At 72.5% G+C, this 54,699-nt stretch carries 62 protein-coding genes (2 of these 62 cut by a window edge); 28 read left to right on the top strand and 34 right to left on the bottom strand.

The window, feature by feature from the left end:
- The 3 genes from H958_RS0108085 to H958_RS0108075 all read right to left on the bottom strand — a co-directional run.
- Nucleotides 1–667, bottom strand: partial view of a helix-turn-helix domain-containing protein gene (locus H958_RS0108085; RefSeq protein WP_081685715.1) — the 5' portion only. It extends 167 nt beyond the left edge of the window; only the first 667 of its 834 coding nucleotides appear in the window; its start codon is at nt 665–667; its stop codon lies beyond the left edge, outside the window.
- A 110-nt stretch (nt 668–777) separates the two neighbouring features.
- Nucleotides 778–984, bottom strand: coding sequence for a hypothetical protein (locus tag H958_RS0108080; protein ID WP_028058284.1), 207 nt, complete (start codon nt 982–984; stop codon nt 778–780).
- Between the two features lie 610 nt (nt 985–1,594).
- A complete protein-coding gene (locus H958_RS0108075; protein ID WP_028058283.1) occupies nt 1,595–2,068 on the bottom strand; it encodes a hypothetical protein in 474 nt (157 codons plus the stop codon).
- Between the two features lie 187 nt (nt 2,069–2,255).
- On the opposite strand from H958_RS0108075, the gene H958_RS0108070 reads away from it, so the two are divergent.
- The 9 genes from H958_RS0108070 to H958_RS35915 all read left to right on the top strand — a co-directional run bounded on the left by H958_RS0108070 (nt 2,256) and on the right by H958_RS35915 (nt 8,152).
- Nucleotides 2,256–3,764, top strand: a complete 1,509-nt coding sequence (locus H958_RS0108070) for an ATP-binding protein (RefSeq protein WP_028058282.1) — start codon at nt 2,256–2,258, stop codon at nt 3,762–3,764.
- Nucleotides 3,764–4,012, top strand: a complete 249-nt coding sequence (locus tag H958_RS0108065) for a hypothetical protein (protein ID WP_028058281.1) — start codon at nt 3,764–3,766, stop codon at nt 4,010–4,012. The genes H958_RS0108070 and H958_RS0108065 overlap by 1 nt, the downstream gene beginning before the upstream one ends.
- 439 nt (nt 4,013–4,451) lie before the next feature.
- Entirely contained in the window at nt 4,452–5,276 is an 825-nt protein-coding gene (locus H958_RS0108060) for a hypothetical protein (protein WP_028058280.1), read from the top strand.
- Nucleotides 5,260–5,709 carry a hypothetical protein gene (locus H958_RS0108055; protein ID WP_028058279.1) on the top strand — a complete coding sequence of 150 codons (450 nt, stop codon included), beginning with the start codon at nt 5,260–5,262 and terminating at the stop codon, nt 5,707–5,709. Before H958_RS0108060 ends, H958_RS0108055 begins: the two co-directional genes overlap by 17 nt.
- A gap of 81 nt (nt 5,710–5,790) precedes the next feature.
- Nucleotides 5,791–6,381, top strand: a complete 591-nt coding sequence (locus tag H958_RS35920) for a hypothetical protein (protein WP_037409714.1) — start codon at nt 5,791–5,793, stop codon at nt 6,379–6,381.
- Nucleotides 6,378–6,686: a hypothetical protein gene (locus tag H958_RS0108045; protein ID WP_028058278.1), complete on the top strand. Its 309-nt coding sequence runs from the start codon at nt 6,378–6,380 to the stop codon at nt 6,684–6,686. Before H958_RS35920 ends, H958_RS0108045 begins: the two co-directional genes overlap by 4 nt.
- The gene (locus tag H958_RS0108040; RefSeq protein WP_028058277.1) at nt 6,687–7,211 is read left to right on the top strand and encodes a hypothetical protein; all 525 of its coding nucleotides are present in this window, start codon (nt 6,687–6,689) and stop codon (nt 7,209–7,211) included.
- On the top strand, nt 7,208–7,621 hold the full coding sequence (locus H958_RS0108035) for a hypothetical protein (protein WP_028058276.1): 414 nt from the start codon (nt 7,208–7,210) through the stop codon (nt 7,619–7,621). The genes H958_RS0108040 and H958_RS0108035 overlap by 4 nt, the downstream gene beginning before the upstream one ends.
- Before the next feature lie 195 nt (nt 7,622–7,816).
- The gene (locus H958_RS35915) at nt 7,817–8,152 is read left to right on the top strand and encodes an STAS domain-containing protein (protein WP_037409713.1); all 336 of its coding nucleotides are present in this window, start codon (nt 7,817–7,819) and stop codon (nt 8,150–8,152) included.
- 3 nt (nt 8,153–8,155) lie between these two features.
- On the opposite strand, the gene H958_RS0108025 is transcribed toward H958_RS35915, so the two are convergent.
- Both H958_RS0108025 and H958_RS35910 read right to left on the bottom strand, forming a co-directional pair.
- Nucleotides 8,156–8,788, bottom strand: a complete 633-nt coding sequence (locus tag H958_RS0108025) for an HAD family hydrolase (RefSeq protein WP_028058275.1) — start codon at nt 8,786–8,788, stop codon at nt 8,156–8,158.
- Nucleotides 8,785–9,756 (bottom strand): LysR family transcriptional regulator, encoded by a 972-nt coding sequence (locus tag H958_RS35910; RefSeq protein ID WP_231379195.1) that lies wholly within the window; start codon nt 9,754–9,756, stop codon nt 8,785–8,787. Before H958_RS35910 ends, H958_RS0108025 begins: the two co-directional genes overlap by 4 nt.
- A 75-nt stretch (nt 9,757–9,831) precedes the next feature.
- On the opposite strand from H958_RS35910, the gene H958_RS35905 reads away from it, so the two are divergent.
- Together H958_RS35905 and H958_RS35900 are read left to right on the top strand one after the other, a co-directional pair.
- The gene (locus H958_RS35905; protein ID WP_081685757.1) at nt 9,832–10,755 is read left to right on the top strand and encodes an EamA family transporter; all 924 of its coding nucleotides are present in this window, start codon (nt 9,832–9,834) and stop codon (nt 10,753–10,755) included.
- Nucleotides 10,715–11,656, top strand: a complete 942-nt coding sequence (locus H958_RS35900; protein WP_051323993.1) for a M14 family metallopeptidase — start codon at nt 10,715–10,717, stop codon at nt 11,654–11,656. The genes H958_RS35905 and H958_RS35900 overlap by 41 nt, the downstream gene beginning before the upstream one ends.
- Here H958_RS35900 and H958_RS0108005 read toward each other — a convergent pair.
- Together H958_RS0108005 and H958_RS0108000 are read right to left on the bottom strand one after the other, a co-directional pair.
- Complete coding sequence (locus tag H958_RS0108005) at nt 11,640–13,814, bottom strand: DEAD/DEAH box helicase (protein WP_028058274.1); 2,175 nt, start codon at nt 13,812–13,814, stop codon at nt 11,640–11,642. The genes H958_RS35900 and H958_RS0108005 overlap by 17 nt on opposite strands.
- 23 nt (nt 13,815–13,837) lie before the next feature.
- Nucleotides 13,838–14,410, bottom strand: a complete 573-nt coding sequence (locus H958_RS0108000; RefSeq protein WP_028058273.1) for a J domain-containing protein — start codon at nt 14,408–14,410, stop codon at nt 13,838–13,840.
- A 22-nt stretch (nt 14,411–14,432) separates the two neighbouring features.
- Between H958_RS0108000 and H958_RS0107995 the strand changes: the two genes are divergently transcribed.
- Both H958_RS0107995 and H958_RS46035 read left to right on the top strand, forming a co-directional pair.
- Nucleotides 14,433–15,008, top strand: coding sequence for a metallophosphoesterase family protein (locus H958_RS0107995; RefSeq protein WP_081685714.1), 576 nt, complete (start codon nt 14,433–14,435; stop codon nt 15,006–15,008).
- 86 nt (nt 15,009–15,094) lie between these two features.
- The gene (locus tag H958_RS46035; RefSeq protein WP_156027773.1) at nt 15,095–15,262 is read left to right on the top strand and encodes a hypothetical protein; all 168 of its coding nucleotides are present in this window, start codon (nt 15,095–15,097) and stop codon (nt 15,260–15,262) included.
- Here H958_RS46035 and H958_RS0107985 read toward each other — a convergent pair.
- The 4 genes from H958_RS0107985 to H958_RS0107970 all read right to left on the bottom strand — a co-directional run bounded on the left by H958_RS0107985 (nt 15,251) and on the right by H958_RS0107970 (nt 20,294).
- The gene (locus tag H958_RS0107985) at nt 15,251–17,020 is read right to left on the bottom strand and encodes a potassium/proton antiporter (protein ID WP_231379213.1); all 1,770 of its coding nucleotides are present in this window, start codon (nt 17,018–17,020) and stop codon (nt 15,251–15,253) included. The genes H958_RS46035 and H958_RS0107985 overlap by 12 nt on opposite strands.
- A 23-nt stretch (nt 17,021–17,043) precedes the next feature.
- Complete coding sequence (locus H958_RS35895; RefSeq protein ID WP_051323991.1) at nt 17,044–17,670, bottom strand: SOS response-associated peptidase; 627 nt, start codon at nt 17,668–17,670, stop codon at nt 17,044–17,046.
- 62 nt (nt 17,671–17,732) lie between these two features.
- Nucleotides 17,733–19,361, bottom strand: a complete 1,629-nt coding sequence (locus H958_RS0107975; RefSeq protein WP_028058270.1) for an AMP-binding protein — start codon at nt 19,359–19,361, stop codon at nt 17,733–17,735.
- 9 nt (nt 19,362–19,370) lie between these two features.
- A complete protein-coding gene (locus H958_RS0107970; RefSeq protein ID WP_156027772.1) occupies nt 19,371–20,294 on the bottom strand; it encodes a mechanosensitive ion channel family protein in 924 nt (307 codons plus the stop codon).
- Between the two features lie 85 nt (nt 20,295–20,379).
- Here H958_RS0107970 and H958_RS46030 point away from each other — a divergent pair, with 85 nt between their 5' ends.
- Entirely contained in the window at nt 20,380–20,772 is a 393-nt protein-coding gene (locus H958_RS46030; protein WP_028058268.1) for a hypothetical protein, read from the top strand.
- Here the strand turns inward: H958_RS46030 and H958_RS42995 are convergent.
- The 3 genes from H958_RS42995 to H958_RS0107950 are packed head-to-tail and all read right to left on the bottom strand — an operon-like array spanning nt 20,658 to nt 23,284.
- Complete coding sequence (locus tag H958_RS42995; RefSeq protein WP_156027771.1) at nt 20,658–21,284, bottom strand: LppP/LprE family lipoprotein; 627 nt, start codon at nt 21,282–21,284, stop codon at nt 20,658–20,660. The two genes, H958_RS46030 and H958_RS42995, sit on opposite strands and share 115 nt — an antisense overlap.
- A 51-nt stretch (nt 21,285–21,335) precedes the next feature.
- Nucleotides 21,336–22,616 (bottom strand): Nramp family divalent metal transporter, encoded by a 1,281-nt coding sequence (locus H958_RS0107955; protein WP_028058266.1) that lies wholly within the window; start codon nt 22,614–22,616, stop codon nt 21,336–21,338.
- Nucleotides 22,613–23,284, bottom strand: a complete 672-nt coding sequence (locus H958_RS0107950; protein WP_037409712.1) for a metal-dependent transcriptional regulator — start codon at nt 23,282–23,284, stop codon at nt 22,613–22,615. Before H958_RS0107950 ends, H958_RS0107955 begins: the two co-directional genes overlap by 4 nt.
- A gap of 52 nt (nt 23,285–23,336) precedes the next feature.
- Here H958_RS0107950 and H958_RS35885 point away from each other — a divergent pair, with 52 nt between their 5' ends.
- The gene (locus tag H958_RS35885; RefSeq protein WP_051323990.1) at nt 23,337–23,813 is read left to right on the top strand and encodes a vitamin K epoxide reductase family protein; all 477 of its coding nucleotides are present in this window, start codon (nt 23,337–23,339) and stop codon (nt 23,811–23,813) included.
- Here H958_RS35885 and H958_RS35880 read toward each other — a convergent pair.
- The 4 genes from H958_RS35880 to H958_RS35870 are packed head-to-tail and all read right to left on the bottom strand — an operon-like array spanning nt 23,726 to nt 27,035.
- On the bottom strand, nt 23,726–24,529 hold the full coding sequence (locus H958_RS35880) for a metal ABC transporter permease (RefSeq protein WP_037409711.1): 804 nt from the start codon (nt 24,527–24,529) through the stop codon (nt 23,726–23,728). The genes H958_RS35885 and H958_RS35880 overlap by 88 nt on opposite strands.
- Nucleotides 24,530–24,554: 25 nt before the next feature.
- Nucleotides 24,555–25,328: a metal ABC transporter ATP-binding protein gene (locus H958_RS0107935; protein WP_028058264.1), complete on the bottom strand. Its 774-nt coding sequence runs from the start codon at nt 25,326–25,328 to the stop codon at nt 24,555–24,557.
- Nucleotides 25,325–26,134 (bottom strand): metal ABC transporter permease, encoded by an 810-nt coding sequence (locus H958_RS35875; protein WP_051323989.1) that lies wholly within the window; start codon nt 26,132–26,134, stop codon nt 25,325–25,327. Before H958_RS35875 ends, H958_RS0107935 begins: the two co-directional genes overlap by 4 nt.
- The gene (locus H958_RS35870) at nt 26,127–27,035 is read right to left on the bottom strand and encodes a metal ABC transporter substrate-binding protein (RefSeq protein WP_196807272.1); all 909 of its coding nucleotides are present in this window, start codon (nt 27,033–27,035) and stop codon (nt 26,127–26,129) included. The genes H958_RS35875 and H958_RS35870 overlap by 8 nt, the downstream gene beginning before the upstream one ends.
- A 57-nt stretch (nt 27,036–27,092) precedes the next feature.
- Here H958_RS35870 and H958_RS0107920 point away from each other — a divergent pair, with 57 nt between their 5' ends.
- The gene (locus tag H958_RS0107920) at nt 27,093–27,542 is read left to right on the top strand and encodes a Fur family transcriptional regulator (RefSeq protein ID WP_028058263.1); all 450 of its coding nucleotides are present in this window, start codon (nt 27,093–27,095) and stop codon (nt 27,540–27,542) included.
- A 64-nt stretch (nt 27,543–27,606) separates the two neighbouring features.
- Entirely contained in the window at nt 27,607–29,241 is a 1,635-nt protein-coding gene (locus H958_RS42990) for a peptidoglycan recognition protein family protein (protein ID WP_156027770.1), read from the top strand.
- On the opposite strand, the gene H958_RS0107910 is transcribed toward H958_RS42990, so the two are convergent.
- Entirely contained in the window at nt 29,228–30,235 is a 1,008-nt protein-coding gene (locus H958_RS0107910; protein ID WP_037409710.1) for a M48 family metallopeptidase, read from the bottom strand. The two genes, H958_RS42990 and H958_RS0107910, sit on opposite strands and share 14 nt — an antisense overlap.
- An 18-nt stretch (nt 30,236–30,253) precedes the next feature.
- Complete coding sequence (locus tag H958_RS0107905; RefSeq protein ID WP_037409708.1) at nt 30,254–30,661, bottom strand: hypothetical protein; 408 nt, start codon at nt 30,659–30,661, stop codon at nt 30,254–30,256.
- Nucleotides 30,662–30,875: 214 nt separating this feature from the next.
- Between H958_RS0107905 and H958_RS42985 the strand changes: the two genes are divergently transcribed.
- On the top strand, nt 30,876–32,018 hold the full coding sequence (locus H958_RS42985) for an EAL domain-containing protein (protein ID WP_196807271.1): 1,143 nt from the start codon (nt 30,876–30,878) through the stop codon (nt 32,016–32,018).
- Here H958_RS42985 and H958_RS0107895 read toward each other — a convergent pair.
- Nucleotides 31,981–32,811: an alpha/beta fold hydrolase gene (locus H958_RS0107895; protein ID WP_028058260.1), complete on the bottom strand. Its 831-nt coding sequence runs from the start codon at nt 32,809–32,811 to the stop codon at nt 31,981–31,983. The genes H958_RS42985 and H958_RS0107895 overlap by 38 nt on opposite strands.
- A gap of 32 nt (nt 32,812–32,843) precedes the next feature.
- Between H958_RS0107895 and trxA the strand changes: the two genes are divergently transcribed.
- Entirely contained in the window at nt 32,844–33,581 is a 738-nt protein-coding gene (gene trxA, locus H958_RS0107890; RefSeq protein WP_028058259.1) for a thioredoxin, read from the top strand.
- Here trxA and dinB read toward each other — a convergent pair.
- The 3 genes from dinB to H958_RS35845 form a co-directional block, all read right to left on the bottom strand.
- Nucleotides 33,578–34,663: a DNA polymerase IV gene (dinB, locus tag H958_RS35855; RefSeq protein WP_051323985.1), complete on the bottom strand. Its 1,086-nt coding sequence runs from the start codon at nt 34,661–34,663 to the stop codon at nt 33,578–33,580. The two genes, trxA and dinB, sit on opposite strands and share 4 nt — an antisense overlap.
- A gap of 76 nt (nt 34,664–34,739) precedes the next feature.
- On the bottom strand, nt 34,740–35,258 hold the full coding sequence (locus H958_RS42980) for a septal ring lytic transglycosylase RlpA family protein (protein ID WP_051323984.1): 519 nt from the start codon (nt 35,256–35,258) through the stop codon (nt 34,740–34,742).
- Nucleotides 35,259–35,635: 377 nt separating this feature from the next.
- Entirely contained in the window at nt 35,636–36,193 is a 558-nt protein-coding gene (locus tag H958_RS35845) for a sigma-70 family RNA polymerase sigma factor (RefSeq protein WP_196807270.1), read from the bottom strand.
- 41 nt (nt 36,194–36,234) lie between these two features.
- Here H958_RS35845 and H958_RS0107870 point away from each other — a divergent pair, with 41 nt between their 5' ends.
- Entirely contained in the window at nt 36,235–37,635 is a 1,401-nt protein-coding gene (locus H958_RS0107870) for a WS/DGAT/MGAT family O-acyltransferase (RefSeq protein ID WP_231379194.1), read from the top strand.
- Complete coding sequence (locus H958_RS0107865) at nt 37,632–38,165, top strand: DUF3105 domain-containing protein (RefSeq protein WP_028058257.1); 534 nt, start codon at nt 37,632–37,634, stop codon at nt 38,163–38,165. Before H958_RS0107870 ends, H958_RS0107865 begins: the two co-directional genes overlap by 4 nt.
- On the opposite strand, the gene H958_RS0107860 is transcribed toward H958_RS0107865, so the two are convergent.
- Nucleotides 38,162–38,521, bottom strand: a complete 360-nt coding sequence (locus tag H958_RS0107860; protein ID WP_196807269.1) for a PaaI family thioesterase — start codon at nt 38,519–38,521, stop codon at nt 38,162–38,164. The genes H958_RS0107865 and H958_RS0107860 overlap by 4 nt on opposite strands.
- 22 nt (nt 38,522–38,543) lie before the next feature.
- On the opposite strand from H958_RS0107860, the gene H958_RS0107855 reads away from it, so the two are divergent.
- The 4 genes from H958_RS0107855 to H958_RS42975 are packed head-to-tail and all read left to right on the top strand — an operon-like array spanning nt 38,544 to nt 42,727.
- A complete protein-coding gene (locus tag H958_RS0107855) occupies nt 38,544–39,491 on the top strand; it encodes an RNA polymerase sigma factor (protein ID WP_196807268.1) in 948 nt (315 codons plus the stop codon).
- 13 nt (nt 39,492–39,504) lie between these two features.
- On the top strand, nt 39,505–40,443 hold the full coding sequence (locus H958_RS0107850) for a 1-phosphofructokinase family hexose kinase (protein WP_028058254.1): 939 nt from the start codon (nt 39,505–39,507) through the stop codon (nt 40,441–40,443).
- Nucleotides 40,440–41,444, top strand: a complete 1,005-nt coding sequence (locus tag H958_RS0107845; protein ID WP_028058253.1) for a LacI family DNA-binding transcriptional regulator — start codon at nt 40,440–40,442, stop codon at nt 41,442–41,444. Before H958_RS0107850 ends, H958_RS0107845 begins: the two co-directional genes overlap by 4 nt.
- On the top strand, nt 41,441–42,727 hold the full coding sequence (locus tag H958_RS42975; protein WP_051323981.1) for an FGGY family carbohydrate kinase: 1,287 nt from the start codon (nt 41,441–41,443) through the stop codon (nt 42,725–42,727). The genes H958_RS0107845 and H958_RS42975 overlap by 4 nt, the downstream gene beginning before the upstream one ends.
- A gap of 15 nt (nt 42,728–42,742) precedes the next feature.
- Here H958_RS42975 and H958_RS0107835 read toward each other — a convergent pair whose 3' ends face one another.
- The 7 genes from H958_RS0107835 to H958_RS0107805 all read right to left on the bottom strand — a co-directional run bounded on the left by H958_RS0107835 (nt 42,743) and on the right by H958_RS0107805 (nt 48,755).
- Nucleotides 42,743–44,293 carry an FAD-binding oxidoreductase gene (locus H958_RS0107835; RefSeq protein ID WP_028058252.1) on the bottom strand — a complete coding sequence of 517 codons (1,551 nt, stop codon included), beginning with the start codon at nt 44,291–44,293 and terminating at the stop codon, nt 42,743–42,745.
- A complete protein-coding gene (locus tag H958_RS0107830) occupies nt 44,290–44,823 on the bottom strand; it encodes an adenine phosphoribosyltransferase (protein WP_028058251.1) in 534 nt (177 codons plus the stop codon). The genes H958_RS0107835 and H958_RS0107830 overlap by 4 nt, the downstream gene beginning before the upstream one ends.
- On the bottom strand, nt 44,820–45,629 hold the full coding sequence (gene ftsR, locus H958_RS35835) for a transcriptional regulator FtsR (RefSeq protein WP_231379193.1): 810 nt from the start codon (nt 45,627–45,629) through the stop codon (nt 44,820–44,822). The genes H958_RS0107830 and ftsR overlap by 4 nt, the downstream gene beginning before the upstream one ends.
- Before the next feature lies 1 nt (nt 45,630).
- Nucleotides 45,631–46,104: an FHA domain-containing protein gene (locus H958_RS0107820; RefSeq protein ID WP_028058250.1), complete on the bottom strand. Its 474-nt coding sequence runs from the start codon at nt 46,102–46,104 to the stop codon at nt 45,631–45,633.
- Nucleotides 46,105–46,123: 19 nt separating this feature from the next.
- The gene (locus H958_RS0107815; protein WP_028058249.1) at nt 46,124–46,384 is read right to left on the bottom strand and encodes an RsiG family protein; all 261 of its coding nucleotides are present in this window, start codon (nt 46,382–46,384) and stop codon (nt 46,124–46,126) included.
- A gap of 62 nt (nt 46,385–46,446) precedes the next feature.
- Nucleotides 46,447–47,085: a CDP-alcohol phosphatidyltransferase family protein gene (locus H958_RS35830; RefSeq protein WP_051323980.1), complete on the bottom strand. Its 639-nt coding sequence runs from the start codon at nt 47,083–47,085 to the stop codon at nt 46,447–46,449.
- Entirely contained in the window at nt 47,067–48,755 is a 1,689-nt protein-coding gene (locus H958_RS0107805; protein ID WP_028058248.1) for a proline--tRNA ligase, read from the bottom strand. Before H958_RS0107805 ends, H958_RS35830 begins: the two co-directional genes overlap by 19 nt.
- Nucleotides 48,756–48,900: 145 nt before the next feature.
- Here H958_RS0107805 and H958_RS0107800 point away from each other — a divergent pair, with 145 nt between their 5' ends.
- Genes H958_RS0107800 through H958_RS42970 form a run of 3 tightly spaced genes read left to right on the top strand, consistent with a single transcriptional unit; the run spans nt 48,901 to nt 52,480 of the window.
- The gene (locus H958_RS0107800; protein WP_028058247.1) at nt 48,901–49,506 is read left to right on the top strand and encodes a superoxide dismutase; all 606 of its coding nucleotides are present in this window, start codon (nt 48,901–48,903) and stop codon (nt 49,504–49,506) included.
- A 48-nt stretch (nt 49,507–49,554) separates the two neighbouring features.
- Entirely contained in the window at nt 49,555–50,994 is a 1,440-nt protein-coding gene (locus H958_RS0107795; RefSeq protein WP_196807266.1) for a cellulase family glycosylhydrolase, read from the top strand.
- Nucleotide 50,995: 1 nt separating this feature from the next.
- Nucleotides 50,996–52,480, top strand: a complete 1,485-nt coding sequence (locus H958_RS42970; protein ID WP_028058245.1) for a hypothetical protein — start codon at nt 50,996–50,998, stop codon at nt 52,478–52,480.
- A gap of 30 nt (nt 52,481–52,510) precedes the next feature.
- Here the strand turns inward: H958_RS42970 and H958_RS0107785 are convergent, their stop codons facing one another.
- Both H958_RS0107785 and ispG read right to left on the bottom strand, forming a co-directional pair.
- Nucleotides 52,511–53,599, bottom strand: a complete 1,089-nt coding sequence (locus H958_RS0107785; protein WP_028058244.1) for an aminotransferase class I/II-fold pyridoxal phosphate-dependent enzyme — start codon at nt 53,597–53,599, stop codon at nt 52,511–52,513.
- A 43-nt stretch (nt 53,600–53,642) separates the two neighbouring features.
- Nucleotides 53,643–54,699 carry the 3' portion of a flavodoxin-dependent (E)-4-hydroxy-3-methylbut-2-enyl-diphosphate synthase gene (gene ispG, locus H958_RS35820; RefSeq protein ID WP_037409705.1) on the bottom strand. Its footprint extends 185 nt past the window's final position, so the window shows 1,057 of its 1,242 coding nt (coding positions 186–1,242); its start codon lies off the right edge, out of view; it ends in the stop codon at nt 53,643–53,645.

Genomic DNA, 54,699 nt, shown 5'->3' with positions numbered 1-54,699 from the left:
GCAGCGGGATGCGGAGCATCCGGAGACGACGCGCCACCGTGCTGCGCGTGACGCCGAGGTACTCAGCCATTTCGTTCAGCGTCTTCCTCTTCACAACGTAGAGCCACTCGTACTTCTCTCGCTCCTCTTCGGTCACCTTGCCGAGGAAGGTCGGCTGGCGTGGAGCCGCCTCCTTGCCGTGCCGTAGCTCGACGCCGACTTTCGCGAGATACAGGCGCACCGTGCTCGGAGAGCAGTAGTACATCCCAGCGATTTCGCGGGTGTTCTTCCCCTGGTTGTAGAGGTCGGCCATGTCGCGCGCTTCGACCTCGGTGAAGAGTGCCTTCGTCCCGCCCTTGTGCCGCCGCAAGTCTTCGAAGCCTTCCTCCCTGAGCGTGCGTCGCACGGTGGAGATGTGGCAGCCGAACTTCTGGCAGAGACGGTGCAGCGGCCAGTTCTGGTCATCAAAGAGACGGAGCAACTCGGCCCGCAACTCGGGGTCCGAGAACTTCGGCGGGTGCCCTCCTTTCCGGAGGATCCCGGCTTCCAGCAGGTGGTCACGTACGGTCTTCCGCGCGAGGCCAAGCTCTGCGGCGACCTCGTTCACGGACATGCGTTGCTCGACGTAGAGATGAGCGATGCGGCGTGTGTCTTCTCGTGTCATGGCGATATGGGGGCCGTACGTCATGCGGGCTGGGGCACCGACTAGGCATGAACAATGGGGTTTCAGGGAAGGAGGGCAGCGATGGACCGGGCGGGACAAGCCCGGCCCATGCGCCCCCTGTCAGGGCACGAGCCTCACGACGCGGATGAGACCCGCTTGGTGCCCTGCTGGATGGAGTCGGTGAGGGCGGCCATCACCTCGGACTCGGAGTTGAACGTCTGGTCGGTTCCGGCGCCAGCCAGATCGTGCACGATGAACTTGCCATCCGGTCGCGCGATGACCCGGAAGTCGCAGTGGTAGCCGTACTCGTTCTGCTGCCACTGCATGTTGAGCGGGGGCATGTGCCTCCAGTCTCCCCTGTGCGGGGGTTCCGCTGATAATCCATTCGCCAGCCGTCCCCTGCTGACCTTCAGCGTTGTACCACATCCCCGCTCCGGTGTCTCCCAATAGCTCGACGCGGCCCTGACGCGACCCCCTGCCCCGTTCCCACGGCAGGGGGCCTGGCTGTCTGTTCGCGGACGGTCGTTGGACCTGTTCCGGAGGAAGCGACCGGCGCGCTCAACATACGTCAGGGCAGCAAGACGGCGGGGTGCATACGCGAGTAGCCTGGGAGGGTCTCTTCGCGCTGCTACCCCGCCGCCCACCGTTACGGTCAGGAGCTATCCAGCACTCACGCGGGCGGCCCGTGCCTCATGGGCCGCGATACCGTCGAACTAACCCCGCTCGGGGGACGGTCCGCCTGGTCAGCGTCGCTATTTAGTTGAGGGTAGACCTCGGACGAAGCCCGGCAGGTAGCTCTCGCTCCCACCCTTCGTGCGGGTGTTGCTCCTACCGCCGAGACGATCGTAGCAGCGGGGTGCGAGACTCCTATCCAAATGTTCTCGCGCGGACAAAAGAAAAGGCCCGCGCATCGCACGGGCCTTTCTGTCTTGCTTGGTTGACGCCGGGGAGCTAGGCGGCGGCCTGCTCCTCGCCCGCCGAGCCCGGGTTCTCGTGCTCGGACCGGCCCTTGGCGGTGATCTTGAAGCCGTTGCCGTCCGGCTCGATGAGGCCGTCCTTCAGGGACGTGTCGCGGACGCGGTAGAGGTAGTTCGGGGACACGTCGTCATCGATCGCCTTGGCGATCTCCGGGATGGTCGCGGAGCCCCGCTCCGCGAGGACGGCGAGGAACTGCCCCTTGCGGTCGGGCTGTCCCGGCGCGCGACGGCGGGTGCCGGTGGAGCGGGTGGTGCCCGAGGTGGCGGTGCTCGTGCGGGCCGCCGCACGCGGGCGGGCGCTGGTGCCGGTGAGACGCGACTTCGCGTCCTGAAGCTCCAGGAACTCCTCGTACGCCGGGCGGCGCTCCTCCATCTTGGCGTCGATCTCCGCGATCGCGCCGCTGAAGATGGACTCCACGATGCTGGGGGTGGGTGCGGCCTCGGGCATGTAGTGCTTCCTCCTGATTGAGCGGGGGTGCCTGCGGTGTGAGGACAACATTATCCACGTGCATGTGAATCGTCAACCCCTTGGAGGCACTTTTTGTGCCTCGCGAGGTGCCTGAGAGGTGCCTGGGAGTTGTCTCGGGATTGATAGACGTTTCACATTTGGCTCTGTACCTGGTATACTAGGGAATATGACCCCCGCTCAGCCGATGTTCGCCGTGGACGCGAACGGCCTCGCGAAGTTGCTCGAATCACGTGGTCGCGAGTTCGCGATCTACGAGTTGATCTCCAACGCGTGGGACGAGAACGTCACGCGCGTCACGGTCACGCTCGCCCCGGTCGAAGGACGGCGTGGGCGTTGCCGCCTCACCGTGGAGGACGACTCCCCGGATGGCTTCCGCGATCTCTCGCACGCGTACACGCTCTTCGCGGAGTCCGCCAAGAAGGGCAACGCGGAGCAGCGCGGGCGCTTCAACCTCGGGGAGAAGCTGGTCCTCGCGCTCTGCGACACGGCGACGATCAGCACGACCACCGGCACCGTCGAGTTCCGCGATGGCCAGCGGATCGCGCGCCGGGGCAGGCGCGAAGTCGGCACGCTCTTCGAGGCCGTCATCCGCATGAACCGCGCCGACTTCGCGCGCACGTGCGAGCACGTGAACCGGCTCATCCCGCCGCCCGGCGTGGTGACGACGTTCAACGCCGAGGTCGTGGGCCACCCCGACGTCTGTCCCCGGGCCATCGACCCGACCCTGCCCACCCTCATCGCTGACGCCGAGGGCGTGCTCCGGCCGACCCGCCGCAAGACGGTCGTGGGCATCTACCCCACGGCGTCGGGCGAGTCGGGCTGGATTTACGAGATGGGCGTGCCGGTCGTGGAGACCGACCTCCCCGTGCACGCGAACGTCATGCAGAAGGTCCCGCTCAACACCGACCGCGACAACGTCACCCCGGCCTACCTGAAGGAACTGCGGACGCACGTGCTCAACGCCGTGGCGCGCCAACTGGACGAAGAGCAGGCGTCCGCCGCCTGGGTCAACGACGCGCTGGCGCACAAGGACATCACGCCCGAGGCCGTGGACACCGTCCTGACCAAGCGCTTCGGGGAGAAGCGGGTCATCAACGACCCGTCCGACCCCGAGGGCACCAAGCTCGCCGTCAGCAAGGGGTACACGGTGATCCCCGGGCGCTCGTTCTCGCGCGAGGCGTGGGAGAACATCCGCGCGACCGGCTCGACGCTCCCGGCCGGGAAGGTCACCCCCTCCCCCAAGCCGTACTCCGACGACCCGAACGCCCCCGTCCGCAGGGCGTACACGGGCGAGATCACGCCGGGTATGCAGGCGATCATCGATCTGACCGAGACGCTGGGCAGGGAACTCATGGGCGTCAAGGTGCGCGTGACGCTCATCAACGACTTCGGCGTGCCCGCCAGCGCCATCTACGGCAAGTTCGGCCACCACTTCGAGTACAACGTCGCCCGCCTCGGCAAGGCATGGTTCGATCAGGACCGGCTCTCCGAGAAGGTACTCCGGCTCATCATCCACGAGTTCGGGCACGAGTACTCCGGCGACCACCTCTCCTCGGCCTACCACGACGCCCTCTGCCGCCTCGGTGCCAAGCTCGCCCGGCTCGCGCTGTGGAACTCCGACGCGCTCGACCCGGAGGCGGGCGGCGTCGTCGCGCAGGCCGGTGAGGTCTCCTGATGGTGTCCTGGGAGGCCAGGCCCGGTGTGCGCGTCAGCAGCACCTGGGAGTGGCGCGGGCGCCGGGGCGCGGAGCCCAAGACGATCACCGGCACGGGCGAGATCGTCCCGACGCCTGAGCGCTACTACGCCCCGGGGTCCATACGCGACCCGACACTCGCGCACGTGAAGTGGGACAGCAACGGCGCAGTCACGCCGGAATTCGTCTCCACTCTGACAAAAGTACCCGGCGAAGGCGACGCCCGCTAATCTCCTATCATGGTTGGGCAGGGATTCCCGCGACCCTTCGCGCGCACAGGCGCGGGATGTGGTGGCCACCCCCGACGCCGGACCGAAGGCTGGACGATCTGCGACAGCACGCTTGTGGACGGGGCTCTTCAGGGAGCCCCCATCCACGGAGGCACAATGGACCAGGAAACTGCGCGTGCTGCGCCGGAACAGGTGAGCGAGGCTTGAACGCACTCGCCGTGTCGCGGACGATCCTTTCCGGCCTGGCGTCAGCGCCGGAGCCGACGCAGTCGGGCCTGCGGGATGAGTACTCTCCCGTCATTGACGCTCTCCTCGACCCTCGCGCGCAGGCGCGGATGGATGACCCCGACCATTCGCTACGCGAGCACGTGGACCAACTGCTTCAAAAGCTGGCCCATGAGCAGACAAGTCCTGCAAACCAACGCTAGAGTCCCTGCGCATGAGCGTCGCTGATACGCCCGAGGTGCTTGACCCTCTCGGGCTTGCCGAATTGCTCGCGCCTATCCGCGAGCGCTATGACGAGGCCATACACGAGTACCGCGAGCACCTGGCCGGGCTCGCGCGGACGGAGAAGGGCATCCTCCAGCTACACGGGATCCTCCAGTCCGCTGGTATGGATGTCGAGCTTCCGCCCGAGATCGAGGTGGCCCCTGCCGCGTCCGGGAAGAAGCCCGCGAAGAAGAAGGCGGCACGTCGTACCTACGTCATGCGCGCCAACGGAACCGCGACCGGCCACGGCATCTCAATGGAGGCGGCCAAGCCGTTCGCGGACGCAGTGCTCAAGTTGGTCGATGAGCGCGCCGCCGCCGGGCAGGAGCCGCTCGTCACTCAGACGGAGATTTACCGGGCTCTCGGGGAGGACCAGACCAAGGGCTCGGCAGCGTTCCGGTGGTTCCGCGCGATTGAGTTCATCGGCAAGGCTGGCCGCCAGGCGGGAGATCGCGGGTCGATGCTGATGTACTGGCGCGTGCTGAAGCGTCACGCGGTCGATGAGGCGATAGCGGCTGCCGAGCGCGCCGCTGACGAGGAGATGAGCGCTGCTGTGCCCGACGACCCCCAGATGCGTAACGTCCTGGACTTCATCGAGCAGGAGGGCCACGTCCGGGGCTGGAGCACACTCGCACGCGCCTGCGACCTCTCCGACCGAGACTTGAGCAGCGTGAAGGCAAAGCTCCGCGTGAGCGAGCTAGTAGAGGTGGACTCCTCCCCCGGGAGGTCGGCCACAATCCAATGGAAGGGAGACAGCAATGGCGGCCCTAGCTAGCCGCAACGGGACCGACACGGCCCACCTGCGCAATGCCGACTACACCGACCGCGAGCTACTGCACGTCGTGGAAGACGTAACGACGCGCGAGGGCTGGGCTACGACTGGCGAGATCGTGGAGCGGTTGAACCTCGTGGGCGAGAAGCCGGGCCATGCCGTTGCAACGCGCATGTCGTGGATGGTCCGCTATGGCTTCTGCCAGCGTCATCCCGACTACCCCGGTCAATACCGCCTCACCCGGGACGGGCGCAAGCTCATGCGCGGCGAGGTGCCCGAGGACGTGCAGTCGATCCTCAACCGCATGTCGCATGGCGACCGCGTGATGGTCATGAGCCTTATCGCCAAGAAGTCGCTCGTGAAGGGTCCCGAGACGAGCGCGAACATGATGCGGCGGGAGTTCCTGCATCATCTGGAGGCGTCCAAGGGCCGCTGACCGCTTATCGGCCATCCCTTGTAGTTCTTTAGAGTTTTCGCTAGAGTTTTCGCGGAAATCGATGAACAAGGGGAAACCAAATTGAGCGCCCAGATGAGCGTCTATCGAAGGGTCGCCGCCGCAGCCCGGAGTCTGTTCGCCCGCGAGGGCATATTCACCGAGGCCGATGTGCTCGATGCGGCGGACATCAGGGAGGAGGAGGTCAGGGAAGGTCGCAAACATGCACAGCAGGTGCTCGCTGCGGCCTTCCGCGCTCGTGATCTCAATCGCTTCGGGCCGGTGTTCCCGCCCGAGCTTGGCGGTCACGGCGATTACGTCCGGCTGAACGGGAACATCCTCTACACGCCTACGTCGCGCGTCTCCCCGCTCGCCACACCAAACGGCGACTTCAGCATCATCACCTACGCCAGCGATCCGATCTCCACGCCCAGGGGCGGGCGCCCGAAGAACAGCAACCGTGATGACATGACGGAGTGGCCGAAGCCTCCCGTGACGGTCGCCGCCGACCCTCCCTCGCCGGACGAGAAGTCCCTCCAGGACGAGTTGGCGCGTCTCCGGCGCGAGAACGCCGCGCTGCGGGACGAGAACACCCGCTTGCGGCAGAACCCTGCCGCCGACCTCCCGCCGGACCTCGTGGCCGCCCTCAAGCAACATGTGAAGGCGGCGGCGTGACGTTGTCCGGAATGCCGGTTATTGGGCGTGAATGGCACGAGGACGATCCGCTGGCGCTGGCGATTCACGACGCGCTGGTCATGCAGAGCAAGTCGCTCGGGAACACCTTGCAGACCGCGCGGACGGCGAAGATCGCGGCGGAAGCCGCCCGTCAACAGCACGCGGGGGCCGTAGACGTGTTGGAGAAGATCCGCGAGCAAGCGGGCGCGGTCTGCGACGAGTACGAGGTCTGCGAACACCGGGCCTGCCAGGCGAGCTACACGGCGTGGGCGCTCGCGGACGCCTACCTCCATAGGGGGCAGTAGGTGAGGCTCGACCAGTTCATCAAGCGCGTGCAGTACATGCTCGCGCCGGAGATGGAGAACGTCAGCGATCCTGAGGGCGACGTGGACCCCGCCTACTTCTTCCGCATCGCGGACGACAAGATTCGCCGGGTGCCCATTCCCCGCCACGCCTTCTCGTCCGAGACGACCAAGAACCTCCTCGCGGAGGTCATTGCGGACGTCACGCTCATCGGCAGGCCGGAGTTCATCTGCCTGGAGACGACGGCCTACATGGCGACGTTCGAGATGGACAAGCTGACGCCCGACGAGCAGGCGATGATCGTCGGTCACAACATGCGTCCGGCCCGCCTGCCCAACGCCAGCCAGGCCCCCAACCGCACAGAGTGGCTTCATCTGATCTGCCTCTCGCGCACCGAGCAGACGAGCTATGGATCGAAGATCACCCGGAGCCCCCTGGCCCCTCCGCAGTACGGCCGGTGGCAGGAGATCGGGATAACACAGGGGATGCTCCTCGACCCGCTCAAGCGTGCGATGGCGAGCCTGTGAGCAACGACTACGACCCGCTCTACGAGCGCTACGAAGAGAACGGCCGCACCTACGTCCGCCGGGCCGACCACCAGATCGTCTGCGACTTCTGCCTGGCGCCGGATCCTACGTGGGGCTACCCGGCGGCCGAGATGGAGATCGTCGGCCAGCACCCCGGCGGCGTGAACCGCTCCGACGACGACTGGTCGGCGTGCGAGGAGTGCCACGCGCTGATCGAGGCGCACAACGTCGGCGGGCTGGTCGAGCGCATGGCGACCTTCCAGCCGGTCCACGTGCCCCCCAATCCCGTCCTCGGCATCTACTACGCGCCGCTGCCCCTGCGCCGCCGGGTCCATCGGCGGAACGTCCTGCGCTTCATGGACGCGCGCAAGGGGCCGCCGTACCGCGAGCAATCACCTCGCAGCCCCTAGTGGCGCGTACGTGAGAGACTCTTCGCCCCGGGAAAGTGGGGAGGCCCCGGGAAAGTGGGAGCGGTAAATGGGGGCTGCCCACAAACCCAGCCCAAACTGCCCACTTTTCCCCGAAACCGATCGGCCCGTTAGTCCGGAAAGGACGCTGTAGAGCCAAAAATGACCCACTCCTGGACGCTGAGGTAGCGTGCGCGCATGTTCACCCTCGACCACGACCCTGTCGACGGCAGCCACCTGATCGTCGCCGGCGGCGAGTTGGACCTCGCCGCCACCTCTGAGATGAGCGCGATCTTCGCCATGTCGGCCGCCGGCCCGCAGGACGCCGTCGTCCTGGATCTGGTCCGGGTGGACTTCATCGACTCGAGCGCGCTGGGCACGATCCTGCGCGCGGCGCAGCAGCTTGAAGCGTCGGGGAAGCGCCTGCACGTCGTAGCACCGGACGGGCCGGTGCGGCGCCTGCTGGAGATCACCGGAACCGCTTCACGCTTCACGCTGCACGCGTCGCGCGAGTCCGCCTTCTCGGCCGCCTAGCGGCTAGGGCATCAGCCGGTCCAGGCCGGGCAGGACCTCGCCGGCCAGCCGCAGCGCCTCGGGGGCGGGCGGGAAGTGCGGGTTGGGGATCGCGACGACGCGCATGCCGGCGGCATGCGCGGAGCGGATGCCGTTCTCGGAGTCCTCGACCGCGGTGGCTGCCGCGGGATCGATGCCGAGCCGGCGCGCCGCTTCGAGGTAGACGTCGGGCGCAGGCTTGCCGCGCGCGACCTCCTCGGATGAGACGGTCGCTCCGAACAGCTCCGCAACGCCCATGCGGTCCAGCACGACGTCGATCACCTCGCGGTTGGAGGACGACGCGAGGCCGATCGGCACCCGCGCCGCCACGCGCTCGACGGCCTCGCGCGCCCCCGGCAGCAGCGGCAGCCGCCGCTCGTAACCTTGCAGCATCGCGTCGACGACGGCGCGGTTGACCTCCTCAGGCGTCATCCGGACGCCGAGCTCCTCGACGAGGTAGACCGGCCATTCCTTCGAGGACATCCCCAGCATGTCGCGCTCGGCGCCCTCGCGCCAGGCGCCCCCGTTGCCGGCGACGATGTCCTTGCGCGCGGCGTCCCACGCCTGCTCGGAGTCCACCAGGACGCCGTCGAGGTCGAACACGAACGCCGAGCTCATCGCGCGGCGGGAGTACGAGCCGCAGGCGAGTACTCCCAGCGACGCGAGCCCTCGCCGGCGATCAGATGTGCCGGGCGCTGCGCTGCCTGCTGCAGCGCGTCGAGCAGCGCCCGCATCGCCGGCGCGGCCTCGGCGCCCGCCCGGCACGCGGCGAACACGTGGCGCTTGGGCGGGACGCCGGACAGCGGGATCACGACGACGCCGGGCGGCGGCGTGGTCTGCGCGAGGCGCGGGACAAGGGAGATGCCCAGGTCGGCCGCGACGAGCCCCATGGTCGCCTGCCAGTCGCCCGCGCGGTGCGCGATCCGCGGCGAGAACCCGGCGGCGCGGCACCCCGCGTGGAAGACCTCGTCGCACGACCAGCCGACCGGCGGCGCGACCCACTCCTCGCGCGCCAGCTCCTCGAGCGCGATCCATGCGCGGCCGGCGAGCGGGTGATCGGCGGGCAGCACGGCGTCCAGCCTGTCGCCGATCAGGTCCTCGCGGTGCCAGCGCGTGTCGCCGATCTGGGGCGCCGCGGAGCACTCCATGCCGAGCATCAGCTCCGCGTCGCGGCGGGCCATCGCCTCGACCGCCTGCGGCGTCTCGAGCTCGAGGATGCGCAGCGTCACCCCGGGCGTCTCCCGACGGAGGATGCGGGCGGCGGGCGCCAGCAGGCCCGCCAGCGCCGTCGGGAACCCGACGACGCGGATCTCCCCGCGCGGCTCGCCGCCGGCCGCCGCCAGGTCGCCCTCCAGCCGCTCCAGCTGCGCGAACAGCATGTCGGCGTGCTCGAGCAGCACGCGAGCCGCTGGGGTGAGGCGCACGCTGCGCCCGTCGGGCTCGAGCAGCGGGCGCTGGACGTCGCGCTCGAGCGCGGCGAGCTGCTGGGAGACGGCCGAGGGCGTCAGGTGCAGCGCATCGGCCGCCGCCGCGAGCGTCCCGTGATCGGCGACGGCGCGCAGAGCTCGCAGGCGACGAAGGTCCACCATGAAGCGGATGTTACGGGTCAGGTCCAGAAAGTCCACTCGCTCTTGCGGGTCGCGGCCGTCATCGTCGCCGCCATGCCCCGCCGCCACGCCTTGCTCGCCGCCTCCGTCGCCGCCATCTGGGGCGTCAACTTCGTCGTCATCCACGTCGGCCTTGAGCACTTCCCTCCCCTGCTCTTCGCCGCGCTGCGCTTCGTCCTCGTCGCGCTCGCCCTGCCGTTCGTCCCGCGCCCCGGCGTCCCGCTGAGGTACGTGATCGCCGTCGGCCTGTTCATGTCGGCCGGGCAGTTCGGCTTCCTCTTCCTCGGCATCGACCAGGGCGTGCCGGCTGGACTGGCGTCGCTCGTGATCCAGCTCCAGGTCGCGTTCACCGTCGTCCTGGCGGTGATCTTCCTGGGCGAGCGGCCGAAGCCGGTCCAGATCGCCGGCGGACTGCTCGCGTTCGGCGGCATCGGCATCATCGCGGCCGGCCGCGCCGAGGCGGTCCCGCTCGGCGCGCTCGGGCTCGTCGTGCTCTCCGCGCTCTCGTGGGGCATCGGCAACGTCGCCAGCCGCAAGGCCAGCTCCCCCCACCCGCTCGGCATGCTCGTGTGGTCGAGCCTCGTCCCGCCGGTCCCGCTGCTCGGGCTCGCCCTCCTCAGCGAGCACGGGATCGGCGCGGCGTTCAGCACGCTCGACGCCGAGGCGGTCGCGGCGCTGCTGTTCGTCGTCATCGTCTCGACGTTCTTCGGCTTCGGCGCCTGGACCACGCTGCTGGCCCGCCATCCCGCTTCGCAGGTCGTGCCGTTCGCGCTGCTGGTCCCGGTCGTCGGCATCGCGTCGGCCTGGGTCCTGCTCTCCGAGGTCCCCACCGCGGCGGAGCTGGCGGGCGCCGCCGTCGTGCTCGCCGGGCTCGGCTTGACAGTCAAGCCGCCGCGCGCGAGTCTGCGGCGACTTGTGGGCCGGACTCCTCCTCGCGGTGGCGTGGCTGCTGTGGACGGCGGCGCCGGCACGGGCTGACCCGCTCCCCGGGTACCACGACTACGCGGCGATGACGGCGCGGATCGACGCCGTCGCCGCCGCCCACCCGGACATCGTCAGCCGCTTCTCGATCGGCCGCTCCTACGACGGCCGCGAGCTGTGGGCGGTCAAGGTGTCCGACAACGTCGCGATCGACGAGCTCGAGCCCGAGGTGCTGCTGGTGTTCGGCCAGCACGCGCGCGAGCACATCACGGTCGAGCAGGGCCTGTACCTGCTCGACCAGCTCACCAGCGGCGACCCGCGTGTCGTGGACCTGGTCTCGCGCACCGAGGTGTGGCTCGTCTTCAACCTGAACCCCGACGGGAGCGAGTACGACTGGGCCGGCGAGCGGCCGCGCTTCTGGCGCAAGAACCGCCAGCCGCCGGACGGCACCGACCTCAACCGCAACTGGGGCTATCACTGGGGCTGCTGCGGCATTGTCAGCCGGCGGCCGCGGGCGGAGGCCTACCGCGGCGGCAGGCCGTTCTCGGCGCCCGAGACGCGCGCGCTGCGCGCGTTCATCAACAGCCGCCGGATCGCCGGCGTCCAGCAGATAAAGGCGGCGATCGACTTCCACAGCGCCGCCGAGCTGGTCCTGTGGCCGTTCGGCTACACGCGGGCGGACAGCGCGAAGGACATGACGGCGGCCCAGCACCGGCGGCTGGCGCGACTCGGGCGCAGGCTCGCGCGCGCCAACGGCTACACCGCGGAGCAGTCGAGCGACCTGTATGTCGCGGCCGGCGAGCTGCCCGACTGGCTCTGGGGCCGCTACCGGATCCTCGCCTACACGTTCGAGCTCGGGCCCAGGGACGACTTCTATCCCGCCCGCTTCGAGGACGAGGTCGCGCGCAACCGCGAGCCGGTCCTGCTGCTGCTGGACGCCGCTACGCGACTGCCCTGAGCCGCCGCAGCGGCTTGCCGCGCAGCGACTTCACGACCGACTGGATGACGGCCTCGGACTCGTCGCGGCGCCCGTCGGTCACGGCGCCGACGATCCCGCGCTTGCGCGCGAGCACGGTCGCCATGTCCTCGTCGATCGTCTCCGCCGCCAGCAGGTACCACGCGGTGACCGCGTCGCGCTGGCCGATGCGGTGCGTGCGGTCCTCGGCCTGGTCGTGCATCGCCGGGCTCCACTCGAGATCCAGGAACGCGACGTTGGACGCGCGGGTGAGCGTCAGCCCCTGGCCGCCGACGCGCGTGGAACAGATCATCAGCAGCGGGCCGCCGGGCTCCTGGAAGGCGCGCACCGCCCGGTCGCGCGCCGGCACGTCGTCGGCGCCGACGACATGGACGGCGTCGGGGAAGCGCTGGACGAGCGCCTCCTGGATCTCGCGATGGCCGGCGAACACGACCAGCGGCTCCTCGGAGGCCAGGAAGTCGTCGATCCAGGCCAGCGCCGCGCCGAGCTTCCCGCGGGCGGCGACGCGCCGCAGCACGTTGAGCTGCGCCAGGCGCTCGGCGCGCAGCATCGCCGCCTTCTTGGACTCCAGCTCCGACAGCTCCAGCGGCTGCTCCTGCAGCCACGCGACGACGTCCTTCTCGGCCAGCCGGTAGTCGCGTTCGTTGTCGAGCGCCACGGGGACGACGACCTGGCGCTTCGCCGGCAGCTGCGGGAGCACGTCCTTCTTGAGCCGCCGGACGAAGCACGTGCGGCGCAGGTGCCAGTGGATCCGCTCTTCTGCGCCCGCGCCCTGGAAGCGGCGCTTGAAGCGCGCGCCGGAGCCGAACTCCTCCAGCCGGCCCAGGATCCGCAGCTGCGCGATCAGCTCGTCCGGGTGGTTCATCACCGGCGTGCCGGTCAGTGCGAGCTTCAGCGCGCCCTGCGGCAGCCCCTCGGCGAGCCGGCGCACGGCGCGCGTGCGCTTGGCGGCGGGGTTCTTGACGTAATGCGACTCGTCCAGCACGAGCGCCTTCGGCCGCGCGATCGCGAGCCGCTCGCGGTGCGCGTGGACGATCTCGTAGTTGAGGACGGTGATGTCGGCCTTCGGGATCGCCTTCCCGCCGCCCATGACGACGTGCAGCGAGCGGTGCGGGAGCCAGTGCTCGGCCTCCCGCTTCCAGTTGAGCTTCAGCGACGCCGGGCAGACGATCACGGCCGGGAACGCGCCGTCCTGCTCGAGCGCGGCGAGCGCCTGGACCGTCTTGCCGAGCCCCTGCTCGTCGGCCAGGAACAGCCGCCGCGACTCCAGGGCGTAGGCGACGCCGGCGCGCTGGAACGGCCGCAGCTCGCCGCCCAGCCGCTCCTCGCAGGTCAGCGGCTCGCCCTCGGCCGAGCGCGAGCGCCGCACGGCGCCGATCGCGGCATCGTGCTCGGTGCGCAGCCGCGCCAGCACGTCGACCGCGTTGGCCCCGACGTCGATCCCGTGGACGCGGATGAAGTGCTCGAGCGGCTCGAGCAGGTACGGGTCGATCGGGACCGTACGGCCGTGCGCCTCGGCGGCGGGCAGCTCGGTGAAGAGCCTGACGACGTCCGGGTCCCAGTTGACGTCGAGCTTGAAGCGCGGCTCGCCGTAGCTCTCGACCAGCGAGAGCGTCGCCGGCGCCGGCGTCAGGCCGACCTGGAGGCGGCTGGCGCAGCGCAGCGCACGCGGATCCAGGCGAGCGCCGGCAAGCTCGAGCAGCTCGTTCGCGACCTCCTCGGTGAACGGCAGCCAGCGCCGCGGACCGGGCGGCTCGTCGCCGTCGTCGCGCCGCACCTCGGCCTCCAGCTCCGGAGGCAGCTCGCCGGCGATCGTGTCCAGCACGAACCAGCCCTTGCCTTCACGCCGCGCCGCGGTGACGCGGCCGACCCAGCCCTTGACCGCACGCGACAGCCACTCCTCGACGTCCGGCGCGACCTGCAGCTCCGGGAAGCGCTCGAGCACGCCTTGGACGTAGGCGGCGGTGGCGTCCGCCCGCGGCGCCCACCACTCCTTCGCCTGCCAGTCGAAGCGGCGGCCGGGGATCGCCCGCACCGCGTCCACGACGTCGGCGCGGTATGGGAACGCGAACACGATCGACTCGTGGCCCTGCGCGTTCTTGCGCAGCTCGACGTTGTTGGCGGGCTCTACCAGGCGCATCTCAGACCGATTCACGGTAGCCGTCAGGCAGGACGCACATGCTTCGCGATCGTGGCCGCGGTGTGCGGGCGCAGCTCGTGGAACACGTGCCGGCGGCCCGTGAGCGTGCGCACGGTGAGGCTCACATGGCGGCGCCGGCGGCGCTCCTGCACGATCGCGACGTCACGGAACGGGAGCGAGCGCACGCGCGCGACCACCGCGTCGTCGAGTAGCCACAGCAGCCGCCGCTCTGTCACGGCGAGGATCGTGCGCGGGCTCGCCGACATCGAGGCGGGCGTGACCACGAGCACCTCCTCGCCCTCGGTCAGCGACTGCAGCAGCTCATAGCCGAGCGCGCGCCGCATCCACTGCGGCAGCCAGCCGCCGAGCCCGCCGCGCCGTGTGCCCTCCGGCTCGGGTGCCGTCGCGCCCGCCGGGTCGCGGGCGTCGCCGGCGCGCAGGACGTCGTAGGCGACGTTGATCTCCGCCATCCGGCGCGTGCCCTCCTCGCCTGCGCCTCGGTCGGGATGCCATTGCTTTGCGAGCTGCTTGTAGGCGGCGGCGACCTCCTGCTCCGTCGAGCCCGGCCGCACGCCGAGCACGGCGTAGGGATCCACCCTGTCATTGTGCCGAGCGCAGATGCGAGTGCTCGCCCTCGCCGACCGGCCGTCGCACGCGGAGGTCTCCACGCTGGCGCGCCAGCACGACGTGGAGGCGATCGTCACGCTGGGTGACCTGCAGCCGAGCTGGCTGGAGACGCTCGACCGCATCGCGCTCCCCAAGCTCGGCGTCTACGGCAACCACGACGACGAGCCGTACATGACCTGGTTCGGGATCGACGACCTGCACCTGAACCGGATCCAGCTCGACGGCGGCCCGTCGTTCGCGGGCTTCGAGGGCTGCGTCACCTACCGCTGGTCCTCCCCGGGCCGGCGCGTCGGCCCGTCGTACACGCAGCAGCAGGCGTCCAAGCTGGCGCGCAGGCTGCCGGCCGCCGACGTGCTCGTGTGCCACTGCCCGCCGCGCGGCGTCAACGACGATCCGGACGACGTCGCGCACATCGGCTTCGACGCGCTGCGCGAGTACGTCTGGAGGCAGCGCCCGCGCTGGCTCCTGCACGGCCACACGCACCCGCAGCCGGGCCGGATCGTCGACCACATCGGCGACACCGAGGTCTTCTACGTCAACGGGGCGCGCGTGATCGACCTGAAGTAGGCCGGCCGGAGGGGCGGGGAACCGCACCCTGCGCCCGCCTGTTGCCTTCACCGTCGCCGGTGCCGCGCGCTGCCACATTGTGCGTCGTGCACCCCGCGATGACCGCCGCCAGCCTCACCGGACTGCTGGCCTTCGCGCTCTTCGTGCTCGCGACGTTCGTGCTCTGGGGTCAGCTGCTCGGCGTGGCCGCCGCCGTCGCCGGGCTCGTGATGGTCTGCGCCACAGGCGCGCTGGTCTGCCGCTCAACGCGCTAGCGCGCCGACGACCTCCTGCCACCACGCTCGTTCGCCGGGCGTCTTCGCGGTCGAGAGGCGGCGGCGGGCGAACGCCTGCAGCTCGCTCGAGGGGCCGATCGCCAGCAGGGGGCCCGACACGGCGTAGCGCCCGTCGTCGAGCGCGACGAGCGCCCCCGGCTCGTCGCGCCGGGTGCGCAGTTGCTCGACGACGTCCTGGTTGAGCACCTTCCGGGGGCGCTGCGGATCGCCGTCGGCCTGCAGCCAGGGCCGGATCGTCGTGACCGAGGGGCGGCTTCGCGGGCGCGGGCGCCTGCGCTCCGGGCCGACGATCGGGCCCGAGCGCCAGCGCTGCATCAGCGCGCGGAACTCGAGCGCCACCTCCTGGCGCACGAGCACGTGGAGCTGGTCGCCCGCCTGCACGACGGTCGAGCCGCGCGGCGGGATCGCGCGGTCGCCGCGCACGATGATGTTCAGCAGCGCTTCGCGCGGGAGGCCCAGCTCGCGCACCGGGCGGCCCTCGATCGCGTCGCCCGGCCGGATCGGGAACTGGATCGTCTCGGCCCCGAGCCGGTTGAGCAGCACCGGCTCGACCAGCGGCTCGGGGATCGCCGCCTCGTCGCTGGTCACGCGGAGCATCCGCGCGACCGGCTCGATGCTCAGCCCCTGGATCACGGTCGAGAGCAGCACGACGAAGAACGCGACGTTGAAGATCGTCGTCCCGCCGTCGATCCCCGCCGTCACGGGGAACGTCGCGAACACGATCGGCGTCGCGCCGCGCAGCCCCGCCCACCCGAGCAGCAGCCGCTCGGGGGCGGTGAAGCCGTGCGCCACCGCGAGCGCGGCGAGCGGGCGCGCGAGCACGGCGGTCGCGATCGCGATCGCCGTGCCCTCGGGGATGATGTCGACCAGCTCGTGCGGGAAGACCAGCAGGCCGAGCATGAGGAACAGCGCGAGCTGCGCGACCCACGCGATGCCCTCGTGGAACGTCACGATCGTGCGCCGCGCCGGCGTCGAGACGCTGCCGACCACCAGACCGGCGAGGAACGCGGCGAGGAAGCCGGAGCCGTGCAGCGACTGGGCGCCGCCGAACGCGAGCCCGGCCAGCGCGATCGAGGCGACGGGATACAGACCGGCCGACGGGAGCGTGACGCGGCGCAGGATCCAGACGCCCAGGAGGCCGGCCGCGAGCCCGGCGCCGGCGCCGATCGCGAGCTCGCGCGCCGCCAGCCAGAGCGCGTCGAGCAGGCCGAAGTCCGCGTGCTCGATCGCCTCGATGCACCCGAGCACGAGCAGCACCGCGACGGGGTCGTTGACGCCCGATTCGCCCTCCAGCGTGCGCGCCAGCTTGCGCCGCAGCGTCGAGCCGCGCAGCACCGCGAACACCGCCGCGGCGTCGGTCGCGGCGACCGTGGAGCCCGCGAGCAGGGCGTGCAGTGCGTCGAGGTCGAGCAGCCAGGCGGCGACCAGCGCGGTCAGCGCCGCCGTGATCAGCGTGCCCAGCGTCGCGAGCGCGATCGAGACGCCGATCACCGGCCTGATCTCGCTCCAGCCGCTGGAGAGCCCGCCCTCGTAGAGGATCAGCGCGAGCGCGACGACGGCGGCGTCCTGGGCGGCGCCGAAGTCGCCGAAGTCGATCCAGCCGGTCCCGTCGGTACCGATCGCCATCCCGAGGACGAGCACCAGGACGAGGCCGGGTAGGCGCAACCGCCCGGCGAGCAGCGACGCGGCGATCCCCGCCGCGAGCAGGGCGCCCACACCGAGCGCGACGTGGCCCACTTCCAAGCCGAAAGCCTGGCAGATTAGGGTGCCGTGAGGAGCTCGCGCCCCTCCACTCCAGCCTTGTTGACGGCGGGATTCGCGGGCGCGACGGACACGCGCTCGGACGCCAGCGGCACGAGCAGCTCCGCGGCCTCCGCGATCCCCACGTCGCGGCTCAGCCACGCCGCCTCGGCGTCCGGATCCGGAAGGATCACCGGCATCCGGTCGTGCACCGGCGCGGCGATCTCGTTCGCGGTCGTCGTGACGATCGCGACGCCGGTGCCGTCGTAGAGGCCGGCGAACGCGAACGGCGCCCCGCCGTCGACCGTGTAGCGGAACGGAATCCGCGCGCCGCCCTTGGCCTCCTGCTTGAGCCACTCGTACCAGCCGTCGGCGAGGACCAGCACGCGCCCGCCGGCCATCCGCCACTTGAAGCGCGTGGTCGCGGTCTCGGCGCGCACGTTGATCGGCGCGAACCTGGAGTTGCGGAACGGGCGCAGGCCCCATGGGACCGCGGCGGGCCGTCCGGGCTCCAGCACCGCCGCCACGGTCTCGGTCGGGCACACGTTGCAGCGGCCCAGTGTCTCCTGCGCCGGCGGCTCGATCAGCCCGAAGCGCTGCGCCAGGTCAGGACCGTCGACGGTCGAGAGCGTGTACCGGCCGCACACCTAGGCGATTGCTCCGCTTGGCCGTGCCATTGCCGACCGTGCGCTCGACCCCGTCCGCCCTCTCATGCGGTCTGCTCCTGTACCAGCCCGAGCTGCTCGATCGCCTGCTCGCGCAGCTTGAACTTCATCACCTTGCCGGTCACCGTCATCGGGAACTCGCTCACGCATTGAACGTAGCGGGGCACCTTGTAGTGGGCGATCCTGCCGCGGCAGTACTCCGCCACCGCCTCGTGGCCGAGCTCGGCGCCGCCGCGCGTCACGATCCACGCCATCAACTCCTCGCCGTAGCGCGCGTCGGGCACGCCGATCACCTGCACGTCGGCGACGTCCGGGTGGCCCATCAGGAACTCCTCGATCTCGCGCGGGTAGACGTTCTCCCCGCCGCGGATGACCATGTCCTTGATCCGGCCGACGATGTTCACGTAGCCGTCGGCGTCCATCACCGCCAGGTCGCCCGTGTGCATCCAGCGCGCCTGGTCGATCGCCTCGCGCGTGCGCTCCTCGTCGTCCCAGTACCCGAGCATGACGCTGTAGCCGCGGGTGCACAGCTCGCCGGGGGTGCCGCGCTCGACGATCCCGCCGGTCTCCGGCGAGACGATCTTCGTCTCCAGGTGCGGGCTCGTGCGACCGACGGTGCCGACGCGCTGCTCCATCGTGTCCTCGGCGCCCGTCTGCGTCGACACGGGCGAGGTCTCGGTCATGCCGTAGCAGATGGTCACCTCGTCCATGTGCATCTGCGAGACGACGCGGCGCATGGTCTCGATCGGGCACGGCGAGCCGGCCATGATCCCGGTGCGCAGGCTCGAGAGGTCGTAGTCGCCGAAGCGGGGGTGCTCGAGCTCCGCGATGAACATCGTGGGGACGCCGTAGAGGCTCGTGCAGCGCTCGTCCTGCACCGCGCGCAGCGTCGCCTCGGGATCGAACGCCGGCGCGGGGATCACCATGCACGCGCCGTGCGAGGTGCAGGCGAGGTTGCCCATGACCATGCCGAAGCAGTGGTAGTAGGGCACGGGGATGCAGACGCGGTCCTGCTCGGTGTAACCGCAGCCCTCGCCGACGAAGAAGCCGTTGTTGAGGATGTTGTGGTGGCTGAGCGTCGCGCCCTTCGGGAATCCGGTGGTGCCGCTCGTGTACTGGATGTTGATCGGGTCGTCGAACTGCGTCGCGGCCTGACGGTCCGCGATCTCGGCGGCGTCCACGCGCTCGCCCTCGGCCATGAAGCCGTCCCAGTCGCGGCCGATGAAGACGACCCGCTCGAGGCGCGGCAGGCTCGGGCGCACCTCGCCGACCATCGCGACGTAGTCGGAGGCCTTGAACGCCGTCGCGGCGACGAGCATGCGGCACCCCGACTGGCGCAGCGCGTACTCGAGCTCGGACGTCCGGTACGCCGGATTGATGTTGACCAGGATGATCCCGAGCTTCGCCGTCGCGTACTGGACGAGCACCCACTCGGCGCAGTTCGGGCTCCAGATGCCGACGCGATCGCCGGCCCGCAGGTCCGCGGCTATCAAGCTGCGCGCTGCGCGATCCACCGCCTCCCCCAGCTCCGCATAGCTGTAGCGCTCGCTCTGCTGCACGGACACGAGCGCCTCGCGGTCGCCCCAGCGGGCGATCGTGCGGTCCAGGTTGTCGCCGATCGTGTCTCCGAGCAGCGGGGTCCTGGACGTTCCCGATGCGTATGACGGCTCCATGACGGGAGACTATCCGGCTACGGCGGGGTCCGGGCGCATCCAGACGGTCTGCTGCGGGAACGGGATCTCGATCCCCTCGGCGTCGAACGCGCGCTTGATGCGCTCGCGCAGCTCGCGGGCGACGACCCACTGGCGCGACGGGCGCGTCTTGACCACCAGCCGCAGCGTCACGGCGTGCTGGCCGAGCGACTCGACGCCCCACAGATCGGGCTCTTCGAGGATGTCGGTGCCCTCGTTCCAGAGCTCGTCGGCGACGCGCTTGATCACCGTCCGGGCGTGGGAGAGGTCGGTGTCGTAGGCGACATCGACGTCCAGCAGCGCGCGCGACCAGTGCTGGCTCATGTTGCCGACGCGGCGGATCTCCCCGTTGGGCACGTGCCAGACCGTGCCGTCGACGCTCCGCAGCCGCGTCGTGCGCAGGCTGACGGCCTCCACCGTGCCGGAGATCCCGGGCTCGAGGTCGACGATGTCGCCGACGCCGAACTGGTCCTCGACGAGGATGAAGAAGCCCGACAGGAAGTCCTTGACCAGCGACTGCGAGCCGAAGCCGATCGCGACGCCGAGGATGCCGGCGCCCGCCAGCAGCGGCGCGAGGTCGAAGCCGAGCTCGCCCAGGACGAGCAGTCCGGCGACGAGCCAGACGACGAAGGACACGATGCTGCGCAGCACGCTCGCGAGCGCCTCGATGCGCTGCGTGGCGCGGATCGAGATCTCCTCGGTCTCCAGCAGCGCATCGGGCGTCCGGCGGCGGACGGCGCTCAAGCGCTCGCGCACGCCTCCGGAGTGCAGGCCGCGCAGCATGCGCTTGATCGCCCGGCGGGCCACGCGGCTGACGACGATCGCCATCACGACGATCACGACGATCGCGAGCGGGCTGCCGAGCAGGAACTCGACGACCTTGTCCGTGTCCACGTTCACGGCGGGAGCGGTCACCTCCAGGGTGGGTAGGGCTGGCCACACGGAAAGACACCAGATAGCCGTGCGGCGGCGGGGACGCCGGGGCGCCAGGCTATCGGGTGTGATTCGCGTCTTCTCTTCCCTGAGCGAGTTCCGCGCCGACGATCCGCGCCGCGAGGGCGACGATCAGCTCGAGCTCGGGCGCTGGTGGCTCGCCGTCGACGGCGAGAGCTACGCGGCCGCATGGGCGCCCGGCACCGGCGAGCTCTACCTCGTCAGCCACGAGACCGGCCGCGTGCGGATCCTCGGCGAGCCGATGGATCGCCGCGAGGTCGTCCTGCGCATGGACGGCTGGCGCGGCGTCGTCGGGCGGCGGGCCAGCGTCGAGTGGCTGCTGGCTCAGTTTCCCCGCGGCGTCAAGCGCGCGACGGGCGGCGGGATCGGATCCAAGGGCTGGAGCGTCTGCCCCACCAGCTTGAAGCGCACCTTCGCGCGCCCCGCGCTCGTGTCGTAGGCGAGCGTCACGCTCGTCTTCGAGCTCTTCGAGACCCGCACCTTGGTCGACGGCGACGTCGAGTCCTTGCCGACGAACGTCTGCCGGTCGAAGAAGAACGCGTAGCTGCCGCCCCCGGCATCCCCGACCGGACGGCCGATCAGCACGCGCAGCCTCGCCTTGAAGTCATAGTCGCGCAGGCGCAGCGTCGTGTAGCCCTGACTGCGGACCTGGGCGACCGCGGCCTTTCGCTGCGCGAGCTGCGCCTTGGTGGGGCCCTTCGGCTTGGCCTTCTTCTTCTTGGGCTTCGGGGTCGCCGTGGCCTTCGGCGTGAGCGCCGATGCCGTCCCCGGCCCGTCCTTGTCGCCGCCGTCCGGGGCGATCATCAGCGCCGACGCGACGGCGGTGCCGAGCAGCGCGGCCGTCGCCAGCAGCGCGGCGGCGCGCGCCGCCCAGCGCGACGCTCCCCGGCGGTGGTGCGGCAGCCGCCGGCGATCGCGCTCGGCCTTCACCCTCCGCGCTTCAGAGTCCATCCCGACGCGATCGTCCACGAACTGGACCGCCGCGTCAATGGGGACTGAGCCCTAACCAAAGAACGTCTGCTGCAGGAGGAAGGCGTTGAGGCAGATGATCAGCGTCGCGACGATGCTCGCCAGGACGGTCGTCGCGCGGCGGTTCACCAGCGCGCCCATGACGTCCTTGCGGCGCGTCAGCAGCACCATCGGGACCAGCGCGAAGGGAATCCCGAACGAGAGCACGACCTGACTGACGACCAGCGTGTCGGACGCGTTGAGGCCGATGCCGAGGACGACCAGCGACGGCGCCATCGTCACCGCGCGGCGCAGGAAGAGCGGGATGCGGCGGTCGATGAAGCCCTGCATGACCACCTGGCCGGCGAACGTGCCGACGCTCGAGCTCGAGAGGCCGGACGCGAGCAGCGCGACCGCGAAGGCCAGCGCGGCGCCGCCGCTGAGCAGGCGCTCGAAGCCGGCGTGCGCGCCCTCGATCGAGTCCACGCCGGTCAGGCCCGACGTGTGGAACAGCGACGCCGCCACCAGCAGCATCGACAGATTGATGACACCCGCCAGGCCCATCGCGAGCACGACGTCCAGGCGCTGGAAGCGCAGCAGCTCGCGCCGCTCCTCGATCGACTCCGCCGGGATGCGGCGCGATGTCAGCGCGGAATGCAGGTAGACGACGTGCGGCATCACAGTCGCGCCGAGGATCCCGACCGCGAGCATCACGCTGTCGGTGCCGCTGAAGTGCGGGATCAGGCCCGCCGCCGCCGCGCCGGTGTCGACGTGGACGTGCAGCAGGTCGTACATGAAGCCGAGGAAGACGATCCCGAGGAAGCCGGCGATCGCGAGCTCGAACTTGCGCGCTCCGCGCGACTGCAGTGCCAGGATCGCGAACGCGACGACCGCGGTCATCAGGCCCGCGACGAACGGCGGGACGCCGAACAGCAGGTTCAGCGCGATCGCGGCGCCGACGAACTCCGCGAGGTCGGTCGCGATCGCGATCGCCTCGGCCTGGAGCCAGAGGCCGAACGTCACGGGCTTGCGGAAGTGCTCGCGGCACAGCTCCGGCAGGTTCTTGCCCGTCGCGATGCCGGTCTTCGCCGACAGGTACTGCACGAGCATCGCCATCAGGTTCGCCGCGACGATGACCCACAGCAGCATGTAGCCGTACTTGGCGCCGCCGGCGATGTTGGTGGCGAAGTTGCCCGGGTCGATGTACGCGACGGACGCGACGAACGCCGGCCCGAGCATCGCGATCACGCCGCGGACGCGACCGCGTGCCCGTGTCCGGCGCAACGGCGAAGGGAGCGGCAGCGTGGCCGCCTCGGCGGAGACCGGAGGCGTCACAGCCGGACCCTCATCGCGCCGGCGAGCGTCCCGCCGAGGACGTGCGTGGTACCGCGGAAGGTCACGAACAGCGGGCCGCCGAACGGCTGCTTGTCCGCCACCTCGACCGTGTCGCCCGGCGCGATGCCGCGCTCGGAGAGGTAGCGCAGCATCTCCGGGTCGGCGTCCGACACGCGCACGAAGGTCCCGCGCGCGCCGGGCTCGAGCGAGGCGAGCGACGTCGTCTCCTCCTCGGGCAGCTCGAGGTCGGCGCTCGGGATCGGGTCGCCGTGCGGGTCGTGCGTCGGGTCGCCGAGCTTGGCGGCGATCAGCGCCTCGAGATCGTCGGACAGGACGTGCTCGAGCACCTCCGCCTCGTCGTGCACGCGATCCCACGGCACGCCGAGGGACTCGGAGAGGTAGAGCTCCAGCAGGCGGTGGCGGCGCAGGACCTCCAGTGCCACCTTGGTGCCGGCGGACGTCAGCCGGACGCCCCGATAGGGCACGTGCGTGACGAGCCCGTGCTCGTCGAGCTTGCGCACCATGCCCGAGGCCGAGGCCGGGGTGACGCCGAGGCGCCCGGCGAGCGCGGTCGTCGCCACGGCGCCGTCCGCGCGCTGCTGGAGCGCGAAGATCGCCTTGGCGTAATCCTCGACTGCGGCGGAGAACTCTGTTTCTCGGGCTGCCACGCATGAGATTATGGCATGGCTAAACCGAGGCTTCAAGGCTACCCTCGGCTCTATGCGCCGTGCCGTGATCGTGCTCTCGGTGATCGGGGTCGGGATCGCCGGCTACCTCACGTGGGTCCACTACGGGCACCTGTCCGTCGTCTGCCTCTCCGGCGGCGGCGGCTGCGAGAAAGTCCAGAGCTCGGACTACGCGGAGCTGGCGGGCATCCCGGTCGCACTGCTGGGACTGCTCGGCTACGTGGGAATCCTGGGCAGCACGCTGCTCCTGCCGGCCGATGAGGGCAAGCTCGCGAGTGCGTTCCTCGCGCTGGTCGGCTTCGGCTTCTCGATGTACCTGACGTGGGCGGAGCTGTTCCGCATCCACGCGATCTGCCAGTGGTGCGTCGCCAGCGCGACGATCATGACCGCGCTGATGGTGCTGACGCTCGTCCGGCTGCTGCACTACGAGGCGCCGCGCACGAGCGCGAGTCCCGAGAGCGCGACGGCGCATAGCGCGACCGACGCGCCGGCGGCGATCTCCAACCGGTAGGAGACGATCAGGCCGGCCGCGCCGGCGGCGGCCGCCAGGGCCGCCGCGGTGGCAAGGGCGGCGGGAAGCCGCTTGGTGAGCGCGAGCGCGGCGGTCGCAGGCGCGAGGATCAGCGCGATCAGCAGGAGGTTCCCGAGCCCCTGGACGGCCGCGACGGTCGTGATCGCGAGCACGACCAGCAGCCCCAGGTCGGCCCTCGGCGCGCTGACCCCGAGGGCGTGGGCGGAGCCGCGGTCGAACGCGGTGACGGCGAGGCTGCGGTAGGTCGCCGCGAGGGCGGCGATGACGGCCGCCGCGAGCGCCGCCGCGGCGATCAGGTCGGCGTTGGTGATGCCGAGCAGGTCGCCGAACAGGATCTCCCCGAGCCGCGGCGGCGTCTCGGGCGAGAGCGCCAGCATCCCGCCGAGGCCGAACAGGCCGGAGACGACGACCGCCACCCCGACGTCTCCCTCGGCGCGCCGGTCGCGCGCCACGAGCGCGATCCCGGCCGCGGCGGCGAGCACGCCGCCGGCGGCGCCGAAGATCAGCGGCACGCCGACCAGCGCCGCGACGACGAGGCCCGGCAGCATCGCGTGCGAGAGCGACTCGGCGGCGTACGCGCGCCGCAGCAGGAGGATCCAGACGCCGAGCGGGCCGCACGCCGCGCCGAGCACGAGCGCCTCCAGCAGCGCCCGCTGCATGATGCCCGTGGAGAACGGGGCGGTCAGCCAGCCCACGCGATCACCTCGACGCGCGCCGCCATCAGTGCGCGTGGTCGTGGTGCACGACCGTCACGGCGTCCTGCGCCCCGTCCAGGACCACCAGCTCGGCGCCGTAGGTCGCGCGCAGGACCTCGGTCGTCAGGACCTCGGCCGGCGCGCCGAACCCGACCTGCCGGTGGTTGACGCACAGCACGCGCGGCCAGGCGCGGGCCTGGGCGACGTCGTGGGTGGCGACCAGCAGCGCGCGCCCCTCGGATCGCAGCTCGCCGAAGACCGCCTCGATGCGGGCGGCGCTGGCGTGGTCGACGCCCGAGAGCGGCTCGTCGAGCAGCATCACCGGCGAGTCCTGCACGAGCGCGCGGGCGATCAGGACGCGCTGGCGCTGGCCGCCGGAGAGCGCGCCGAAGCGCTCATGCGCGCGGTCGGCGAGCCCGACGCGGCCGAGCGCCTCCTCCGCGCGCCGGCGGTCGTCGCGCGAGACGCGCCGGTACCACGGCGTCCGCCCGTACGCGCCCATCAGCGCGACGTCGAGCGCGCTGACCGGGAAGTCCAGCCGCGCCCGCTCGGTCTGCGGCACGTATGCCGGCCGCTCGGCCACGCGCACCTCGCCGGTCCGGTACGGGAGCTCGCCGAGCAGCGCCCGGAAGAGCGACGTCTTGCCGCCGCCGTTGGGGCCGAGCACGCCGGCGATCTCCCCCGCCCGGACCTCGAACGCGAGGCCGCCGAGCACGTCCTGGGCACGCGCATAGCCGCCGCGGAGATCGCGCGCGGAGACGAGCGCCGCGGGGAAGCGCGCGGGCGCGTCGGCGCTCATGCGATCGCCGCCTCTCGCCGCGTCGCCACCGCGACCGCCGCGTACGCCAGCGCGCCGATCACCGCGAGCGCCGGGCCGGCACCCACGTCGACGGCGTCGGCGAGCCAGATCGCCGCGAGCCCCTCGACGGCCGCGAGCCCCGTCGTCGCGAGCTGCTGGGTCCGCAGCGGCGGCTCCAGCAGGCGCACCGTCGCGGCCGGGACGATCAGGACGACGGTGACGAGCAGGGCGCCGACCGCGTCGAGCGAGACGACGACCGCGATCGCCACCGCGACCAGCAGCATCCGGTCGGCGAGCGCCGTCCTGACGCCCGCGGCCCGCGCGCCGTCCTCGTCGAACCCGCCCGCCAGCCACGCCCGCCCCGCCGCGGCGTCGAACGCGACCGCGGCGACCGCGGCCACCGCCGTGAGCCAGAGGTCGAGCGGCTTGAGCGCGATCAGGCTGCCGAACAGCAGGCGGTCGACGCCGGCGCCGGAGTGGTAGACGTCGGACGCCAGCACGACGCCGATCGCCAGCGCCGCGACCAGCAGCAGCCCGGTCGCCGCGTCGGCGTCCATCCGGCGCGTGCGCGACAGGCGCTCGAGCGCACCGCCGAACCCGAGCGCGCACGCCAGGGCGGCGAGCTGCGCCGGGATCCCCCACGGGCCCGCGACCACCAGGCCGGGGAACGTGGCCGTCCCGATCGCGTGCGTGTAGAACGGCAGCCGCCGCAGGACGATCCACGTCCCCAGCACGCCCGCGAGCACCGCGAGCAGCAGGATCTCCACGAGCCCGCGCTGGATGTATGGGGCGGCCAGGTCAGGCATCGAGGTGGCAGCTCACCGCGCCGCTCGTGAAGCCGTCGGCGAGCGCGCGCGTGTTGGCCTCGATCGAGCCGATGTACGTCGCGCCCGAAGAGCGGGGCGGACCAAGCGAGTCGGCCCACAACGCGGCGCCGAGCCGCGCGCCGGTCTGGCGGGCGATCGCCTCCTCGACCTTCGGGTTGACCGAGCTCTCCGCGAAGATCGTGCGAACCCCGGTGCGCCGGATCGTGCCGACGAGCTTGGCGACGTCGCCGGCCGAGGGCTGCGCCGCGGTCGTCAGGGCCGGGATGACCGCGCCGACGACCCGGATCCCGTACCGGCGCGCGTAGTAGCCGAGCGCGTCGTGGCTGGTGACGAGCAGCCGCTCGCCGGCCGGAACGCGCGCCATGCACGCGCGGACCTCCGCGTCCAGCCTGCGCAGCCGCCCGAGATAGCGCGCCGCGTTCGCGCGGTAGACGGCGGCGCCCGCCCCGTCCGCACGGATCAGCGCGTCGCGGATCGCGACCACGCCCTTCTCCACGCGCGACGGATCCTGCCACCAGTGGGGATCGCCGCCCTCGAACCCGCCCGCGCGCCCCGCCTCGACGACGTCCGACGCGTCGACGCCGGCCGCCGAGAGGGCGTCGCCGAGCCACGCGTCGGCCTCGCCGCCCGAGCTCACGACGAGATCGGCGTGCAGCAGCGCCTTGACGTCCCCCGGCCGCACCTCGTACTCGTGCGGATCCGTGTTCGGGGACAGCACCTGGTGCACCGAGGCGCGCGTGCCCACGACGGTGCGGGCGAAGTCCGCCACCTGCGTCGTCGTGGCGACGATCCGCAGGGCCTCCGGGCCCGCGGCCTCGCGATCGCCGCCGCACGCCGCGACGGCGGCGGTCAGCACGGCGAAGGCGAGCGGGCGCAGCATCGGCGGCATCTTACTGAAAATCATTATCGTTCTCATCCCACGCGGTAAACTGGCCGCATGGAGTGGAGCGAGCACGCCCGCCGCGAGCTCAATCGCGCCGGGCACCGCACCGGCGGGGCGCGCGACGCGGTCGTCGAGCTCCTCGCGGGGCAGGACTGCTGCCTCAGCGCGCAGGACATCCACGACCGGCTCCGCGGCGGCGAGCGCGCCGTCGGCCTCGCCAGCGTCTACCGCGCGCTCGAGGTGCTCACGCAGCTCGGGCTCACCCGCCGCGTCGACGTCGGCGGCACCGCCGCCTACGAGCCGGCGAGCCCCGGCGGCGAGCACCACCATCACGCGATCTGCGACCGCTGCGGCAAGCTCGACGCCTTCGAGGACGAGCAGCTGGAGGCGCTGATCGACGGCGTCGCCGAGCGGCTCGGCTACGCGATCGGCGAGCACGAGATCGTCCTGCGCGGCGCCTGCCCGGACTGCGCCGGCGAGCGCTCGATCCACGTCGAACGCTGATCGCAGGATCCATTTCAGTTCCCCGCACCGGCCCTTTTCGACCGATGCTGTGTTCCGGACGCTGATGGCTGGACGGAACCTCACGCGCCGCGACGCGCTCCGCCTCGGCGCGGGCGCCGTCGCAGTGAGCGCGCTTCGCGTCTCCCCCGCGCGCGCCGCGGCGCCGCCGCTCTTCGAGCTCCCACTGCCCGACCGCGGCGCCCACGCCTCGAGCGCCTGGCACACGACCGCGGTGCTGCGCGCCCCGCGCCGCTTCGACCTCGTCGGCCTCACATGGGCCGGCGGCGCCTCGATCCAGGGCCAGGTCCGCGCCCGCAGGCGCAGCGGGCGCTGGACCGCCTGGCTCCCGCTGCCGCGCCTCGACGGCCACGCCCCTGACGGCGGCGCCGCGCCCGCCGGCACCGATCCGGCCTTCACCGGCGCCGCCGACGAGCTCCAGTTCCGCCTGCGCGGCTCCGCGAGCCGGCTCACGGCGAAGCTCGTCCACGCGCTCGGCGAGGCGCCGCGCGTACGGCCGCACGCGCAGGCCGCCCAGGTCGGCCAGCCGCCGGTGATCCCGCGCGCCTCGTGGGGCGCCGACGCCGTTCCGCCGCGCGCCGCGCCGGAGTACGGCGTCGTGGAGGCCGCGTTCGTCCACCACACGGTCGGCACGAACGACTACGCGCCCTCCGACAGCGCCGCCATCGTGCTCGGCATCGCGCGCTACCACCGCGACACCAACGGCTGGAACGACATCGGCTACAACTTCCTCGTCGACAAGTACGGCCAGATCTTCGAGGGCCGCGCGGGCGGGATCGAGGCGGCCGTCGTCGGCGCCCAGGCGCAGGGGTACAACGCGCAGTCGACGGGCATCGCCTGCCTCGGCACGTTCTCCGCCGTCACGCAGAGCGAGGCGGGGCTCCAGGCGCTGGCGAAGCTGATCGGCTGGAAGCTCTCGCTCCACGCGGTGCCCGTGACCGGCCAGGTCACGCTGACGTCCGCGGGCGGCCCGTCGAACCGCTACGCATCCGGCACGCCGGTGACCGTCAACCGCATCTGCGGGCACCGCGACGGCGACAGCACGTCCTGCCCGGGCGACGTCCTCTACGGCCAGCTCGCCGACCTGCGCAGCCGCGCCGCGCGCTTCGCCGGCCCGGTCTCCGGGATCGTCGTGCGCGCCGCCTCACGCCAGCACGGCACGACGCCCGTGAGCCTCAACGGCGTCCTGCACTTCGCCGACGGCTCGTCGCCCTCCGGCGCGCCGCTGAGCGTCGAGTTCACCGCCGTCGGCTCGGCCTGGACGCAGGTCGCGACCACGATCTGCGGCCCCGACGGCACGTGGGCGGCCAACCCCGTGCTGCCGTCCAGCGGCAAGGTCCGCGCGGTCTTCGCCGGCGACGGCTCGCGCCCGAAGGTCGAGTCGGGCGCGATCACCGTCCAGGTCGTGCCGAAGATGAGCCTGAGCGTCGACAAGCGCCGCGCCCGTGCCGGCAGCACGTTCGCCGTCAGCGGCACGATGTCGCCCGCGCAGGCGCGCGTCACCTGCCTGCTCGAGCGCCAGGTCGGCCGCCGCTGGGCGACGGTGCAGCGCAAGCGCGTCCCGGTCCGCAACGGCGCCTACGCGACGTCGGTGCGCCCGTCCAAGGCCGGGCTCTACCGCGTCTCGATCATGGCGGACGGCGTGACTCGCAGGAAGACGCTGCGCGCTACTCGCGCCTGAGCCAGCCGGCGAGCTTGTCCGCGGCGTCGCCGGCCTTGTCGCCCACCTTGCTCACGCCCTCCCCGAACTCGCGGAAGATGCCGCGGAAGCGCTCGGCGTAGAACTCGCTCGCCGAGCCGGCCTCCTCGCGCGGGTCGACGGGCTCGCTGCGCTTGCGGTACTCGCCGCTCATGATCCGGTCGTAGTCGCCCGAGCGGACCCACTTCTGGATCTCGGACACGCGCCGGACCGGGTACTGATGCGTCTGGAGCAGCTCCGACCGGAAGCGGCTGAACTTGTCCCACCCGGGCTCCAGCTCCACGTACTCGGCCGCCTGCGCGACGAACGCGTCGAGGCTCAGCCGGCGCGAGGCGGTGCCGCCGGCGAGCACCATCAGCGTCTGGCACGTCGTCATCGGGCTGCGGTTCACGAGCGTCGCGGCGCGGTCGCACGTCAGCTCCGCCGCCCGGTACCACTCGAGCAGCGCGAGCTGGACGGCGAGCAGCGGGAGGCCGGCGAAGAACGGCAGCCGCATCAGCGCCCGCGCGCCGAAGGCCGTCAGGATCGCCAGCGCCGTCGAGTACAGGACGTGGTCGGAGAGGATGTGGCCGGCCTCGTGCCCGAGCACGGTCCGCAGCTCCAGGTCGTCCAGCGTCGAGACGGTCGAGGACTGCAGGAGCACGATGGGTCGCTGCGAGCCGATCGCGCTCGCGTTGATGAACGGGCCCTGGCCGAGGTAGAGCTCGGGGACCTCCTGGATGTCCAGCCGCGCCAGCGCCGCGCGGTGGGAGGCCCAGACCTCGGGCAGCTGCGCGTCGCCGAGCCGGACGTAGTTGCCCAGCAGCTCCTGCCGCAGCGCTCGCTCCCCGCCGTACTCGATCAGCTTGCGCACGACCGTGTCGAGCATCGGGATCGAGTGCAGCGCCGCGGTCGCGGCGCGATCGGCGGGATGCTCGTAGGCCTTCGGCGAGATCTCGATCAGTCGCTGGTCATCGGGCAGCGTGGCGGCGGACATGAAGGCCAAGGTAGTCGGTCAGGGGCGGTCTCTCACCCGAATGACCAGGCGCAGACCGCTCCAGACCTCGTCAATGGCCGCGACCTTGTTGTCCACGAGCGCGTTCGCCAGCGCGAGCTCGCGCACGATGTTCTCGTCGAGGTCGGTCGGCACCTTCGACGCCCGCTTCGGCCACGCGATCCACAGCCCCGCGTTCGGCACCATCGCCGTACGCAGCGCCGGCATCCGCCGCTCGAGGTCGCGCCGCTCGAGATGAAAGCTCACGAGGACGTCCGCCTCGCCGCGCAGCGACCGCACCACCCGCACCGCCTTCGGCAGCTCGCCGAGCGAGAACCCCTCGGGAGCGCCCAGCAGCAGCACGCGGTGCCCCGGCTTGATCCCGAGCTTCTTGGGCAGCGGCGTGCCCGAGTAGCCCGCGGCGGTCATGCGCGCCAGCCTACGGGCGCGCCCCCCCGGCTTCGCCACTGCGCGCGAGGGGTGCACGACGTTCCCGCGCGAACAACGTCGACCTGTCGCGGGGGAGAATCGCCGCCTGGGCGATTCCCCAGCGACGCCGGACCGCAGGGCCAGCCGTCGCCTTGCAGGATCGTCTGCCCCGATAGTGCTGCACGGCGGGTTGCATTCGGGTTGAATGGAACGCGTGAGCAGCGCTTCGGGGTCGCGCGCGGACGTCTTGGACGGACTCGACGTGCGAGCGGCGTTCCAGCCGATCATCGATCTCCGCGACGGATCGGTGATCGGGTACGAGGCGCTGGCGCGCCCGAGCGACGGAACTCCGCCCGAGGAGCTGTTCGCCGCCGCGCGCGAGCAGGGCCGGCTCGCCGAGGTCGACCGCGCGTGCCGCCAGGCCGCGCTGCGCGAGGCCGCCGACGGCGGGCTGCGCGCGCCGTTCGCGCTCTTCCTCAATGCCGACGCGGGCGCGCTCGAGCACGAGGTGCCCGAGCTGCCGCCCGGCCACGCGACGCTGGTGATGGAGATCACCGAGAGCGCGCTGACCGAGCGCCCGGACGCGGTCCTGCGCTCGCTGACCGCGCTGCGCACGCACGGCTGGGGCGTCTCGCTCGACGACATCGGCGCGGACTCGCGCTCGCTGGCGCTGATGCCGCTCCTGTATCCCGACGTGATCAAGCTCGACCTGCGGCTGCTGAGCGAGCGCGCGCCCGCGGACGTCGCCCGCGTCGTGACCGCGGTCGGCTTCGAGGCCGAGCGCCGGCACGCGACCGTGCTCGCCGAGGGCATCGACTCCGACGCGCAGCTGGCGATGGCGCGCGCGGCCGGCGCGACGCTCGGCCAGGGCTTCCTGCTCGGCGAGCCGGGTCCGCTTCCGGACCCGCTGCCCGAGCCGGGGCGGCCGCTTCGGCTCGCGGGGACCGGCGGGGCCCCGGACGGTCCGCTCCCGTACCAGCGCGTGACCAACTGGCGGCGGCCGACGCGTGGCGTGCAGCAGCTGGCGGAGCGCGCCGCGGCGCTGCTGTCCGGGCAGGCCGCCGCGCTCGGCGAGACCGGCATGGTGCTCGCGGCGCCGCCCTCGGACGACGGGACCGCCGCGCGCGCCCGCTACGGCGAGCTGCGCGAGCGGATCGGCTTCGTCGGCGTGCTCGACGACGGGGCGCTCGGCGGGACGTGGACCGAGGTCGCGCTCGGGCCCGGCTACGGCGCCTGCTTCGTGGCCACGCCCGACGGCGGCGACTGGCTGTTCGCGACCTCCTACGACCGCGAGCTGGTCGTCGAGTGCGCGCTGCTGCTCATGGCGCGCTTGCCGCCTGCTCCGCCACGCCGCTGATCACCTTCGACACCTGCGCGCCCTGCCACGCCAGCGGCGAGGCCCCCTCCTCCTCGGTGACGAGCTCCGCGCCCGGGATCGCCTCGGCGTAGCGCTCGCCGATCGCGTAGGGGTGCTCGGGGTCGACCTCGTCGCGGCTGGCGACGACGACGGCGGGCGCGTCGATCCGCTCGAGCTCCTCCCAGCGCTCGAACGGACGCGAGCGCGGGACCGCCCGCAGCGCGTCGGCGAGGGCGTCGGGGTGGTCGTGGGCGGAGAGCCGCTGATGCAGCACGCGGTCGATCGTCTCGCGCCACTTGTCGGGGACCGGCGGCGTGCCGTACGCCTCCACGAAGCCCTCCACCCGGCCCTCGCGCAGGCCCTTCGAGAGCCGGTCCCAGCGATCGAAGCGGTGCTCCTGGTCCTCGTCGGGATCGAACGCGGGCGTGATCACGACGAGCCCGGCGACGCGCTCGGGGTGGGCGAGCGCGAACCGCGTCAGCGTGTGGGCGCCCATCGAGGAGCCGGCCAGGACGGCGCGGTCGACGCCGCGCTGGTCGAGGGTCGCGAGCAGGTCGCCGGCCAGGCGCTCGTAGCCGTAGTCGTCCGGGCTGGGCGCCGGGTCGGAGTGGCCGTGTGCACGGGCGTCGTAGGCGATCACGCGGTGCCCGGAGCGCTGCAGCGCGCTCGAGCCCATCACGACGTAGCGCCGCGTCGCGGTCAGGCCGTGGAGCAGGACGACGACCGGTCCTTCGCCGGACTCCTCGCCCGCGATCCGGATGCCTTCGCTCTCGACTGTGAACTGGTCCGCCATGGCCGGAGACAGAGGGTAGTTATCCTCGGAACGTGCCCGTCGATACCTCTGAAGCCACCTTCCAGCGCGACGTCATCGACCGCTCCTACGAAGTCCCCGTCGTGGTCGACTTCTGGGCCGAGTGGTGCGGGCCCTGCCGCTCGCTCGGGCCGGTGATCGAGAAGGCGGTCGACGCCCGCGAAGGCCAGGTGGAGCTGGTCAAGCTCGACACCGACGCCAACCAGCGGCTCGCCGCCGAATACCGCATCCAGTCGATCCCCGCGGTGAAGGCCTTCAAGGACGGCCGCGTGATCGACGAGTTCGTCGGCGCGCTCCCGCCCGCGGCGGTCGAGCGCTTCCTCGATGGCCTCGCGCCGTCGGAGGCCGAGCGGCTCGTGGAGGCCGGCGGCGAGCAGAACCTGCGCCGCGCGCTCGAGCTGGAGCCGGGCCGCGCCGACGCGACGCTGGAGCTCGCGAAGCTGCTGGCCGACCGCGGCGACCGCGAGGAGGCGCTGTCGGTGCTCGCCAACGTCGCCGGCTCGTTCGCCGCCGAGGGCCTGGCCGCGCGGCTGCGGCTCGAGGCCGACGAGGCGCTGCGCCAGGCGTTCGCCGCGCTGGACGCGGGCGACACCGAGCGGGGGCTGGATCTCCTGATCGAGGCGATCGCCGCCGCGGAACCGGACAAGCGCGAGGACCTGCGCAAGGCGATCGTCGGCGTGCTGGACGAACTCGGCGTCGAGCACCCGCTCGCGCGCGACTCGCGCCGCCGTCTCGCCTCGGCGCTCTACTAGAGCTCCAGCACGAGCTGGCCGACCGGCGCGACGGGCGCCGGCGGCCGGTCGGGCTCGAGGTCGTCGAAGCTCGCGAGCCGGACGCCGAGCAGGCGGACCGCCTGCGCGGGCGCGTACGCGCGCAGCAGCTCCAGCGCGGTCTCCGTCACCAGCTCGGTGTCGTTGGTCGCGCCGTCGACGGTTCGCGCGCGGGTCACCGTGGTCCAGTCGGCGAGGCGGACCTTGATCGCGATCGTGCGCCCCCGGCGGCCCTTCGCCTGCAGGCCCTCGCACAGCTCGCGCGAGAGCCGCCGCAGGACGTCCTCCAGCTCGGCCGGCGAGGCGATGTCGGTGTCGAAGGTCCGCTCGGTCGAGACCGACTTCGCCGCGCCCGACTCCGTCTCGACCGGCGAGTCGTCGTGGAACGTCGCGCGCGCCTTGAGGTAGCGCGCCGTGCGGTCGCCGAAGCGGGCCGCGAGCTGCGCCTCGTCGGCCTCCTGCAGCTGGGCCACCGTCGTGTACCCGAGCTCGGCCAGCCGCTCGGCGGTCTTCGGGCCGATGCCGGGCAGGCGGCGCGTAGGCGCCGGCGCGAAGCGCACGCACGCCTCCTCGCGGCCCATCGCGACGAAGCCGGCGGGCTTGCCGAGGTCCGAGCAGCACTTGGCGACCAGGCGCGACGGCCCGACGCCGACCGAGATCTGGATTCCCGTCTGCGCCTTGACCTCGGCGACCAGCTCGCGCAGCACGCGCAGCGGCTTGGGCACGCCCGTCAGGTCGGCGTACGCCTCGTCGAGCCCCATCCGCTGCACGCGCTCCAGCCGCTCCCCCACCATCCGCCACACGTCGCGCGACTTGTCGCGGTAGGCCGTGAAGTCGGGCGGGATCACGATCGCGTGCGGGCACAGCCGGCGCGCCTGCGAGGCAGGCATCGCGGACCCCACGCCGAACTCGCGCGCCTCATAGGACGCGGTCGTCACGACGCTGCGGGGCCCCGAGCCCGCGACGATCACCGGCTTGCCCTGCAGCTCAGGGCGCCGCAGGAGCTCGACGGTCGCATAGAAGGCGTCGCAGTCGAGATGGGCGATCACGCGCTTCGCGCTCACCCCACGAGGTTAAGCGGCGGCGCGGATCGAACGTGGGTTCGCGCGACGCGCACCGCGGCGCGTGCGCGGCGGACCGCTAGTTCGCCACCTGGATGGCGCCGTGACCGCTGAAGCCGAGCCTCTGCGCGGTCGCGGCCGTGAGGTCGAACTCGCGCCCGTAGACGTAGGGCCCGCGGTCGATCACCCGCACGCGCACGACGCGGCGGCCCTTGCGCAGCGTGATCTTGGTCCCGCACGGCAGCGACTTGTGCGCGACGCCCATGCTCCCGGTCGTGAGCGTCCCGCCGCAGCCGAGCCGGTTCCCGTACAGCCCGGGGCCGTACCAGGACGCGTTCGCGTAGCGGTAGACGTTCAATCGCCCGAGGGACCGGGTCGTACCGTCGCTTAGACGAACGCGGGCGCGGGTGCTCATGGTGCGCCGGACGCGGTCGCGCAACAGGTAGCGGCCCGACGCGCCGGTGCGATCGCGGTCGAGCGTGGCCCAGTGCGAGCCGCGCCTGACCTGCAGCGCGGCGGTGACGGGACCTGGCGCACGGACGCGCCCCGCGACGGTCACCCGGTGCCCGAGCCGTACGTTCATGCGCTTCGCGCTCACGCCGACCTTCGAGGCATGAGCGGGTGTCTGGGCGCCGGCCGAAGCAGCCGTCGCCGTTGTCGCCGTAAGGCACAGCGCGCCCGCACAAGCGGCACGGCGCAGCGTGGATCGCGACATCCGATCCTCCTGTGTGCATCGGTCCCTCTGCCTGCAGTAACGACGACCCCGGCGCGCGCTCTCCGGCGCGCGGATTCAAACCTTCAGGGGTCCCCCGCCCGCGAGCGCCCCTTGCACTCGCGGCTCGGCTTGACCGAAATTTCGAGTCAACGACGCTAGCACAATAAAAAACGGTGCCTAGCGCCGTACGGCGCCACTGGCACTTTCGGGGGGTCCGGAGAGAGGCCTCGGGCGGCGGCGCGAGGCCGCTCAGCCGCGTTTCAGGCGGCGATGCCGAGCGGGTCGGCCGCCACGAACTCGTCGCGTAGCCGCTCCAGGCCGAGCCGGATCCGGCTCTTGGCGGTGCCCAGCGGGATCCGCTCGCGACGGGCGATCTGGTCCGCGCTGAGGCCGCCCCAGTAGGCGAGCACGAGCGCCGCGCGCTGCGTCTCGGGCAGCTTGCGCAGGGCAGCGCGCACGGCGGCCGACTCCGCGCCGCGCTCGGCGAGCAGGCCGGGATCCTCGTCGACGCGCTCCTCCGAGCCGGCCACGACCCGCAGGCGCTCGGACGCCCGCCCGCGCACCTGCCCCTCGCGCCACAGGTCGAGCGCGCGCGAACGCGCCATCAGGCGCAGGAACGAGCCGAGCTCCCCGCGGCGCGCGTCGTACGCGCCGGGCCGCCGCCACACGCGCAGGAACACGTCCTGCACGACGTCCTGCGCCTGACCGGCGTCGCCGAGGATGCGCAACGCCGCGGCGTACACGCCGCGCTGATGCTGGGCATACGCCTCGCGGAACCCCTCCGCCTCTCTTAGCTCGACCGTTGATCGGACCGTCACGGAAACGTTATACACGATGTTGAAGGTTCGTAAACACCACCGTGAAGAGGACAATCGAGGTGATGGCGAATGCCGACCGGCTCAGCGGGCTCGACGCCTCGTTCCTGTCCTTCGAGCGTCAGGGCGCGCACATGCATGTCGGCTCGGTGCTGGTCTTCGAAGGGACACCGCCGGCGTACGACGACCTGGTCGAGCACGTCGAGAGCCGGCTGCACCTGGTCCCGCGCTACCGCCAGCGGCTCGCGTTCCCGCCGTTCGGCGCGGGCCGGCCCGTGTGGGTCGACGACCGCCACTTCAACACCCGCTACCACGTGCGCCACTCGGCGCTGCCGGCGCCCGGCGACGACGACCAGCTGCGCCGGCTCGCGGGCCGGCTGTTCTCGCAGCGGCTGGACCGCGCCAAGCCGCTGTGGGAGCTGTGGCTGGTCGAAGGCGTCGGCGACCGCTTCGCCGTCATCTGCAAGACCCACCACGCGCTCGTCGACGGCATCTCGGGCGTCGACATCGTCACCGTCCTCTTCGACCTCGATCCCGATCCGTCCCCGGGCGACCCGCCACCGCGCTGGACACCGCGACCGGCTCCGGCGCGGGCGGCGCTGTTCGCAGACGCGCTGGTCGAGCGCGTGGAGGCGCCGCTGCAGGTCGCGCGCGAGGTCGTCGCGCATCCCGAGCGCACGGGCCTCGGGGCGGGCCGTGCGGTCGCCGGGCTCGCGGCGCTCGCCGCCGCGGGCGTGGCCGGAGCGCCGCCGAGCCCGCTGAACGTGCGCATCGGCCCGCACCGGCGCTTCGCCTGGGTCGAGACGGAGCTCGCGGTGCTCAAGGCGATCAAGGACGCGCACGGCGGGACGGTCAACGACGCCGTGCTGACGGTCGTCGCGGGCGCGCTGCGGGCGCACCTGTTCCGGCACTGCCGCGACCCCGAGGGGATGGAGCTCAAGGCGATGGTGCCGCTCTCGGTGCGCGCCGACGCCGAGCGCGGCGCCCTCGGCAACCGCGTGGCGGCGATGTACGCGCCGCTTCCGGTCGGCGTCGCCGACCCGTCCGAGCGCTTCCGCTTCGTGCACGCGGCGATGGCGGGGCTCAAGGAGTCCGGCCAGGCGGTCGGCGCGCAGGCGATCACGCGACTCGCGGGCGTCGCGGCGCCGACGGTGCTCGACCAGGCCGCCCGGCTGCAGGCGCGCCAGCGGTTCTTCAACCTGACGGTCACCAACGTGCCGGGGCCGCAGTTCCCGCTCTACGTCCTCGGGCGCCGGCTGAGGGCCTTCTATCCGCAGGTGCCGCTGGTGCTGAACACGGCGCTCGGGATCGCGGTCATGTCGTACGACGGGCGCGTGTTCTTCGGGCTGCTGGGCGACTACGACGCGATGGCGGATCTCGACCTGTTCGCCGGCGATCTCGGGGCGGCGATCGCGGAGCTCGCGCCTGCCACGATCCACGTGTGAGGAAGTCCAAGCAGGCGGTCTACGCGCTCGCCATCTCCGGTCTCGCGATCGCCGCCTGCGCGGTGCTGATCACGATCCTCGCCAACCGCGACTCGAGCGGGGTGACGCACACGTCCGGCCCGGGGACGCTGGAGGCCGACCGCGGCTCGGCCCGCACCGGCACCCCGCACACGCCCGCGTCATCGCCCGGCGATCCGCCGACCAGCGGCTCGCACCGCGCGGAGCCGGTCACGCGCGACGCGACCGAGCTCTCGGACGACCAGCTGCTCGAGGCGCTGCGGCTCGGCAACGTCGTGCTGACGTACGCGACCGCGCAGCCGCCGGCGGCGCTGAAGTCGCTGCAGGCGGACGTCTCCGGCGCGTTCGATCCGTCGCTGGCCCAGGCGGGCCAGGCCGTGATCCTGGATCACCGCCCCGGCTCCACGGGCGTGATCGCGCTCGCGTGGCGGCGGAAGCTGCGCGTCGCCGGCGCGGATGACCCGCAGCTGCGCGCGTTCGCCGACGCCTGGCTCGGCCAGGCTCCCGACTAGCCCGGCTGCGCGACGGTGACGCGCACGAGGGCGCACAGGCGCCCTTCGTCGTCGGTGATGTCGACCTCCCACACGGCGGTCGTGCGGCCCTGGTGCCGGCGGCGCGCGAGCGCGGTGATCGCGCCCTGGGTGATCGGGCGGATGAAGCTCGTCTGGTTGGAGATCGCGTGGGCGCGCTCGCCCGTCGTGAGCCGGTCGGCGAGCGAGGCGAAGACGCCGCCGTGAACCAGGCCGAGCGGCTGCTTGAGCGCGTCTGTGACGGGGAGGCGGGCCTCGACCTCGCCGTCGCCGCGCGACACGATCCGCAGGTCCTCGAGCATGCGCGCGAGGACGATACCGGCGCCGTCGCGCGCCACCTCCACTAGGCTTGTGCGCTCGATGCCGCCGCGTGCCGTCAACGCGTTCGAGCGCCTCGCCCCGGACCAGCGGGCCGCCGTCGAGCTTGTCCTGCGCGGGCGCAGCTACGCGGAGCTCGCCGGGCTGCTCGGGATCCCCGAGGACACCGTGCGCTCGCGCGCCCGCGGCGCGCTCGAGGCGCTCGCGCCGGATCTGCCGCCGCCCGCGCGGGCCGGCGAGATTGCCGACTGGCTGCTGGGCCAGGGCGGCGACGGCGCCGCGCTGCTCGCCGACCGCGCCGCGCGCCGCTGGGCGGAGACGGTCGCGGCACCGCTGCGCGAGCTGCCGGGCGCGCCGGTGCCCGCGCTGCCGGAGGTCTCGTCGCCGGCCCTTACCGCGCCGCTCGCGCCCGCCGCGCCGCCGCCGGACGTCCCTGCTTCGCCCACGCCCGCGGGAGCCTCGCGCCGCGGCGGCGCGATCCTGATCGCCGCCGCGATCGTCGTCGTGGGCGTCGTGCTCGCCTTCATCCTCACCCGCGGCGGCGACGACGGCACGTCAGCCGCCGGAACGCCGGTCCCCTCCGCGACCGCGGTCGCCACCGGAACTCCACAGGCCGCGGCCGGCGACATCGTCCTCCGCGGCCCCGCGGGCTCGAAGGCCGTCGGCCTGATGCGCCTGTTCCGCGCCAACGACAACACGGTCCGGTTCGCGCTCGCCGCGCAGGACGTCGCGCCGAACACCGGCAACGCGACCTACTCGATCTGGTTCGAGAAGAAGGACGGCAGCGCGCTGCGGCTCGGCGTCGCACAGAGCCCGGTCGGCAAGGACAAGACGCTCACCACGGCCGGCCCGCGCAATGCGGACGTGAAGAAGTTCCCGGAGTGGTTCGCCAGCTACGACAGCGTGCTCGTGACCCAGGATTCCTCGCCCGGCGCGAAGAAGCCCGGCAAGGTGATCCTGTCCGGGAATCTGCCGCACGCGTCCGGCTGACATCCTTTCGGCCTTGCTGATCGCCGGGCCGAACCTGACCATCGATCGCACGTCGACGATCCCCGCGCTGCGCCCGGGCGAGGTGCTGCGGCTGGCCGACGTCGTCGTCACGCCCGGCGGCAAGGGCCTCAACGTCGCGCGTGCCGCGCTCGCGCTCGGCGTCCCCGCCGTGCTCGTCGCGTTCCTGCCCGGCTACACGGGCCGCGCCGCCGCCGCGATGATCGCCGAGGAGGGGGTCACGCTCCAGGGCGTGCCGACGGCGGGCGAGCTGCGCTCCACGTCCGTGATCCTCGAGCCCGGCGGCCGCGCGACGGTGCTCAATGAGCCCGGGCCGCGCCTGGAGCTCGAGCGCTGGGTCGCGCTCGAGGGCGTGATCGACGACGCGCTGGCCGACCACGTCGTGCTCGTCTGCTCCGGCTCGCTCCCCCCCGGCGCGCCCGAGGACGGGTATGCGCGGCTCACCGCGCGCGCCCGGGACGCGGGCAGGCGCGCGGTCGTCGACGCCAACGGCCCGGTGCTGGGCGCCGCGTTGCACGCGCACCCGCACGTTGTCACGCCGAACCTGGCGGAGGCCGAGGGGCTCCTGCACGGCCGCGCCGACGAATCGGTCGAGGCGTCGCCGGACGCCCGTGAGCGTTCGCTGGCGGCGGCGCGCGAGCTCGTGCACCGCGGGGCCGAGGCGGCGATCGTCACCTCCGCCGCCGCGGGTGCGGCCGTCGCCTGGAACCGCGACGCCGAATGGCTGGACGCGCCGCGCGCGCACGCGATCAACCCGATCGGCGCGGGCGACGTGCTCACGAGCGGGCTGGCGGCGGCGCTGGAACGCGGGGCGAGCGTGCTCGACGCGGCCCGCGAGGGCGTCGCGGCGGCCGCCGCCAGCGTGGAGGCGCCGAAGGCCGGCGAGCTCGACCGCCGGCGCAGGGACGAGCTGCTCGCCGGGATGACGGCATGACCGCCGGGCGGCCGACCATCCGCCACGTCGCCGAGCGGGCGGGGGTGAGCCTCAAGACCGTCTCGCGCGTGATCAACGACGAGCCGAACGTCGCCGAGCCGACGGCGGCGCGCGTGAACGCCGCGATCGCGGAGCTCGGCTTCCGCCGCAACGACCTCGCGCGCTCGCTGCGGCACGGGCGCTCTTCGGCGACGCTCGGGCTCGTGATCGAGGACGTCGCGAACCCGTTCTACAGCGCGATCACGCAGGCGGTGGAGAACGTCGCGCGCGAGCGCGGCTTCATGGTGATCGCCGGCTCCTGCTCGGAGGACCCGGAGCTCGAGCGCGACCTCGTGCAGGCGCTCCTGCGCCGGCGCGTCGACGCGCTCGTTCTCGTGCCGGCCGCGGCCAGCCACGACTGGCTGGCCGCCGAGCAGACCCCGGTGGTCTTCCTCGACCGCCCGCCGGTGGGCATGGAGGCCGACGCCGTGGTGCTCGACAACGCGGGCGGCGCGCGCCTGGCGGTCGAGCACCTGCTCGCGCACGGGCACGAGCGGATCGCGTGCGTCGCCGACCCGGAGGAGCTGGTGACCGCGTCCGAGCGCGTCGCCGGGTACCGCGCGGCGCTGTCGGCGGCCGGGATCGAGCCCGACCCGCGGCTCGTGCGCACCGACGTGCGCGACCCCGAGCACTCGCAGGCGATCGTCGCGGAACTGCTGGCGCTGCCCGAGACGATCCGCCCGACGGCGCTGTTCACCGGCAACAACCGGCACACCGTCGGTGCGCTGCGAGCGCTGCGCGGGCACGCGCGCGAGCTGGCGCTTGTCGGCTTCGACGACTTCGAGCTCGCCGATCTGCTCGCGACGCCGACGACGGTCGTGCGGCACGACTCCCACCGCATGGGCGTCGAGGCGGCCCAGCTCGTATTCGCGCGGCTGGACGGCGACGAGGACCCGCCGCGCCGCGTCGTCCTGCCGACCGAGCTCGTCCCCCGCGGCTCGGGCGAGGTTCCGCCGCCGTGATCCTGCTCGGCCTCGATGTCGGGACGACCTCGGTCAAGGCGGCCGCGTTCGACGAGTCGCTGCGCGAGGTCGGGCACGGGCGCGCGCCGACGCCCTGGACCGGCACCGAGCTCGACCCCGACGCGCTGCTGGCCGCCGCGCTGGCGGCGGCGGAGGCGACCGTGCCCGCGGGTGAGACCGTGGCGGCGGTCGGCGTCGCGGGGATGGCCGAGACCGGCGTGCTCGTCGACGCCGCCGGGGATCCGGTCGTCCCCTCGATCGCCTGGCACGATCCCCGCGGCGCCGAGGAGGCGGCGCGGATCGCCGCCGAGCTGCCGGAGTTCTCCGCGCGCACGGGGCTTCCCGCGACGCCCCTGTGCACGCTCGCCAAGTACGCCTGGATGCGCGAGCACTGGCCGGACGCGGTGCGCGGGACGCGCTGGGCCAACGTCGCCGAGTGGATCGTCCAGGGGCTCGGCGGCTCGCGCGAGGCCGAGTCCTCGCTCGCGTCGCGGACCGGCTTCTACGACATCCACGCCGGCGGCCCGTGGCTCGCGGCGCTCGAGCTCGCGGGGGCGCCGGACGGGCTCGCGCCGCCGCACGTCCCGGCGGGCACGCCGCTGGGACGGGTCGGAGAACGGCCGGCGCGCCGCGGTGGCGAGATCCTCCGCCGCCTCGACGGCGCGGTGCTGGCGGTCGGCGGCCACGACCATCTCGCCGCCGCGGTCGGCGCCGGCGCGGCCGGCGAGGGCGACGTGCTCGACTCCTGCGGCACAGCCGAGGCGATCCTGCGGGCCACGGCGCCGTTGGCGCCGGACGTCGTCGCCCGCGCGGTCGCCGACGGGTTCACCGTCGGATGGCACGCGATCGAGGGCCGGTTCGTGCTGCAGGGCGCGGTCTGGGCCGGCGAGGCGCTCCAGGCGGTCTGCGACCTGCTCGGCGTGCCGACCGAGGCGCGCGAGGGGCTCGAGGCCGCCGCGCTCGCCGCCGACCCCGGCACGCTCGCCATCGACGGCCTCGACGCCGAGACGCTCACCGTCACCGGCCTCACCGGCGGCGCGTCGCCGGGCGCGCTCTACCGCGCCGCGCTCGAGCGGATCGGCGCCGACGGCGCGTCCGTGCTCGCGCGCATGGAGCGCCTCGCCGGCCCCGCCGCCCGCCTCGTCGTCACCGGCGGCTGGTCGGAGGGCGTCGCCGCCCGCGCGGTCAAGCAGCGCCACCTCGGCCGCTTCGAGCACTCCGCGGCCATCTTCGCGGGCAGCCGCGGAGCCGCGATCGCCGCCCGGCGCGCGCTGCGAACCTGAATCCCTCTGAGGCCTTCAGGTTGGGAGGAGCTTGCCCGGGTTCATGATGCCCGCAGGGTCGCAGTGCGCTTTGAGCGTGCGCAGCAGGTCGACGCCGAGTGGGCCGATCTCGGCTTCCAGCCAGGGCGCGTGGTCGTGGCCGATCGCGTGGTGATGCGTGATCGTGCCGCCGGCGGAGACGATCGCGTCGAGCGCGCGGGCCTTCAGCGTCCGCCACTGCGCCGCCGGATCGGCGTGCTGGCGGGCGAGGATCGTGAAGTAGAGCGACGCGCCGGTCGGGTACAGGTGTGACACGTGACAGCCGACGTGGGCGCCGGCGAACGCGGCCCGCACCGTGGCATAGAGGTGCGCGAGGCTCGACCAGGACGTCGCGGTCTCGACCGTCTCGACGAGCACGCCGCGGTCCATCAGGTCGTCGCGCAGGTACGGGCCCGCGAAGCGCGACGCGGTCCAGGCGCGCCCAGGCTTGGCGCCCAGCGGGAGCGCGCCCCAGCGCAGGAGCCGTTTGGCGACCGCGCGGCGCCGGCCCGTCCGCCCTTCCCAGCCGAGCACGAGCAGGCACCGCCCGCCGAGCAGCGCGCGTCCCAGCCGGCCCGTGCCCGCCAGCGCGAGGCTGAGGCGCGTCTCCTCCGCGTCGGAGAGCCGCGCGATCTCCGGCGCCAGCCCCTCCTGCTCGAGCCGCCGCAGCGCCTCGACGCCGTCGGCGAACGTCGGCAGCGACCACCCCTCGCGATGCACGCCGGCGGGCAGCGGATGCACCCGCAGCGCGACCCGCGTGATCACGCCGAGCGCACCTTCGGAGCCGATCGCCAGCTGCCGCAGGTCCGGGCCGGCCGCCGTCGCGGCGACGTCGAGCGTCCGCAGCGTCCCCGACGGCGTCGTCAGATCCAGTCCGAGCACGTTCTCGTCGATGCGGCCGTAGCCGGTCGAGACCTGGCCGGCGGAGCGCGTCGCGACGCAGCCGCCGACGCTCACCCACTCGTAGCTCTGCGGCACGTGTCCAAGCGTGAGTCCGCTCGCGCGCAGCGCGCGATCGGCCTCCGGGAGCCGGATGCCGGGCTCGAAGACGGCCGTGAGCGAGGCGGCGTCGACGCCGAGCACGCCGTCGAGCCGGCCGAGGTCGAGCGAGACGAGCGCCTCGAAGCACCCGCGCAGGCCGGCGAGGCCGCCGACGACGCTGGTCCCGCCGCCGAAGGGGACCACCGCCACGCCTTCCTCGGCGCAGATCCGCAGCACCGCGGCGACGTCGCCGGGGACGACGACGGCGTCCGGCGCGGACGCGCAGTCGCCGGCGCGCTGGGCGAGCAGGTCGAGGTAGGACTTGCCGCGGCAGCGCAGGATCCGCGCCTCCCGGTCGTCGCGGACCTCGGCGACCCGCGCGAGGCGGTCGCGCACGCGGCCGGGCAGGGCGCTGGGCGCGAGCACGACGTCGTCGAGCGCGACCGGCCGCGAGACGACGCCGCCGGGGATGCCGAGCTCGTCGCGCAGCAGCGCCCGCGCGTGGGCCGGCAGCGACGGCCCCGCGCCCGGCTCGCCCCAGCCGGAGAAGACCTGCTCGCGCCTCACTGGCTGTCGTAGGAGACGAGCGCGTGGACGTCGTACGGCGACAGCTTGGCGCGGCCCTCGAGGAAGCTCAGCTCGACGAGGAAGGCGCAGCCCGCGATCACCGCTCCCGCGCCCTCGGCCAGCTCGGCGAGCGCCCGTGCGGTGCCGCCCGTGGCCAGCAGGTCGTCGTGGAGCAGGACGCGGGCGCCGTCGGCCAGCGCGTCGGCGTGCATCTCGAGCGCGTTGACGCCGTACTCCAGGATGTACTCGGCCGAGACCGTCTCCCCCGGCAGCTTGCCCGGCTTGCGCGCCGGGACGAAGCCGGCGCCGAGCTCGCGCGCGACCGCCGCTCCGAGGATGAACCCGCGCGCCTCCGCGGCGACGACCAGGTCGACCTCCAGCGGGCGCGCCCACGACGCGATCGAGGAGACGGCGAGATCGAGCGACGACGGGTCGAGCAGCAGCGGCGTGATGTCCTTGAAGACGATCCCGGGCTTCGGGAAGTCCGGGATGTCGCGGATCCGTTCGCGCAGCGGCCCGGGATCGCTCATTTCGCGATCCGGCGCAGGTCGCGCACGAGCAAAAGGTGCTTGAGGTGCGACGCCACGGCGGCGAGGTTCTCGAGCGCCTCGACGGCCTCCTTGCGGCGCTCGGGATTGCGCGACCGCAGCGACGGCGCGAGGATCTGCTGCAGCAGCGCCGCCTCGCGCTCGGCCGAGGTGCGGAACACGCGCAGGTTGCGGCCCGCGACGCCGTAGCGCGCGAGCTCCGCGACCGCGCGCACGATCTCGCGCTGCGTCTCGTCGTAGTAGCGCGTCCCGCCGCGGATCTCGCCCTTGACGATCCCGTAGTCCTCGAGCTCGGCGATCAGCCGGGGCTCGGCCCCGGTCTCCTCGACCACGTCGTCGAGCGAGTACAGCGCTCCGCGATCGCGCAGGGAGAACGTCAGCCGCCGGAGCGCCGCTCCCGGACGCCCGTCGCCGGTCGTCGCCGGCCCCTCGCCGCCCCCGCCCGGCGCCGCCACGGCCGCCCGCTCCTCCTCGAAGGTCCGCCCCGCCGCGAGCTCCTGCCGGATCACCCGCAGCGGCAGGAACTCGTCGCGCTGCAGGCGCAGGATCGTCCGGAGCCGCGAGACGTCGGACTGCGCGTACAGGCGGTAGCCGCCGGGCGTCCGCCGCGGCGACAGCAGCTTCTGATCCTCGAGGTAGCGGATCTTCGAGATCGAGATGTCCGGGAACTCCTGCGAGAGCTGCTTGCAGACCGCACCGATCGTCAGCGACTTGGCCTGTCGCGGCGCCTCCTCAGGGCCGGAGTGGGAAGCAGCTTCGCCGCCGGCGGCGTCGTCGGACACGGCCACCTCAGCGGGCGAGATAGGTGAGTTTGTACTTGCCGACCTGCAACTCGTCGCCGTCCTCGAGCTTGTGCGAGTCGATCCGCCGGCGGTTGACGTAGGTGCCGTTCAAGGAGCCTGAGTCGTCGAGGTGCCACGCGCCGGAGCGCCGGACCAGGACGGCGTGATCGCGGGAGACGGTCACATCATCCAGGAAGATCTCGGCGTCGGGCGAGCGCCCGATCGTCAGCCGCTCGCCCTCGAGCGGGAACGACTGGCCGACGCGGCCGCCGCCGGCGCGGATCACGAGCGCGCCGGTCGCCGCCGCGACGTCGCCGACGTCCACGGGCCGCAGCTCGCCGGTCTGCTCGTCGATGACGTACGTCGCGGTCGTCACGTCGTCGCGCGTGTCTTCACGCGTGCCGACGTAGGCGCCGCAGCGCTGGCAATAGTTCGCGCCCTCCGTGACGACGAACCCGCACTCAGGGCAGTGAAGCGCCAACGGCCTCCCCCGCCGTGCGCTAGAGGGTGTCGTCGCCGCCGCCCGACGCGCGACCGGCGAGGATGTCGGTCAGACGCTGGACGTCGGCTCCGGAGATGACTTCCTCGCCGCCTTCGTGCTTCTTGCGCAGGCGGTTCACGAGCTCGGCGCGCAAGATGTCGATCTTGCCGTGGAGGATCCGCCGGCGGTAGGACACCTCCTGCTCCTCGTCAGTGAGCTGTTGGATGAGGTCCTTGAGCTCCTGGTCGGAGAGCGAACCCAGATCGGGGAAGGTGTCCATGTGGAAAGGCGTCCTCTCCTCGGCGCGACGAGACGGAAGGGCAAGCATAGCGGTCGTCAAGCTCAGGTCGAGCCTTGGGCTCGAGCCTGACGGAGACCGTCGCGAACGTAGAGCACGCTGGCCCCCACCGTCAACACCAGTCCGGCGTACAGGAGCGTGAGCGCGAGCCAGTGCACGCCGCAGATCGCGAAGAACAGCGCGCCGAACACGGGCCACACGCCCCAGCGGCCCAGCCAGTTGATCTTGATGTCCACGGCGCGGCTCAGCGCGATGCGCGCCAGCACCAGCATCAGCAGCTCGCGGGCGGCGAGGATCACGAGCCCCCAGCGCGGCAGCAGCTCGAACTTCCAGCACACCACGACACCTGACAAAACGAGCAGGCGGTCGACGATCGGGTCCAGCAACGCGCCCAAGCGCGAGTACTGGCCCGTCACGCGCGCGGCGATCCCGTCGAGGTAGTCGCTCCAGCCGATCGCGGCGAAGAGCACCGCGCCCAGCGCGTCCGTCCCGCTCTCCGACGACAGCTCGACCGCGAGGAACACCGGGATCAGCGCCAGGCGGATGTAGCCGATGAAGTTCGGGACCGTCCAGGGGCGCAGCGGCGCGCCCGCGACGGTCTGAGGCGGCGGCGGCCCGGAGCGATCCAGCCCCGACAGCCGGCGAAAGGTGAGTTTCCGCCGGTCTACGGGAGGCTCCGCCACATCTCCAAGGCGGCCTGCGCCGCTCCCTCGAGCGGCAGCGAGCGCGACTCGCGCCCCCGCCGCACCTGGACCTCGATCTCGCCCGCGGCGAGCGTGCGCCGCCCGATCGTGAGCCGCAGCGGCACGCCGAGCAGCTCGGCGTCGGCGAACTTCTCTCCCGGCCCGGCGTCGCGATCGTCGTAGATGACGTCGAAGCCGGCCTCCTGGAGCTCCTCGTAGAGCCGCTCGGCGAGCGCATGCTCCTCCGTGCCCGGCTTGCCCAGCCCGACCAGGTGCACGTCGAACGGCGCGATCGCGCGCGGCCACGAGATGCCGTGCTCGTCGGCGAACTGCTCCACGGCGGCCGCGGCGATGCGCGCCGGCCCGATGCCGTAGGAGCCCATCCACACGGGTCGCGCCACGCCCGCCTCGTCGAGGTAGGTCGCGCCGAGCGGCTCCGAGTAGCGGGTGCCGAGCTTGAAGATGTTCCCGATCTCGATCGCGGGCTCGATCCGGATCGCGTTCCCGTCCACCGTGTCGCCCTCCTCCACGCGCCGGACGTCGGCGCGCTTGAAGGGGAAGTCGCGCCCCGGCTCCACGCCGCGCAGGTGGTGCCCGTCGCGGTTGGCGCCGGTGATGTAGGCGCCCGGCGCGACGGCGTCGTCGAGCAGGATCGGCGCATCGGCGCCGACCGGCCCGATGTAGCCCGCGGGCCCGATGCGGTCGGCGAACTCCTCCTCGCGCGCGGGCCGGAAGCCGGCGCCGAGCGCGTTGCGGAGCTTGATGTCGTTCACGCGGTGGTCGCCGCGCACCAGCACGAGCGTCAGGCCGCGGTCGTCGACGACGATCGGGTAGGCCTTCAGCAGCGTCCCCGCCTCGACCCCGAGCTTGGCGGTGACGTCGGCGACGGTCGTCAAGCCGGGCGTCGCGACCTCCTCGGGCGCGCGGAGGCCGTCGGGAAGGTGGACCGCCTGCGGCTGCGCGCGCGCGATCTCCACGTTGGCCGCGTAGCCGGGCGCGAGCGCGACGTCGTTCTCGCCGGCGGGACACGGCGCCATGTACTCGTGCGCGCCCGTGCCGCCCATCATGCCGACGTCGGACTCCACCCGGTACCACTCGAGCCCGGCACGGTCGAAGATGCGGTCGTACGCCTCGCGGTGCTTCTCGTAGCCCACGTCCAGGCCCTCGGCGTCACGGTCGAAGGTGTAGGAGTCCTTCATGATGAACTCCCGCGTGCGCAGGACGCCGGCGCGCGGGCGCGGCTCGTCGCGCTCCTTGATCTGGAAGTGGTAGAGGATCAGCGGCAGGTCGCGGTAGGAACGCACCACCTGCGCGACGTGCGTGGTGACGACCTCCTCGTGCGTCATCGCCAGCACCATGTCGGCGCCGCGGCGGTCCTGGAGCCGGAACAGCTCGTCGCCGATCGCGTAGTAGCGGCCTGAGCGCTGCCACAGCTCCGCCGGATTGAGCACCGGCATCAGCATCTCCTGGCCGCCGATCGCGTCGATCTCCTCGCGCACGATCTGGACGACCTTCTGGTGGACGCGCCAGCCCGCCGGCAGCCAGCTCCACAGTCCGGCGCCGACCTGGCGGACGAGGCCGGCACGGACCATCAGCTTGTGCGAGAGCGCCTCCGCGTCGGCGGGGGCCTGCTTCTCGGTGGGAAGGAAGTAGCGGGTCAGACGCGTCATCGGGGCGCGAAGCCTAGATGGTCCGCGGGCGGCGGCGGCCGCCGCTCGGGTTCGACTCCGAATGCGCCGCCGAAGGGGGAATTCCCGCCGGGTGATAGAACGCAGCGGCGAGGGGTTCGAAACCGCACGAAGCTTGGAGGCCGTCTTGGCTTACGAAGTCCCGCCGCTGCCGTACGACTACGCCGCGCTCGAGCCGCATATCGACGAAGCGACGATGAAGGTCCATCACGACAAGCACCATCAGGCGTACGTCGACAAGGCCAATGCCGCGCTGGAGGGCACCGACTGGGACGGCAAGCCGATCGAGGAGGTCCTCAAGAGCCTCGATTCGCTGCCCGCGGACAAGCAGAAGGCCGTGCGCAACAACGGCGGCGGCCATTACAACCACTCGCTCTTCTGGGAGTGGCTGTCGCCCAACGGCGGCGGCGCCCCCGACGGCGAGCTGGCCGAGGCCATCGACGCCGCCTTCGGCTCCTTCGACGACTTCAAGGCGCAGTTCAAGGACGCCGGCGTCAACCAGTTCGGATCCGGCTGGGCATGGCTCGTGCATGACGGCTCGGGCCTCGCGGTGACGAGCACGGCCAACCAGGACAACCCGGTGTCGGCCGGCCAGGCGCCGCTGCTGGGCGCCGACGTGTGGGAGCACGCGTACTACCTCAAGTACCAGAACCGCCGTCCGGACTACCTGGACGCCTTCTGGAACGTGGTGAACTGGGCCAAGGTGGCCGAGCTGTACGCGGCCGCGAAGTAGACGCCGCCGCAACTTGCGTCCGGTCGCGGCGTTGGAATGCCTTCGATGATGGAGACAAGCCTTCGCCGCGCCGGGCGAGCCCTGGCCGTGGCCGCGGCAGGCGTCCTACTGGCCGCCGGACCCGCACACGCGTCCAGCACCCAGGTGTCCGTGATCGAGGACGAGCACCAGATGCTCGAGCTCGGCCCGGCCGTCCAGGCGGGCGCGCTCGACGACGCCGTGGCGCTCGGCGCGGACGTCGTACGCGCGAACGTGATCTGGTCGCACTACGCGCCCTCCCCGAACTCCAAGAAGAAGCCCAAGGGCTTCGACGGGAAGGACCCGAACGCCTACCCGGCGCTCGCGCCGGTCGACGGACTGGTCCAGGGCGCCCAGGCGCGCGGCCTGCAGGTGCTGCTCACCGCCACGGGCCCGATCCCCGCGTGGGCGTCGCGCTGCGGCGGCTCGGTCGCCACACGCCGCACCTGCAAGCCCGATCCCACGCTGTTCGGGCAGTTCGTGCGCGCGCTCGGCAAGCGCTACCCGACCGTGAAGATGTGGTCGATCTGGAACGAGCCGAACCTGCGCGCATGGCTGACGCCGCAGTACAGCGGCACGACGCTGCAGTCGGCCGCGATCTACCGCTCGCTCGCAGCGTCGGCGATCGCCGGCCTTCGCGGCACCGGGCACCGGTCGGACACGATCCTGCTCGGCGAGACGGCGCCGATCGGCTCCAGGCCGGGGCCGCGCGCCAACGCCAACCCGGAGCCGTTCATCCGCGCCGTGCTCTGCCTGAAGGCCAACGGCGGGAGGATGGCCGGCGCCGAGGCCAGGACGCAGCGCTGCACCGGCTTCAAGAAGCTCCAGGTCAAGGGCTACGCGCACCATCCCTACACGCGCGGCGGCTCGCGCCCGCCGAACTCGCGCGTGAACGCCGGCGAGATCACGGCCGGCACGGTCTCCCGCCTCACCAGGATCCTCGATCAGGCGGGGCGCGCCGGGCGAATCGCGCGCAAGCTGCCGATCTACTTCACCGAGAACGGCTGGCAGACCAACCCGCCGGACCGGATCTTCGGCGTGCTGCCGGAGCAGCAGGCGCGCTACATGAACCAGTCGGACTTCATGGCCTACGGGAACTCGCGCATAAAGTCCGTCGCGCAGTACAAGATCATCGACGACGCCGACGAAGGGTCCTTCCAGTCCGGCGTGCGCATGCTCGACGGGTCGCCCAAGCCCTCCTATGCGGCCTTCCAGCTGCCGATCTGGGTCACCAAGAGGGGATCCGGCGTCGCGGTCTACGGCCAGGTGCGCCCGGCCGCCGATCGCGCCCCGCTGCAGCTCGAGATCCAGCACGCCTCCTCGGCGGGCGCGGGGTTCACGACCGTCAAGACCGTGGCGGTGAGCTCGCTCAAGGGCCAGTTCAGGACGACCGTGCCGAGCGTGAGCGGCGGCGTGTGGCGGCTGCGCTGGGGCGCCGTGACGTCGCGTCAGGCCGGCGTCGGCACGTGATTTGAGGCCCGCGCTCGTCCTCCTGCTCGTGGCGGCGCTGCTCGGCGCCGCCGCCGCCCCGGCCCGCGCGGCGGGGCTGGAGATCGGGATGGAGGACGAGCGCCTGCTGCTCGGCGGCGGTCCGGACGCCGTCGCGGCCGCCGCCGACTGGAAGGCGCTCGGCGTCGACGTCGTGCGCATCCACGCGCAGTGGGGCTCGATCGCGCCGCGCCGCCGGCCCGCCGGGTTCGACGCCGCCGACCCCGGCGACCCACGCTACGGCTGGGGCGCGCTCGACCGCGCGGTCGGGATCGCGCGCGCGGCCGGCCTGGAGGTGATGCTGACGGTGACCGGACCGGGCCCAGCATGGACGAGCCGGGTGCCGGCGCGGCACAACCCGCGCTGGGAGCCGAGCGCCACCGAGTTCGGGCGCTTCGCGCACGCCGTCGCCGCCCGCTACGGCGGGCTCGTCGACCGCTACCTGATCTGGAACGAGCCCAACCAGCCGGGCTGGTTGCAGCCCCAGAGCGAGTGCCGCCGACGGGTCTGCACGCCGGTCGCGCCGCACGTCTACCGCGCGCTGGTGCGCGCCGCGACGCCGCAGATCCACGCCGCCGACCCGGGCAGCGAGGTGCTGCTCGGCGAGCTGGCGCCGGTCGGCGATCCGCCGCGCCACGCCAGCGCGCCGCTCGCCCCGCTGCCGTTCCTGCGCGCGCTCGGCTGCGTCGACCGCGCGTACCGCCCGCTGCGCGGCGGGCGCTGCGCCGGCTTCAAGCCCGCCGCCGCCGACGCCTTCGGCTACCACCCCCACCCGGTCCGCAACGCGCCCGACCACGTCAACCCGGACCGCGACGAGGCGCAGATCGCCGACCTCCCGCGCCTGTTCGCGACGCTCGACAAGCTCACGGCGCGCAAGCGCATCCTCACCCCGGGCGACCGCTTCCCGGTGCACCTGACCGAGTTCGGCTACCAGACCTCGCCGCCCGACCACGCGATCGGCATCACGCTCGCGCAGCAGGCGCGCTACCTGCAGCAGGCGTCCTACATCGCGTGGCGCTCCGGCCGCGTACGCAGCCTGTCCTTCTACCAATGGGACGACGAGCCCGTGCTCTCGCGCGGCCCCGGCACGCGCGCCTACACGGGCTGGCAGAGCGGGCTGCGGTTCGTCGACGGGCGGCCGAAGCCGGCGCTCGCCACGTTCCCCGCGCCGCTCGTGATCGACCGCTCGCGCGGCGTGCTGTGGGGCCAGGTGCGCCCGGACGCGGCGCCCGAGGTCACGGTCATGATCCGCTCGCGCGGCGAGGCGGCGTTCCGCGACCTCGAGACGGTGACGGCGGGTGCCGACGGCGCGTTCGAGCTCTCGCTCGCGCTCGAGCCCGGCGCGTCCTACCGCTACCGCTGGGCGCCGGCGCCGCCGCTGCTCGGCCCCGCGCCCGCGCCGCGGCTGTCGGGGACCGTCGACCTGGCCCGTCCGGAGGCGACGCGCCTGCGCGCCTCCGAGAGCTGATCCGGCGCCGCACGCCAGACGCCGCGCCTCCTACTGCTGATCCGTGAAGCGCTCCAGGCGCGCGAGCGCCTCGGGCATGCCGGTGCGGGCGTAGCCGATCCGGAACGTCGCGCCCGGCCAGTCGAAGATCGTGCCCGGGAGGATCATCACGCCCTCCTCGTCGGCCAGGCGGCGCGCGAAGTCCTCGATCTCGACGTCGCGATGGATCTCGACCAGCCCCGTCGTCCCCGCGCGCGGGCGCACCCAGCCGAAGTCGTCGCGCCGGGCGAAGAAGTCGTCGAGCACGGCCAGGTTCGCGTCCACGATGCCGCGCGCGCGGCCGAGCACGGCGTCGCGTGAGCGCAGCGCGATCGTCGCGAGGATCTCCGACGGGCCGGCGCTGCAGATCGTCAGGTAGTGCTTGAACGCGACGATCCGCTCGCGTAGCCGCGGGTCGCGCGTCGCGAGCCAGCCGATGCGCAGGCCGGCGAGCCCGAAGGCCTTGGACATCACGCCGAGGCTGACGCCGCCGAGGTCGGCGGCGGCGGGGATGCGGTCGCGCGGGTCGTGCTCGAGGAAGCGGTAGACCTCGTCGGCGAATACCAGCGGCCCGAGCGCGAACAGCTCGCGCAGCTCGGCCTCGCTCGGCAGCGAGCCGGTCGGGCTGTTGGGCGCATTGAGGACGATCATGCGCGTGTTGGGGCGCAGCTCGGCCCGGATCGCGCCGACGTCGAGCCGCCAGCCCTCGCCCAGCGGGACGAGCGAGACCTCGGCGCCGCGCGAGCGCGCGACCTCGTAGAGCGACTGGTAGCTCGGGACCACGGCGATCACGTGGTCGCCGGGCTCGATCGCCACGCTGGAGAGCGCGAAAATCGGCTCCTGGGCGGCGGCGAAGACGATCACGTCCTCGGCCGTGACCTCGTCGTAGAGCGAGGCGATCGCCTCGCGCAGCAGCGGATGCCCGCGGACCTCGGTGTAGCCCAGCGTCAGCTCGTTCCAGGCGGTCCGCAGCTCCTCGTCGGCCAGCGCCAGCAGGTCGTCGAGTCGCCATGCCTGCGCGTCGGAGGACGAGAGCAGGTGCGGGACGGAGAACTCGTAGCGCTCGAAGTACTGCTCGAGCTTGAACGGGGCAATGCTCATCAGGCCGGATGATCGGGGTGGGCGGAGGGGCTGCTCAGCCTGATCACGCGCGTGTGAAGCGGCGGCCGTCGACGGGCGAGAGCGCCTCGTCGATCGCGTCGGCGTCGGCCTTCGCCTTCTCGGCCTCGAGCATCGCCAGCCGCTCCGGCGTCATCGCCGTCGCGTCCTCCTCCTCGGCGAGCCACGCGGCCGCCTCGGCCGCGGCCGCGTCGTCGCGCGTGACCGTCTTGCCGGCCGCGTAGAACTTGTCGATCTCGATGAACAGCTCGTCGACGAGGTCCTCGGTGCGGACCTTCTTCAGCGGCTCGCCCTTGGAGTAGATCATGCCCATGTCCTTGGCGCCGGTGATGCCGAAGTCCGCATGGCGCGCCTCGCCGATGCCGTTGACGGCGCAGCCGAGGATCGAGACCTCGATCGGGTCCGGGTAGGCCTCGAGCCGGCGCTCGACCTCGGCGACGACCGAGTCCATGTCGAACTGCAGGCGCCCGCACGTCGGGCACGCGATCAGGACCGGGCCGCGCTCGCGCAGCTTGAGCGCCTTGAGGATCTCCCAGGCGACCTTGACCTCCTCCTCCGCGTGGAAGGTGGAGAGCGAGATGCGGATCGTGTCGCCGATGCCGTCGGCGAGCAGCGTGCCGAGGCCGACGGCGGACTTCAGCGAGCCCGACCACTTCGTCCCGGCCTCGGTGATCCCGAGGTGCAGCGGATACGGGATCTTCTCGCTCAGCAGGCGGTTGGCGGCGATCGTGTTCGGCACCGAGGTGGACTTGATCGAGACCTTGAAGTCGGTGAACTCGAGCCGCTCCATCAGCTCGACGAACTCGACCGCGGCCTGGACGAGCGCCTCGACCGGGTTCTCGAACTCGAGCTCGTGCAGGTGCTTGGGCAGCGAGCCCGAGTTGACGCCGATGCGCATCGGCGTGCCGGCGGCCTTCGCGTGCGCGGCGACCTCCGCGACCTTGTCCGGGCCGCCGATGTTGCCCGGGTTCAGCCGGATGCAGTGCGCGCCCGCGTCGATCGACTTCAGGGCCAGCGTGTGGTTGAAGTGGATGTCGGCGATGACCGGGATCGGCGACTCGCGCACGATCGTCTTGAGCGCC

The organism is Candidatus Solirubrobacter pratensis (assembly GCF_000425945.1).
In the GTDB taxonomy this organism is placed as follows: Bacteria; Actinomycetota; Thermoleophilia; order Solirubrobacterales; family Solirubrobacteraceae; genus Solirubrobacter; species Solirubrobacter pratensis.
This window is presented reverse-complemented; position numbering and strand designations above follow the sequence as displayed.

Excerpts from the sequence above, each read along its gene's own strand:
- H958_RS0108075 (WP_028058283.1), bottom strand. The coding sequence starts at position 2,068 with ATGCCCGAGGCCGCACCCACCCCCAGCATCGTGGAGTCCATCTTCAGC.
- H958_RS0107905 (WP_037409708.1), bottom strand. The coding sequence starts at position 30,661 with ATGACCGCCGCGGGCTACTCGGGCACGCCGCTGCCCAAGAAGCTCGGG.
- H958_RS35905 (WP_081685757.1), top strand. The coding sequence starts at position 9,832 with ATGCCCCGCCGCCACGCCTTGCTCGCCGCCTCCGTCGCCGCCATCTGG.
- H958_RS0107995 (WP_081685714.1), top strand. The coding sequence starts at position 14,433 with ATGCGAGTGCTCGCCCTCGCCGACCGGCCGTCGCACGCGGAGGTCTCC.
- H958_RS35915 (WP_037409713.1), top strand. The coding sequence starts at position 7,817 with ATGTTCACCCTCGACCACGACCCTGTCGACGGCAGCCACCTGATCGTC.
- H958_RS42995 (WP_156027771.1), bottom strand. The coding sequence starts at position 21,284 with ATGGACTCTGAAGCGCGGAGGGTGAAGGCCGAGCGCGATCGCCGGCGG.
- H958_RS0107815 (WP_028058249.1), bottom strand. The coding sequence starts at position 46,384 with ATGGACACCTTCCCCGATCTGGGTTCGCTCTCCGACCAGGAGCTCAAG.
- H958_RS0107785 (WP_028058244.1), bottom strand. The coding sequence starts at position 53,599 with ATGAGCATTGCCCCGTTCAAGCTCGAGCAGTACTTCGAGCGCTACGAG.
- H958_RS0108080 (WP_028058284.1), bottom strand. The coding sequence starts at position 984 with ATGCCCCCGCTCAACATGCAGTGGCAGCAGAACGAGTACGGCTACCAC.
- H958_RS0108065 (WP_028058281.1), top strand. The coding sequence starts at position 3,764 with ATGGTGTCCTGGGAGGCCAGGCCCGGTGTGCGCGTCAGCAGCACCTGG.
- H958_RS0108070 (WP_028058282.1), top strand. The coding sequence starts at position 2,256 with ATGACCCCCGCTCAGCCGATGTTCGCCGTGGACGCGAACGGCCTCGCG.
- H958_RS0108060 (WP_028058280.1), top strand. The coding sequence starts at position 4,452 with ATGAGCGTCGCTGATACGCCCGAGGTGCTTGACCCTCTCGGGCTTGCC.
- H958_RS42990 (WP_156027770.1), top strand. The coding sequence starts at position 27,607 with ATGGCTGGACGGAACCTCACGCGCCGCGACGCGCTCCGCCTCGGCGCG.
- H958_RS0107910 (WP_037409710.1), bottom strand. The coding sequence starts at position 30,235 with ATGTCCGCCGCCACGCTGCCCGATGACCAGCGACTGATCGAGATCTCG.
- H958_RS0107975 (WP_028058270.1), bottom strand. The coding sequence starts at position 19,361 with ATGGAGCCGTCATACGCATCGGGAACGTCCAGGACCCCGCTGCTCGGA.
- H958_RS0108005 (WP_028058274.1), bottom strand. The coding sequence starts at position 13,814 with ATGCGCCTGGTAGAGCCCGCCAACAACGTCGAGCTGCGCAAGAACGCG.
- H958_RS0107830 (WP_028058251.1), bottom strand. The coding sequence starts at position 44,823 with ATGAGCGATCCCGGGCCGCTGCGCGAACGGATCCGCGACATCCCGGAC.
- H958_RS0107845 (WP_028058253.1), top strand. The coding sequence starts at position 40,440 with ATGACCGCCGGGCGGCCGACCATCCGCCACGTCGCCGAGCGGGCGGGG.
- H958_RS35875 (WP_051323989.1), bottom strand. The coding sequence starts at position 26,134 with ATGCCTGACCTGGCCGCCCCATACATCCAGCGCGGGCTCGTGGAGATC.
- H958_RS0107935 (WP_028058264.1), bottom strand. The coding sequence starts at position 25,328 with ATGAGCGCCGACGCGCCCGCGCGCTTCCCCGCGGCGCTCGTCTCCGCG.
- H958_RS0107895 (WP_028058260.1), bottom strand. The coding sequence starts at position 32,811 with ATGGCGGACCAGTTCACAGTCGAGAGCGAAGGCATCCGGATCGCGGGC.
- H958_RS35885 (WP_051323990.1), top strand. The coding sequence starts at position 23,337 with ATGCGCCGTGCCGTGATCGTGCTCTCGGTGATCGGGGTCGGGATCGCC.
- H958_RS0108025 (WP_028058275.1), bottom strand. The coding sequence starts at position 8,788 with ATGAGCTCGGCGTTCGTGTTCGACCTCGACGGCGTCCTGGTGGACTCC.
- H958_RS0107920 (WP_028058263.1), top strand. The coding sequence starts at position 27,093 with ATGGAGTGGAGCGAGCACGCCCGCCGCGAGCTCAATCGCGCCGGGCAC.
- H958_RS0108055 (WP_028058279.1), top strand. The coding sequence starts at position 5,260 with ATGGCGGCCCTAGCTAGCCGCAACGGGACCGACACGGCCCACCTGCGC.
- H958_RS35870 (WP_196807272.1), bottom strand. The coding sequence starts at position 27,035 with ATGCTGCGCCCGCTCGCCTTCGCCGTGCTGACCGCCGCCGTCGCGGCG.
- H958_RS0107805 (WP_028058248.1), bottom strand. The coding sequence starts at position 48,755 with ATGACGCGTCTGACCCGCTACTTCCTTCCCACCGAGAAGCAGGCCCCC.
- H958_RS0107855 (WP_196807268.1), top strand. The coding sequence starts at position 38,544 with ATGCCGCCGCGTGCCGTCAACGCGTTCGAGCGCCTCGCCCCGGACCAG.
- H958_RS0107795 (WP_196807266.1), top strand. The coding sequence starts at position 49,555 with ATGGAGACAAGCCTTCGCCGCGCCGGGCGAGCCCTGGCCGTGGCCGCG.